Here is a 55,213-nt window from a genome sequence, read left to right as displayed (position 1 = left end):
ATATAGGCTTCGGTCATGCGTCCTCCTTCGATGCCCGCTCAGCAGGGTTTCCGGGCATCAGATCATAGGGGTGTTTCCAGCCGGGCAGCGCCGCGATGCGCGTGAGCCAGCCGTCGATATGGGGCCATTCGGCGCGGTCGAAGCCGAAGGGTTCGTCATAGAAAAGGTAGCCGCAGCACGAGAAGTCGGCGATGGTCGGGTTTTCCCCCGCCAGCCAATCGCGCCCCGCCAGATGAGCGTCGAGGGTTTTCAGCGCCGCGCGCACGCGCCCTTGCAGGAAGCCGATCACCTCGGCCGGGCGCTTTTCGGGGGGCAGGAAATTCATCAGGAAGCGCAAAGTTCCGAATTGCCCCGAGCCTTTGTGATTGTCCCAAAAGAGCCAGCGCAAAATTTCATTGCGGTCGCCATCGAGGAACTGCCCGGTTTTTTCCGCCAGATGCAGCAGGATGACGCCGGACTGGGTGAGGTGGGTGTCGCCCTCGATAAAGACCGGGGCTTCGGCCATGCCGTTCAGCGCGCGATAGTCCGGACTGCGGGTCGCACCTCCGAAGAAATCGACAAATACCGGCGACCAGTCATAGCCGGTCAACTGCATCATCAGTGCGACCTTGTAGGAATGTCCCGATTCACCGAAGCAATGTAACTCTGCCGCCATCTTCTCCTCCTGTGATTTTCGCTGGCCGCCTGGGCGATCAGTCATATTAGTTGTTTCTTAACCGCAGGCTGCTACCCCTGTGCTTGCGGTAGGGTCTGCCACCGACCGTACTCGTCGAGGTTGCGCCCCGGAGGTCCCGGCATCGTCTGTCCCCCAGGGATGCGGGTCGACCGGGGCGCATATTCACGCGCTTCAGAACATCTCTTCGGACAGGGCCATGACCGGTTCCGCGCCGCTGCGGATGCGGGCCAGATGCGCCGAGGTCATGGGCAGTTGCCGTGCCATATAGTAACGCCCGGTGGCGATCTTCGCCTCGTGGAACTCGCGGTCGGGTGCATTGGCGAGCAGCGATTTCCGCGATGCCGCCGCCATGCGGACCCACATGAGCCCCAGCGCGGTATGACCGAAAAGATGCATGAAGTCATAGGAGCCTGCCAGCGCCGCATTCGGGTTCTTCATGCCCTGTTCGAGGAACAGCATGACCGCCGCCTGCAGGTCCTTCGAGGCCGCCTTGAGCGGGTCGAGGAAGCTCGACTTCAGCTCTTCATCGCTTTCATGTTCCTTGATCGTCTGCTTGACGAGGTCGAAGAAGCCCATCATCGGCTTGCCGCCCTCGGCGGCGAGCTTGCGCCCGACGAGGTCCAGCGCCTGCACGCCGTTCGCGCCCTCATAGATCATGGTGATCCGGGCATCGCGCACGAATTGCGACATGCCCTGTTCCTCGATATAGCCGTGGCCGCCAAAGACCTGCTGCGCCAGCACCGTGGTCTCGAAGCCCTTGTCGGTCAGGAAGCCCTTGACCACCGGCGTCAGGAGCGAGACCAGCCCTTCGGCCTCGGCGTCGTCGAGCCGGTGGCTGCGATCGACGAGATAGGCGCACCAGGTCGCCAGGGCCCGCGCGCCTTCGACGAAGCTTTTCTGCTCCATCAGGCTGCGGCGGATATCGGGATGGACGATAAGCGGATCGGCGGGGCCGGTCGGGTTTGCCTGGCCCGTGATGGCGCGGCCCTGCAGGCGCGAGCGGGCATAGGCGACGGCATTCTGATAGGCGGCATCGGCCACGGCATAGCCCTGCAACCCGACGCCGATCCGGGCCTCGTTCATCATGGTGAACATGGCGCGCATGCCCTTGTGCAGGTCGCCGAGCAGCCAGCCTTTCGCGCCGTCATAATTCATCACGCAAGTCGAATTGCCGTGAATCCCCATCTTTTCTTCCAGATTGCCGACGCTGACCGCATTGCGCGCGCCAAGGCTGCCATCCTCGTTGACGAGGAATTTCGGCACGATGAAAAGCGAGATCCCCTTGGTCCCCTCGCCGCCGCCGGGGGCCTTGGCGAGGACCAGATGGATGACATTCTCGGCCATGTCGTGATCGCCCGCCGAGATGAAGATCTTCTGCCCGGTGATCTCGTAGCTGCCATCATCCTGCGGCACGGCCTTGGTGCGCAGCATGCCCAAATCGGTGCCGGAATGCGGCTCGGTCAGGTTCATGGTTCCGGTCCATTCGCAGGACACAAGCTTGGGCAGATAGGTGTCCTTCTGCGCATCCGAGCCATGGGCATGGATCGCCGAATAGGCGCCATGGGTCAGGCCCTGATACATGTTGAAGGCCATGTTCGCGGCGACGAAATACTCCCCCGCGGCCAGCCCCATGACATAGGGCATGTCCTGACCGCCATAGGCGCTGTCGCAATCGAGCGCGGTCCAGCCGCCCTCGCGCATCTGATCGAAGGCGTCCTTGAAGCCCTCCGGGGTGCGCACGATGCCATTTTCCAGATGGCAGCCCTGACGGTCGCCCACGGCATTCAGCGGCGCCAGTACCTCGGAAGCCAGCTTGCCTGCGGCATCCAGCACGGCTTCGGTGAATTCCGGCTCGAGATCGGCATAGCCCGGCACGTCCTGGCGCGAGATCTCGAGCACGTCATGCAGCACGAATTGGGTATCGCGCAGGGGGGCGGCATAAATGGGCATTTTTCCTCCGGGAATTCAGGCCGTCTGGCGGGAAGCTGATTTCAGGCTGTCGAGCCAGGTCTCGCCCTCGGCGATCTGCTGGCGCAATTCGGTGATGGCGGTGGCAAGATCCGCCTGCTGGCGCTCCATATCGGCGAGGCGCTCGCGGGCGGTCGCGATGGTGGCCTGGGTCTGGGTCAGGTTGCGTTCGGCCGGGTCGTAAAGTTCGAGCAATTGCCGGATCTGTTCCAGCGAGAAGCCAAAGCGCTTGCCGCGCAGGATCAGCGTCAGGCGGGCGCGGTCCACGCGGTCATACAGCCGGTGCTGGCCGCGTCTTTCGGGAAAGATCAATTCGCGCGATTCGTAGAAACGAAGGGTCCGAGGCGTAACCTGGAACGCGTTGCACATCTCGCGGATGGTCATCAACTGATCGCTCATGGCCTCCCTCCAAAGCATTCAATTCGATGCTTTCGACTATAGGGCAGGTTGACGTGCGCGTAAGCTGCGACGTGGCGTCAGCCGTGTGCGGTGCGAAAACGAGAACGCCCGGCGCGATGGCCGGGCGAAAGAACGCATTGGAAATCAGGCGCTTCAGGATTGCCGTTGCTTCAGGATTGCTGGGCAATGGGCTTTCCGCGACCCATTTCATCGAGAATGCTCGCCGTTTCGTCCCGCAGGTCGCGCAGATCGGTGATTGCGGCCTCGATCTCGTCGCGCTGCTGGGTCAGGACGTCAAGCTGCCGATTGGCGAGGTCGATCCAGACCTTGTACTGTTCCTCGGTACCCTTCTCTTCATAGATCATCAGCCATTGCCGAATGTCCTCGAGCGAAAAGCCGAACCGGCGGCCGCGCAGGATCAGCTTCATCCGGGCAAGCTCGCGCGGGCCGTAAAAGCGGGAGCGGCCTTCCTTTTTCGGGCTGAGCAGTTCGATATATTCGTAGTAACGCAGCGTGCGCGGGGTCACGTCGAAGCGCGCGCACATTTCCTTGAAGCTGATATAGTCGCTGTCTGTCATCATGGACCTGTGGGGATTGCCGCGAGCCTAGCCCAGCGTGGGTGCAAACTCAACTCTGCGCAACCCCGGACCCTTGTGACATAGTGACCCGGAAGCTAATCGTGGCAAGACCGCCAGCAGCAGGGGAAGACATGACCGAGGAAAGCGCCAGCGCGCAGCAGCAGCGCATTGCCCGCCAGTTCATCGAGGCCATTCCTCATGCCTGTGCGCTTGGCATGTCGCTGGAGGAATTGACGCCCGGTGGCGCGGTGATCTCGCTGCCGTGGAATCCCGATCTGGTGGGCGATCCGCGCAGCGGAGTCATCCATGGCGGGGTGATCTCGGCCCTGATGGATACCTGCTGCGGCGCGGCCGTCATGTCCCATCCCGAGGGGCCACGCATTACCGCCACCATCGACCTGCGGATCGATTACATGCGCAGTGCCACGCCCCGGCAGGGCATCAGGGCGCGGGCCGAATGCTATCACGTCACCCGCTCGGTCGCATTCGTGCGCGCCGTCGCGATGGACGAGGACGAAACCCGCCCGGTGGCCTCGGCCACGGGGGCCTTTACCTTCGAGCGCTGACATGGCCGACCGCAACGAACCTCTGGCCGCGATCAAGTCGCGTCGCAACAACACGCTGAGCGCGCTGGTCTCGGGCGTACCCTATATCCGCTGGCTGGGGATCGAGTTCGACCGGCGTGGCGACGAGTTGACCGCCACGTTGCCCTTTGACCAGAAGCTGATCGGCAATCCGATGCTGCCTGCGATCCATGGCGGGGTGACGGCGGCTTTCCTCGAGGTCACGGCCATCGTCGAACTGACCTGGACCGCGATCTGGGAAGACATGGAAGAGGGCCGCATCGCCCCCGATGCCGCCATGCCCGAGACCATGCCGCGCCTGCCCAAGACCATTGATTTCACCGTGGATTACCTGCGCTCGGGCCTGCCGCGCGACGCCTATGCGCGGGCCCGCGTGGTGCGCTCGGGGCGGCGCTATGCGAGCGTCCATGTCGAGGCCTGGCAGGACCAGCGCAACAAGCTTTTCGCGCAGGCGACCGGGCATTTCCTGATGCCGCAGCATGGTTGACGCGACCGCTGGGCAGGGGCTGACGCATCGCCGCGTCCTGGCCATCGCGCTGCCCATCGTATTGTCGAATGCGACGGTTCCGCTGTTGGGTCTGGTCGATACCGGCGTGGTCGGCCAGCTGGGCGCGGCGGCACCCATCGGCGCGGTCGGGATCGGGTCGATCATCTTGACCTCGATCTACTGGATCTTTGGCTTTCTGCGCATGGGAACCTCGGGCATGGTCGCCCAATCCCATGGCGCGGGCGACAAAGCCGAAACCGGCGCGCATCTCCTGCGCGCGCTGGCCATCGGGATCTTGGCGGGGCTGGGCTTCATCCTGCTGCAAGGCGCGGTCTTTGCTTTGGCTTTCCGGCTTGCCCCGGCCTCGGCTGAGGTCGAGGCGCTCGCCCGCGATTATCTGGCGATCCGGATCTGGGGGGCACCGGCGACGATCGCGCTCTACGCCATCACCGGCTGGCTGATCGCGCTGGAGCGGACGGGCCATGTCCTTGTCTTGCAGGTGCTGATGAACGGGCTGAACGCGGGGCTGGACGTGCTGTTCGTCATCCATCTTGGTTGGGGCATCGAGGGCGTCGCGCAGGCGACCCTGATCGCCGAATGGTCGGGGCTGGCGCTGGGTCTGTTCTTTGCCCGCCGGGCGATCTTTGAGGGCTGGCGCGTGGCCGGATTGTTCGCCGCCGACCGAATGCGCCGGCTCTTGCGGGTCAATGGCGACATCATGCTGCGCTCGGTGCTGCTGCAGGCCAGTTTCACCAGTTTCATGTTCCTTGGCGCGGGCCTTGGCGATGTGACGCTGGCGGCCAATCAGGTGCTGCTGCAATTCCTCTCGATCACGGCCTATGCGCTGGACGGTTTCGCCTTTGCGGCCGAATCTCTGGTCGGGCAGGCGGTTGGCGCGCGTCGCCCGGACCGGCTGCGGCGCGCGGCCCGGCTGACTTCGCAATGGGGGGCGGCCGGTGCCCTCGCCCTGGGATTGTTCTTCGCCATGGGCGGTCCTGCGATCATCGACCTTCTGACCACGGCCCCCGAGGTGCGGGCCGCGGCGCGCGATTACCTGCCATGGCTGGTCGTCGCGCCGGTTCTGGGGATCGGCGCGTGGATGCTGGACGGCATCTTCATCGGGGCGACACGGACAAGCGAGATGCGCCGCGCGATGATTCTGTCGGTCGGGCTCTACCTGCCGCTCCTGATCCTGCTGCCCCGCCTTTTGGGCAATCACGGGCTATGGGCCGCGCTGATGGTGCTGAGCCTGCTGCGCGGCGTGACCCTGTGGCGACATTATCCGCAGGTCGAGGCCGCGGCGCGCTGAGTCGGGTCTGCGCGCTGGGTCGAGCTCGGGTTTTTAAGGGGTCAGATTTCGTTCAGGATCTGCTCGCGGGCGGTCACGCGCAGCGCGGCCATCTGGGTGCGGATGGTCGCCTCATCGACCAGGCCGCCCAGATCGGCCAAGAGCTTGCGGAACACGTCCTCGTCGCCCGGCTCGTCGAAATCCGACGTGACCACGGTCAGGGCATAGCTGCGAGCCTCGTCCCCGGACTTGCCCATGAGCTTGGCGGCCCATTCTCCGAGCAGCCGATTGCGCCGCGCCTCGGCCTTGAAATTCAACTCGGCATCTCGGGCAAAGCGGGCCTCATAGGCGCGTTCGCGGTCGTCGAAAGTGGTCACGGGCATTCCTCCGGTTTCGTGTTTCGCCAAAACACCCTTTCACGGTATGCCCTTGGCCCGGAGGATCGCAAGCCTCGTATTGCCCCTGACCCCGTTTCTGGCCTATAGCGCCAGAAGAATATCACTTACCTTGCGGACGGGAGACGCGCAGCATGGCACCAAGGCGCAAGAAAATCTACGAAGGCAAGGCGAAGATCCTTTACGAAGGCACCGAGCCCGGCACGCTGATCCAATACTTCAAGGATGATGCCACCGCCTTCAACGCCCAGAAGAAAGCCACGATCGAGGGCAAGGGCGTGCTGAACAACCGCCTGTCCGAGTTCTTCATGACCGGGCTGACCAATATCGGCGTGCCGAACCACTTCATCCGCCGCATCAACATGCGCGAGCAGCTGATCCGTCAGGTCGAGATCATTCCGCTGGAAGTGATCGTGCGCAACTTCGCCGCCGGTTCGATCGCCAAGCGTCTGGGCATGGAAGAGGGCACTGCCCTGCCGCGCCCGATCGTCGAATACAGCTTCAAGAATGACGAGCTGGGCGATCCCTTCGTTTCGGAAGAATATGTCATCGCCTTTGGCTGGGCCTCGCAGCAGGATCTGGACGATATCGTCAGCCTCGCCTTGCGGGTGAACGACTTCCTGTCGGGCGTGTTCTTCGGCGCGGGCATCAAGCTGATCGACTTCAAGATCGAGATCGGCCGCATCTGGGATGGCGATTTCATGCGCCTTGTCGTGGCCGATGAGATCAGTCCCGACAGCTGCCGCCTGTGGGACGTCAAGACCGGCCAGAAGCTGGACAAGGACGTGTTCCGCCGCGATCTGGGCAGCCTGACCGATGCCTATACCGAGGTCGCGCGCCGGCTGGGTCTTTTGCCCGCCAACACGACCAGTCTCTCGAAGCCTACCCTGATCAACTGAAAGGCCCTGCCATGAAAGCCCGTGTCACCATCATGCTGAAAGATGGCGTTCTGGACCCGCAGGGTGAGGCGATCCGCCACGCGCTTGGCGGTCTTGGCTTTTCGGGCGTCGATGGCGTCCGTCAGGGCAAGGTGATCGAACTGGATCTGGCCTCGGTCGATGCCGAAGCCGCCAAGGCCGAAGTCGCCCGGATGTGCGAAGGCCTTCTGGCCAATACGGTGATCGAGAAATACGCCATCGAGATCGTCTGATCCGCCGGATTGCGAACAGGGACCGGGGGCTCTGCCCCCGGACCCCCGGGATATTTGAACAAGAAAGAAGGCGCTTGCGCTGCGGGGAGGCGGCCTCGTGATCGAGAAGCTCTCCATGTTCATGGTTTTGGCGCGCGAAGGCCATTTCGGTCGCGCCGCCGAGGCGCTGGGAATCACCCAGCCCACCCTGTCATCCGCCATCAAATCGCTGGAAGATCAGCTGGGTGTCCAATTGGTGCGGCGCGGTTCGCGCTACCAGGGGCTGACGCCCGAGGGTGAACGCGTGCTGATCTGGTCGCGGCGCATCGTCGGCGATGCCCGCAATATGCAGGCCGAGATGCAGGCCAGCCGCAAGGGCGTGACCGGGCTTTTGCGGCTTGGCGTGATCCCGACCGCCATGCCGCGTATTGCCGAATTGACGGGGCAGTTTCTGCGCCGCCATCCGAATGCCCGCGTGTCGATCCTGTCGCGCTCCTCGGACGAGATCCGCGAGCAGATCGAGGCGCTGGAACTGGATGCGGGCGTCACCTATCTGGACAGCGAACCACTGGGCCGAGTGCAAAGCGTGGCGCTTTATCGCGAGACCTATTGTCTGATCGCGCGCGGTGATGTGGAAGGGCCGGTCGGCTGGGCCGAGGCCGCGCAACTGCCCTTGTGCCTTCTGACCCCCGATATGCAGAACCGCCGGATCGTCACCCGCCACCTGATGGCCGCCGGGGCCGAGGCCCTGCCTCGGGTCGAGTCGACCTCGATGCTGGCGATCCTGGCCCATGTCGCGACCGGCGACTGGGCGGCGATCCTGCCGCGCGCGCTGGCCCGTGGCTTGCCCCTGCCAGAGGGGGTGCGGGCGCGCGATCTGAGTGGCGAGGGGCATATGGTCGGGCTGGTGACTGCCCCGCGCGAGCCGCATCCGCCGCTTGTCGATGCCCTGCTGCGCTCGGCTGGTTTGATAGAAAAATTCGATCAATAGACGGGATGTCGCCATTGTTGGGGCTATCGCCGGGGCCTAATCTGCTTGTAACAGAGCAGAGCCCGGATCGACCCAGTCATGACAACCGCAGCGATTTCCGCTGATTTTTCAGAACGCCTCGCCGCGATCATCGACATCCACAAGGATCGCGAAGGACCGCTGTTGCCGATCCTGCACGATCTTCAGGCGGAATGGGGATACATTCCTGAAGAGGCGCAGCCCCAGATTGCCGCAGCGCTTGGGCTGACCCGTGCCGAAGTGCATGGGGTGGTGAGCTTTTATCATGATTTCCGCGACCATCCCTCGGGGCGGCATGTGCTGCGGCTGTGCCGGGCCGAGGCCTGCCAGTCGATGGGGGCGGATGCGCTGGCCGATCAGGTTCGCGCGGCTTTTGGGATTGATTTTCATGAGACGACGCCGGATGGGCGGCTGACGCTTGAGGCGGTCTTTTGCCTTGGGCTTTGCGCATGTGGGCCTTCGGCGCAGATTGGTGAAAAAGTGATCGGTCGGGCAAGCCTGCCGAAACTGCAAAAGCTGGTGGCGGAGGCGGGCGCATGAGGGTCTGGGTTCCGCTTGATGCCGCAGCAAAGGCGCTTGGCGCAGATGATGTGGCCAAGGCTTTGGCGCAGGATTTCGAGGTCACGCGCAATGGCACGCGCGGGATGGTCTGGTTGGAACCTTTGGTCGAGGTCGAGCGCGATGGCATCCGCTATGGCTATGGTCCGATCGAAGTTGATGATGTGCTGGGACTGATCGAGGCGCTGCGCGACGGGACGGATCATCCGCTGGCCTTGGGGCCAGTCGATGAACTGCCTTGGATGAAGGCGCAGAAGCGTCTGACCTTCGCCCGCGTCGGTGTGATCGACCCGCTTTCGGTCGCGGAATATGAGGCAAATGGCGGCTTTGCCGGTTTGCGTCGGGCGATTGCCCTGGGGCCGGACGCCATTGTCGAAGAGGTCACGCGCTCGGGGCTGCGTGGGCGTGGTGGCGCGGGCTTCCCGACCGGCATCAAATGGAAGACGGTGGCGGGCGCTAAGGCCGATCAGAAATATATCGTCTGCAATGCCGATGAAGGCGATAGCGGCAGTTTCGCCGACCGGATGCTCATGGAGGGCGATCCCCTGACCCTGATCGAGGGCATGGCGATTGCCGGGATCGCGGTGGGGGCGACGCGCGGTTACTGTTATATCCGCAGCGAATACCCGGATTCGATCCGCCTGATGGAGGAGGGCATCAAGCTTGCCCGGCAGACGGGGATGCTGGGAGCCTCGGTTCTGGGCTCGGGCCACGCCTTCGACATGGAGGTCCGCGTCGGTGCGGGGGCCTATGTCTGCGGCGAGGAAACCAGCCTTCTGAACAGCCTCGAAGGCAAGCGCGGCACGGTGAGGGCGAAACCGCCGATCCCGGCACTGGAGGGGTTTCTTGGCAAGCCCACGGTCGTCAACAACCTGATCTCGCTGGGCACGATCCCTTGGATTCTGGCGCATGGCGGGGCGGAATATGCCAAGCTGGGCATTGGCCGCTCGACCGGGACGATCCCGATCCAGATCGCGGGCAATGTTAAACATGGCGGGCTGTTCGAGGCGGCATTTGGCCTGACCCTTGGCCAGATCATCAATGAGATCGGGGGCGGCACGGCCTCGGGTCGTCCGGTCAAGGCGGCGCAGGTCGGCGGGCCATTGGGGGCGTACATTCCTGCCCAGGATTTCGACGTGCCCTTTGGCTATGAAGAACTCGCGGGCCGCAACGGGCTGCTGGGCCATGCCGGGATTACCGTCTTTGACGACAGCGCCGATATGCTGAAACTCGCGCGGTTCGCGATGGAATTCTGCGCGGTGGAAAGCTGCGGGAAATGCACGCCCTGCCGGATCGGCTCGGTTCGGGGCGTGGAAACGATCGACCGCATCGCCTCGGGAGACGCGGACGCGATCCCGGTGCTGGAAGACCTGTGCAACACAATGAAATGGGGATCGCTTTGCGCGCTGGGGGGCTTTGCGCCTTTCCCGGTCCTATCCGCTTTGACCCATTTCCCTGATGAATTCAGCGGGCGGGGAGCCCCGCGCAAGGAGGCCGCAGAATGAAGGATTTCATTATCCCCGACCGCGATTATGGCACGCCTGCGGCGAAATCCGATGTGACGGTTAATCTTCTGGTCGATGGCATTGCGGTATCCGTTCCTTCAGGAACCAGCGTGATGCGGGCGGCGGCAATTGCCGGGATCACGGTCCCGAAACTTTGCGCGACCGATCATGTCAGCGCCTTTGGGTCCTGCCGTCTGTGTGTCGTGCAAATCGAGGGGATGCGCGGCACGCCTGCTTCCTGCACCACGCCGGTGTCCGAGGGCATGGTCGTTCATACCCAGACCGAGGACATCGCGCGTATCCGCAAGGGCGTGATGGAGCTTTACATCAGCGACCACCCGCTCGATTGCCTGACCTGCGCGGCGAATGGCGATTGCGAATTGCAGGATATGGCCGGGGCCGTGGGCCTGCGCGAAGTCCGCTATGAGCCGGGCGCGAACCATTTCGCCCGCCGCGATGCCGAAGGCCCGAACCCGGAATACCGGCCGAAGGATCAGTCGAACCCTTATTTCACCTTCGATCCGGCGAAATGCATCGTTTGCTCGCGCTGCGTCCGCGCCTGCGAGGAAGTGCAGGGGACCTTTGCCCTGACCATCGAAGGGCGGGGCTTTGACAGCCGCGTCTCGGCGGGGATGTTCTCGGACAGTTTCCTGTCCTCGGATTGCGTTTCGTGCGGGGCATGCGTGCAGGTTTGTCCGACCGCCACGCTGATCGAGAATAAGGTGATCGAGATCGGCACGCCCGAGCATATCGTCAAAACGACCTGCGCTTATTGTGGCGTCGGCTGTTCCTTCGACGCCCATATGCGCGGCGAAGAAGTCGTGCGCATGGTGCCCTCGAAGGACGGCAAGGCGAACCGTGGCCATAGCTGCATCAAGGGTCGCTTCGCTTGGGGCTATGCCACCCATCAGGACCGCCAGTTGAACCCGATGATCCGCGAGAAGATCTCGGACCCGTGGCAGGTGGTGACTTGGGATGAGGCGTTGGATTTCGCCGCGACCCGGATGCGCAAGGCGCAGGCCGATTACGGGGTCGATGCGGTCGGCGTCATTACCTCGTCGCGCTGCACCAATGAGGAAACCTATCTCGTCCAGAAGCTCGCCCGTGCGGTGCTGGGCACGAACAATACCGATACTTGCGCGCGGGTCTGTCACTCGCCCACCGGTTACGGCTTGCGCACGACCTTTGGCACTTCGGCGGGGACGCATGATTTTGACTCGGTCGAGGAAACCGATCTGGCGCTGGTCATCGGGGCGAACCCGACCGATGGGCATCCGGTCTTTGCCTCGCGTCTTCGCAAGCGCCTGCGGCAGGGGGCAGGGCTGATCGTTGTCGATCCGCGCGAGATCGATTTGCTGAAAACCCCGCATATGGGGCAGGGGCTGCATCTGCCCTTGCGGCCCGGCACCAATGTCGCGGTGCTGACCTCGATGGCGCAGGTGATCGTCGCCGAGAAGCTTTACGACGAGGACTTCATCCGCGCCCGTTGCGACTGGGATGAGTTCCTTGCCTATGCCGAGTTCCTGCTGGACCCTCGCCATTCCCCCGAGGAAGTGGAGAAGCTCAGCAAGGTTCCCGCCGACCTGATCCGGCAGGCCGCCCGCGCCTATGCGCGCGCCCCGCGTGCCAGCATCTATTACGGTCTTGGCGTGACCGAGCATTCGCAAGGTTCGACCACCGTCATGGCGATTGCAAACCTTGCGATGATGACTGGCAATATCGGCGTGCCGGGGACGGGGGTGAACCCGCTGCGCGGTCAGAACAACGTGCAGGGCTCTTGCGACATGGGCAGCTTCCCGCATGAATATCCGGGCTATCGCCATGTCTCGGATGCTGCGACGCGGGCGATCTATGAAAAGGCTTGGGGCGTGCCGCTGTCGCCGGAACCCGGCCTGCGCATTCCCAACATGTTCGATGAGGCTTTGGCCGGTCGCTTCCGCGGCCTTTACTGCCAAGGCGAGGATATCGTGCAATCCGACCCGGATACGCGTCATGTGACCTCGGCGCTGTCCGCGATGGATATCGTCATCGTGCAGGACCTGTTCCTGAACGAAACCTCGAATTACGCGCATGTCTTTCTGCCCGGCTCGTCCTTCCTTGAAAAGGATGGCACGTTTACGAATGCCGAGCGTCGCATCAATATGGTCCGCCGTGCCATGACACCCAAGAACGGCTATGAAGATTGGCAGGTCACCCAGATGCTGGCGAACCGCATGGGCGCGAACTGGGATTATTCGCACCCGTCTCAAATCATGGAAGAGATCGCCCTGACCACGCCAAGCTTCGCTGGTGTCAATTATGATCTGCTGGATCGCGAAGGCTCGGTGCAATGGCCCTGCAATGAGAAAGCGCCGCTTGGCACGCCCTTGATGCATGTCGATGGCTTCGTGCGCGGCAAGGGGCATTTCATCCATACCGAATATGTCGCGACCGAGGAACGCAGCGGACCGCGCTTCCCGCTTTTGCTGACCACTGGGCGGATCTTGTCGCAATACAATGTCGGCGCGCAGACGAGGCGCACCGACAACCTCGTCTGGCACCCCGAGGATATTCTAGAAATTCACCCCTCCGACGCCGAGAACCGGGGCGTCCGGGATGGCGACTGGGTGCGCGTGGCCTCGCGTTCGGGAGACACCACGCTGCGCGCGCTGCTCACGGAACGCGTCGCGCCGGGGGTCGTCTATACCACCTTCCATCATCCGACGACTCAGGCCAATGTGGTCACCACGGACAATTCCGACTGGGCCACCAACTGCCCCGAATTCAAGGTGACGGCCGTGCAGGTCAGCCCCTCGAACGGCCCGTCGGAATGGCAAGAGGAGTATCGCAGCCATTCGGACCAGTCCCGCCGCATCCTGCCCGCCGCCGCCGAGTGAGGCGGCGATGAAGGACCAACCCTCCGCCCCCCTGCGCTGGGACGGCGGCTGGCATCATGCCGGGCCGCCGTCCAGCCCTGAGGAAATGCCCGTGGCCATCGTCATCGACGGCATGTCTCAGGCCGTGCTGATGGCGACGCCGCGGGACCTGCGCGATTTCGCGCTGGGCTTTGCGCTGACCGAGGGGCTGATCGCCGCGCCCGCCGATGTTCAGGATTTCGAGGAAGCCGAGGTCGAGGCCGGAGGCTTTCCCGCCCGCGAGGCGCGGCTCTGGCTGCGGCCGGGCCTTGCCGCAGGCCTGGCCGAGCGGCGGCGCAGCATGGTCGGCCCGGTCGGCTGCGGGCTTTGCGGCGTGGACAGCATCTCCGCCGCGCTGCCGCAGGTCGTGCCGGTCGCCTCGGACTGGACCATGTCGCCCGACGAAGTTCTGGCTGCGATGCGTGCGCTGGGGCAAGGGCAGGTGCTGCGGCGCGAGACCCCGGCCATTCATGGTGCGGGTTTCTGGAATGGCGCGGCCCTCGTGCGTGAGGATGTCGGGCGGCATAATGCGCTCGACAAGCTCGCGGGCGCTTTGGCCAGGGCGGAGATCGACGCAAGGCAGGGGGCGATCGTCATGTCCTCGCGACTCTCTGTCGATCTTGTCCAGAAAGCCGCACGGCTTGGCGCACCCGTGCTGATTGGCGCGAGCGCTCCGACGAATCTCGCCCTCAATTGGGCCGAGCGGGCCGGTCTCACCCTGATCGCCCGTGCGCGGGGCGAGAGTTTCGATCTTTACACCCATCCCCGGCGCATAGCCGGAAGCGAAGGTCCCGATGTCGCATGACAGCAAGCTGATCCGCATGGCCACGCAGATGGCCGATTTCTTCCGCAGCCAGCCGGGCTCCCCCGCCGAGGCCGTCGCGGGGCATATCAATGCCTTCTGGTCGCCTCGGATGCGCCACGATTTCGTCGGCCAGATCGCGAGTGGCGCCGAGGCCGACCCCATCGTCAAGGCGGCAGTGCCCTTCATCCGCGTGGCCGAAAGCGCCTGATTTTGCCCCTGCCACCCGGTCCGGGGCCGTGATAGCTTGGCCGCATGGCACAGCTTCCCTCCCGACAACAGATTCTCGACTGGGTGCACGCGCATCCGGACGCCACCGCGAAACGCGACATTGCCAAGGCCTTCGGCATCAAGGGTGCCGAGCGTATTGAGTTGAAGCGTATGCTCAAGGAGCTTGAGGCCGAGGGGCTGCTCGAACGCCGCCGCCGCCATTACCACGATGCCGAGCGCCTGCCTCCGGTCACCGTGATCCAGCTTCTGGCGCCCGACAAGGATGGCGACATCTTCGCGAAGCCCATGGAATGGCAGGGCGACGGCCCGATGCCGCGCATCCTCTATAATCCGCTGAAAGCCGACCCGGCCACCGCGCCCGGCGAGCGCATCCTCGCCCGCCTGATCGAGGTGAATGGCGAGGATCACCAATATCAGGCCCGCCTAATCCGCCGCATCGGCACGGTGCAGCACAAAATCGTCGGCATCTTCCGCCGCGCCTCGGCTGGTCCCGAGGCCAGCGGACGCATCCTGCCCATCGACAAGGGTTCGGACAAGGAATGGCAGGTCCCGCCGCATGAGATCCACGGCGCGCAGAACGGCGAGCTGGTCGAGGCCGAGCAGATCGGCCCGCGCGGTCGTATCGGCCTGCCCGTCGCCCGCGTGCTGGAACGTCTGGGCGATCCGTCGGCCCCGCGCGCCGTCAGCCTGATCGCGATCCATCAGCATGGCATTCCCGACGATTTCCCCGACGAGGTCATGGCCGAGGCCGATGCCGCCCAGCCCGCCACGATGAAGGGCCGCGAGGACCTGCGCCACCTGCCCTTGGTGACCATCGACCCCTCGGATGCGCGCGACCATGACGATGCCGTTGCCGCCGAGATCCGCGAGGATGGCGGGGCCGACATCTGGGTCGCCATCGCCGATGTCGCGGCCTATGTCCGCCCGAACTCGGCGCTGGACCGCGAGGCCCGCAAGCGCGGCAATTCGAGCTATTTCCCCGACCGTGTCGTGCCGATGCTGCCCGATATCCTGTCGGGGGATCTCTGCTCGCTGCATGAGGGCGTCGACCGCCCGGTGATCGCGGTGCGGATGCGGCTCGACGCCGCGGGCAACAAGACCAGCCACAGCTTTCACCGCGGCATGATGCATTCGCAGGCGAGCCTCAGCTACGAGCAGGCCCAGGCCGGGGCCGATGGCAACCCGGATGAACAGACCGCGCCGCTGATGGATTCGGTCATCAAGCCGCTTTGGCACGCTTACGGGTTGCTCAAATCCGCGCGCGAGCGTCGCCAGCCGCTCGAACTGGACCTGCCCGAGCGCAAGATCATCCTGACCCCGGACGGGCGGGTGAAATCGGTCAATTTCCGCGAGCGCTTCGATGCGCATAAGCTGATCGAGGAATTCATGGTTCTGGCCAATGTCGCCGCCGCCGAAGAACTGGAACGCCTGCGCCGCCCGCTGCTCTACCGCGTCCACGAAGAGCCCACGGTCGAAAAGCTGGACGCCCTGCGCGAGGTCGCCGAGGCCTCGGGCTTCACGTTGGCCAAGGGTCAGGTGCTGCAGACCCGGCACCTGAACCGGCTGCTGGAACAGGCCGAGGGCTCGGATTTCGACGAGCTGATCAACATGACGGCCCTGCGCTCGATGCAGCAGGCCTATTACCACCCCGAGAATTACGGCCATTTCGGGCTGGCGCTGCGGTCCTATGCGCATTTCACCTCGCCGATCCGACGCTATTCCGACCTGATCGTGCATCGTGCGCTGATCCTCGGCCATAAATGGGGCAGTGACGGGCTTTCGGATTGGGACATCGAGAACCTCTCCGAGACCGCCAAGCGGATCTCGGACACCGAGCGCCGCTCGATGGCGGCAGAGCGCGACACGACTGACCGCTATCTCGCGGCCTATCTGGCGGATCGCGTGGGCGCCGAGTTCACCGGCCGGGTCAGCGGCGTTCAGAAATTCGGTGCCTTCATCCGGCTCGACGAGACCGGAGCCGACGGGCTGATCCCGATCCGCGAGATCGGGCGGGAATATTTCCATTTCGATCCGGATTCGCAGATACTGCTTGGCTCGGAAAGCGGCTTGGAAATCGGCATCGGCCAGCGCGTGACCGTGCGGCTGTCCGAGGCCGTGCCTTTGACCGGGGGTCTGATGCTGGAGCTTCTCGAAGTCGAGGGGCGTGCGATGCCGCAAGGCGGGCGCAGCCGCGGCAAGGGGCCGATCCGCAAGCGCGCAACTCAATCGCGTCTGGCCGAGGTCAAGCGCGCTCAGAAACGCAAACGTAGCCGGAAATGAAGGACGGGGGCTTTGCCCCCGCGCGTACCGCGCTCCCCCAGGATATTTACGCAAGAAAGAAAAGCGGGGCGCCAGGCTTCTTTCTTGCACAAATATCCTGCGGGGGTCCGGGGGTGCAAAACCCCCGGCAGCAAGGGTTGCAATCCGCGAGACGAAAAAAGGCGGCCCTATGGGCCGCCATTGTTACATTCAGCGCAACTGCAATTAGCCGATGGCAGCGGCGCGCACATCCTCGTCGATCTTATCGGCATATTGGGCGAAGTTGTCGCTGAACATGCCGACCAGTTTCTTGGCCTGGGCGTCATAGGCGTCCGCATCGGTCCAAGTCTGGCGCGGGTCGAGCAGCTTGTCCTCGACGCCCGGGACCGAGACCGGAACCTCGAAGCCAAAGTTCGGATCCTTGCGGAACTCGACTTCGTTCAGCGAGCCGTCCAGCGCGGCGGTCAGCAGGGCGCGGGTTGCCTTGATCGGCATGCGCTTGCCGGTGCCGAAGGCGCCGCCGGTCCAGCCGGTATTGACCAGCCAGCAGGTCGCGCCGGTGGTGTTGATCTTTTCCTGCAAGAGCTTGCCGTAAACTTCTGGGCGACGCGGCATGAAGGGCGCGCCGAAGCAGGTCGAGAAGGTCGGGGTCGGCTCGACAATGCCGACTTCCGTGCCCGGGGTCTTCGAGGTGAAGCCCGACAGGAAGTGGTACATGGCCTGGGCCGGGGTCAGGCGCGCGATCGGCGGCAGGACGCCGTAAGCGTCGCAGGTCAGCATGATCACGTTCTTCGGCATGCCGCCCAGCGAGGTCTCGGAAGCGTTCGAGATCTGCTCCAGCGGATAGGCGCAGCGCATGTTGTCGGTGATCGAGTTGTCGTTGAAGTCCAACTCGAGCGTGTCCTCGTCGAAGACCATGTTCTCGATCACGGTGCCGAATTTCGAGCAGGTCGCGTAGATCTCCGGCTCGGCCTCGGCCGACAGGTTGATCGTTTTCGCGTAGCAGCCGCCTTCGAAGTTGAAGATTCCGTGATCCGACCAGCCGTGCTCATCGTCGCCGATCAGCGTGCGCGAGGGATCGGCCGAGAGCGTGGTCTTGCCGGTGCCCGACAGGCCGAAGAAGATCGCAGAATCATCGGGATTGCCGATCGCGTGGTTGGCCGAGCAATGCATCGGCATCACGCCTTTTTCCGGCAGGATGTAGTTCAGCAGCGTGAAGACCGATTTCTTGTTCTCGCCGGCATAGGCGGTGTTGCCGATCAGGATCAGCTTCTTGTCGAAGTTGAGCGCGATCACGGTTTCCGAGCGGCAGCCGTGGCGGGCCGGGTCGGCCTTGAAGCTGGGGCAGTTGATGATGGTGAATTCCGGCACGAAGCTCGCCAGTTCCGAAGCCTCGGGACGGCGCAGCAGGTGACGGATGAAGAGGTTGTGCCAGGCCAGTTCGGTCACGACGCGGACGTCGAGGCGCAAAGCCGGGTCGGCACCGCCGAAAAGGTCCTGAACGAAATAGTCCTTGCCCTTCATGTGCGCGAGCATGTCGGCATGAAGCAAGTCGAATGCCTCGGGGGACATCGGCTTGTTGTTGTCCCACCAGATCGAATCTTCGACCGAAGCGCTGCGGACGACGAACTTGTCCTTGGGCGAGCGGCCGGTATGCGCGCCGGTCGAGACGAGGAACGTGCCACCATTGCCGAGCTTGCCTTCGCCGCGTGCGATGGCCGCGTTCATCAGGGCAGGCTCGATCAGGTTGTAATGCACATTGCCGAGGCCGGTGATCCCCTGATCTTCGAGACGGCAGTTCGGGTTTACGCGCGGTGCGGACATGGAAGCTCCTGATGATCGTCTGACCGTGTGACGGCCTTCAGGCTTGCTATAACATGGCAGCAGGATGACGAAACCTTAGATCCGGCCTAGTTTAGCGCAACCATCGGCTGTTCGCGCCAACATTTACGCCCTATGGAACCTTGGCCGAGGAAGTTGCGGTGAGAACTGGCATATTTTCATCCAGAAGAGAGGGATGTTTCAAGCGTGGGGAATGGTTCCGAGCAAGTGCTTCATGCGTCCTGCGTCGCTCTGGACGGGAAGGGGTTGCTGATTCTGGGGGCTTCGGGCGCGGGCAAGTCGAGCCTTGCGCTCGAGATGATGGCGCGGGGGGCCGGGCTTGTCGCCGATGACCGGACCATCGTGACGGCGCGATCGGGGCAGTTGATCGCGGATTGTCCGTCTTCGCTGCGCGGACGGATCGAGGCCCGGGGGATCGGCATCCTTCAGGCCCGCCCGGCCGGGCCGGTCGCGCTGGCTCTGGCAGTGGATCTGGATCGCGCCGAGCCCGAGCGCTTGCCGCCGCATCGCAAGCTCGTCTTGCTGGATCTGGGCCTGCCGCTTGTGCTGGGGCAGGGCCGTGGCCATCTTGCATCAGCCTTGCTGCAATATCTTGTTGCGGGGCGCGGGGATCCGGATGAAACTTGACCCCGCTTGGGCAACGCGGGCCTGATCCTGGCGAGTTGCATTCACACCGCGCACGAACAAGACGAGCATGACGCATCTGGCGAAACCCGACGAACCGGCCCAGCGGGTCGTTCTGATCACGGGTCCCTCGGGCGCAGGGCGCTCGACCGCGATCAACGTTCTCGAAGATCTGGGCTATGAGGCGATCGACAACCTGCCGCTGTCGCTGATCCCGCGATTGCTGGACGGGCCACCGCGAGGTGTGCCGCTGGCGCTGGGTCTGGACGTGCGCAACCGCGACTTCTCGGCCATCAACCTGATCGAACTGATCGACAGGCTGACGCGGCTGCCCGATTACGAACCCGAGGTGCTCTATCTGGATTGCTCGACCGAGCAGCTTTTGCGGCGATTCAATGAAACCCGCCGCCGCCATCCGCTGCAGGTCGAGGGCGCGCCCATGGATGCCATTCTGGCCGAGCATGACATGCTGGCTCCGGTGCGGGCGCGGGCCGATGTGCTGGTCGATACCTCGGAACTGTCGCCGCATGATCTGAAAACCGAACTGGCGCGCTGGTTCGACACGCAAGCGGGGCATCGGCTGACCGTCTCGGTCCAGTCATTTTCCTATAAGCGCGGCGTGCCGCGCGGGGTCGATATCATGTTCGACTGCCGCTTTCTGGCGAATCCCCATTGGGAGCCGGAACTGCGACCGCTAGATGGCCGCAATTCGCTTGTGCAGAATTACGTTGCGTCAGATCCACGCTTTGCCGAATTCTTCGAAAAGCTGCGAGATCTTGTGCTTTTTGCGCTTCCTGCCCATCTAGAAGAGGGTAAGGCCCATCTCGTGATCGGCTTCGGCTGTACCGGAGGGCAACATCGTTCCGTCACAATGGCGGAAAAAATGGCAGACGCGCTTGCGAAAGCCGGCTGGCAGGTGTCAATTAGGCACAGGGAACTTGAACGCCGTGAGAAGGCGCCGGCACCTGATGACGGTCTGACGACAGGACCTCTTGCGGTGACTGCTACGCTTTGACGGCATGACCTTGCGTGGTGAGGTACTTTGATCGGAATAGTCATCGTGGCACACGGTGGTCTCGCGCGGGAATATCTCTCGGCGGTCGAACACGTGGTAGGCCCGCAACTTGGGATTCGGGCGGTCGCCATCGAAGAGAATCACGATAGGGGCGAAAAGCAGGCGGAAATCTGCGCCGCGGCCGATTCGGTGGATACGGGTGACGGGGTGGTCGTGGTGACGGACCTTTTCGGAGGCTCGCCCTCGAACCTGTCGCTGATGGCCTGTCATGCCCGCAATCGCTCGATCCTTTATGGCGCGAACCTGCCGATGCTGGTCAAGCTTGCCAAATCGCGCAAGCTGTCGGTCGCCGATGCGGTCACTCTGGCCAAGGATGCCGGCCGCAAATATATCAACAGCTATGATGTTCTGCCCGCCGATATCATTCCCGTGCCGAGCCGCGCCGCCTCATGAATGAGATGAGCCAGGGGCCGGTCACCCGCGATCTGCAGATCATCAATGAAAAGGGCCTGCATGCCCGGGCCAGCGCCAAATTTGTCGAGACGGTCGAGAAATTCGAGGCAAAGGCCACCGTCGAAAAAGACGGGATGAGCGTTTCGGGCGATTCCATCATGGGGCTTTTGATGCTGACCGCGCCGCGTGGCAGCACGATCCGCGTGACAACGCGGGGCAGTCAGGCCCATGAGCTGGCCGATGCGCTATCGGCACTCGTCGGGGATTACTTCGGCGAAGGCATGTAGGGCCGAAACGTGGCCCGCGATTCCTATCATCACGGCAATCTGCGTCAGGCGCTGGTCAATTCGACTGTGCGGCTGATCGAGGAAAAGGGGCCGCAGGGCTTTACCCTGGCCGAGGCCGCGCGTGCCGTGGGGGTCAGCGCCGCCGCGCCTTACCGCCATTTTACCGGACGCGACGAGTTGCTCGAGGAAATCGCCCGACAGGGATTCGACGAATTCGCCGACCGTCTGGAGGCGGCGCTGAAGCTAGGAAGGACCCCGCTCAGCGCCTTTCTCGGCATGGGTCAGGCCTATCTGGGGTTTGCGGCAGAGCGACGGGGCTATTACACCGCGATGTTCGAGTCAGGAATTTCGATCGCGGGCAATGCGGCATTGGCTCAGGCGGCGGATCGCGCGCGGGGCACGTTGGTCCGCGCCGCCGAGACTCTGCTGCAACGAATCCCCGAGGGGCGGCGCCCTCCGGCGAGCATGGCGGCCGACCATATTTGGGCGCTGAGCCATGGTGTGGTCGAGCTGTTCAGCCGCGGCAAGCCCGGGGGCCGCTCGCCCATCTCTCCGTCCGACATGCTGGAAAGCGGCACGCTTATCTATCTGCGCGGTCTGGGCGTCATCACAGAGTGATTTTTTCCGCTCGGGCCATTGAATGGCGCGGCGCGTGCTCCATTTATGTAAATGTGATTAACATTCACATCGAAAGGGACGCCTATGAACAGCTATATCGCCCCACGATCGTCCGTGATGGACCGGATCGGCTCGGCCCTGGCCGGGATCCGGGACTGGCTGGATGAACGTGGCAAGGGGGCCTGGATCGCCGCCATGGTCCTGGGTTTCGTCGCGGCCTGGCCCGTCGGGCTGGCCATCCTTGGTTACATGATCTGGAGCAAACGCATGTTTTCCTGCCGTCACCGCCACGACCGCTCTGCCCGTTTCAGCGGCCACCGCTTTTCCGTGCCCACCGGCAACGCGGCTTTCGACGCCTATCGCGAGGAAACGCTGAAGCGGCTCGAGGATGAGCATCGCGAATTCCTTGATTTCCTGCAAAAGCTGCGCGAGGCCAAGGACAAGGCCGAGTTCGACCAGTTCATGGAAAGCCGCAAGGAACCGCGCGAATTGTCCAACTGAACTCGGGCGCGCATGCCTCGGGACTTCCGGACTTTCACACCCTTCCGCCTTCGCGGGAGGGTGTCGCTTTTAGAAGATGCGGGAACAACCGGGCCGCGCCTTGGTTGGCATGACAGGAGGACCTGACATGACCCGAGAACATCCCACCCAAAAGGACAATCCCGCCACCGACCCCTCCCGCGAGAATGGTCAGGGCAAGCATGACGGGACGCCGCATTCCCCCCAAGAATTCCTGCAAGCCGATCCCGACCGGCAAAAGCAATGGCCTGCCAAGCCGGGCGGGGCCAAGCCTGGCAGCGCGATGTGTGAAGACCGCACAAAGCCCGGAATGATCGACAAAAACGAGGATTGCTGAGGACAAGGCCCGGACCGATCGGACCGGGCCTTTCGTCAACGTCTCAATAAGAGAACTCGCCGTAAACGCGGCTCAGATCGTGATTCCATTCGCCGTGGTATTTCGCCAGCAATTCATCGGCCGGGACCTTGCCGCTATCGACGCTTTCCTTCAGCGCGTTCAGGAAATGGGTCTCGTCGGGCACCAGCCCACCCGCGCCGGGCCGCGCACGCAGCTTCAACCCATGCTCGGCGATGGTGAGCATTTCGCGGGCGATGTCATGCAGACGCAGCCCCTCGAACGCGCCCTGCAACCCGTCGCGGGCGGCAGCGACGCGCAGCCCGTCGCGCTGCTCGGCCGTCCAGCCGCGGCACAGATCCCAAGCGGCGTCCAGCGTCTCTTGCTCATAGATCAGCCCGACCCAAAGCGCGGGCAGGGCGCAAAGCCTGCGCCACGGGCCGCCATCGGCACCGCGCATCTCGATGAACTTCTTGACACGCGCCTCGGGGAAGACCGTGGTCAGGTGGTCGGCCCAGTCCGAAAGCGTCGGGATCTCGCCAGGTAGCGCGGGCAGTTGACCCTTCATGAAATCGCGGAAGCTTTGGCCCAAAGCATTGATATATTTGCCATCGCGATAGACGAAATACATCGGCACATCGAGGACGTAATCAACCCATGCCTCATAACCCATGCCGCTCTCAAAGGCGAAAGGCAGCAAGCCGGTGCGGGCGTCGTCGAGGTTTTGCCAGATATGCGCGCGCCAGCTTTTCATCCCGTTCGGCTGGCCGTCGAGAAAGGGAGAATTGGCGAAAAGCGCGGTCGCGACCGGCTGCAAGGCCAGCGCCACGCGCAGCTTCTGGACCATGTCGGCTTCCGAGCCGAAATCCAGATTCACCTGCACCGTGCAGGTGCGATACATCATCTGCGTGCCAAGCTCGCCCACACGTCCCATGTAATCGGTCATCAGCCGGTAGCGGCCCTTGGGCATCATCGGCATCTGGTCCTGAGGCCAGATCGGGGCCGCGCCCAGCCCGATGAAGCCCGCGCCCAGATCATCTGCGACGGCCTTCACCTCGGCCAGATGCCGGTTCACCTCGTCGCAGGTTTGGTGGATGGTCTCGACCGGCGCGCCGGACAGTTCCAACTGCCCGCCCGGCTCTAAGCTGACATTCGCGCCGTCCCGTTCGAGGCCGATGATGTTCCCAGCCTCAAGCACCGGTTTCCACCCGAAGCGGTCGCGGATGCCTTCCAGCATGTTCTTGACCGTCGGCGTGCCGGCTGGCCCGTCATAGGGCAGGGGCGCAAGGTCAGCGTGGCGATAGCCGAATTTCTCGTGTTCCGTGCCGATGCGCCAGCTTTCCTTGGGCTTCTCACCCGAGGCGATATATTCCGCCAGCTGTTCGGGACGTTCGATCGGGCCGCCGCCCTGTTGAGGAATGGACATCGGTGGCCTTTCATTTGCCTGAGTGCCACAGGTGGCGAAACTGCTCGGTCAAGTCAAGCGGGCGCGGTCGGGCCTCGTCCAAAGGGTCTGGATCGTCGGCCCGTCCCCCGAGAGCGCCGCCCAGACCCGCCCCATATTCAGCCCCGGAAGTGCTGCGAAGGCGCTGGCGAGAAGCTCGGCCCCGGTGGCATCGACCGGGATCAGCATGGCCTCGCCGCCAAGGCTTTTCAGCCGCCAATGCAGGCGCTTGTTGAGCCGCAGCAGCCTGATTTCGGCAAGGTCGCGCAAGGCGATCTCGCCGCCCAGCACACGGTCGGGGGCGAGGTAGCGGATCGCGCCTTCGTCCAGTTCGACCACGCCCGGCGCGGTCGCCTTGCTGCGAAAGCGCATCCGTCGCCGCGCATCCAGCGCCCAGATCCCGGCGATCACCGCGATGGCGCTGCCGAGCGGCTGGTAGATCCAGCCGCCCAGCCAAATGACCCAAAGCCCGAATAGCGTCAGTGCAACCGCCGAGAGCGTCTCGGCCCAAGGGCGCAGGCGTTCGGCAAGCTCGGGCCGGATCAATTACAGCTCGCGGATCATGTCGCGATGCGGAATGCCCGCATCGTCATATTCCGGGCCATAGGCCGTGAAACCCAGCTTCTCGTAAAAGCCGATGGCATGGGTCTGCGCGCCAAGCTTGGCCTTGGTGATGCCGGGCAGGGCGGCAAGCTCGTCCAGCGCCGCACGGATCAGGGCCGCGCCCGCACCGGTGCCACGCGCCGATTTCAGCACCGCGACGCGGCCAATCTTGCCGGTCGCGCCGTCAAACAGGATGCGCGCCGTGCCAATGGCCGTGCCTTGATCGTCGCGAGCGATCAGATGGATCGCTTCGCCATCCTTGCCATCCCACTCTTCGGTTTCGGGGACGGCTTGCTCGATCACGAAAACCTCGTGGCGGATCGCGCGGCAGGCTTCGATATCGTCGGTTCTTTCGATCATGCGAAGTAACGCTCCAGAATGCGGCGATAAATGCGCGAGAGTTGGCGGACCTGATCCGCCGGAACGCGCTCATCGACCTGATGCATGAAATGACCGACAAGGCCGAATTCAAGGACCGGACAGTGATCCTTGACGAAACGCGCGTCCGAAGTGCCGCCCGAAGTCGACAGAACCGGATCGAGGCCCGTCTCGTCCTTGACGATGTCGCGCACCATTTCGACAAAGGGGCCGGGGCGGGTCAGGAAGCTTTCGCCCGAAACATCGGTTTCGATCGCGAAAGTCACGCCGGTTTCCGCCTCGATCCCCGCCGCCTTGTCGCGGATCATCCGGTCGAGCGTGTGCGAGGTATGGGCGTCGTTGAAGCGGATATTGACCGTGGCGCGGGCCTTTTCCGGGATCACGTTCGAGGCCGGGTTGCCGCAATCGACGGTGGTGACTTGCAGGCCCGAGGGGTCGAAATGCTCGGTCCCGTGGTCCAGCGGCTCGGCCGTCAACTCGCCCAACAGCCGGATCAGCGCGTGGAGCGGGTTCTTGGCGCGATGCGGATAGGCGGCATGGCCCTGCACGCCCTTGGCCGCGATCTGCAAGGTCATCGAGCCGCGGCGGCCGATCTTGATCATCTCGCCCATGCGGTCCGGGTTCGAGGGCTCGCCGACGATGCAGACATCCATCTGCTCGGCTTGTGCGCCCATCCAATCGAGCAGCGCCTTGGTGCCGTCCTTGCCGGGGCCTTCCTCATCGCCGGTAATGGTCAGGATGATCGCGCCATCGGGCGGCGTCTCGCGGGTGAAGGCGATGGCTGCGGCGGCAAAAGCCGCGACGCCGGATTTCATGTCGGTGGCGCCCCGGCCCCAGATCCAGCCGTCCTCCTCATGGCCCGAGAAGGGCGGATGGGTCCAGCTTGCCATGTCTCCGGGCGGGACCACATCGGTATGGCCGTTGAAACCGAAAGTGCGGGTCGCGTTCTTGGCGCCCCAGCGGGCGAACAGGTTCGGCACGCCATTGCGGTCGATCCTGTGGCATTCGAAACCGGCCGCGGTCAGGGCATCGGCCAGCAGGACCAATGCGCCGCCCTCCTCGGGAGTGACCGAGGGGCAGCGGATCAGTCGGGCCGTCAGATCGGCGGGGTCCGGGAAAGAAGTCATTGTCGTCTCCTGTCTTCGGGCGCGCGCTTACACCGAAGTGCCCAGCAATTCCAGCGCCCTGCGCACGAGGTTGCCACCGGTGAGGACCAGAAGCACCAGCGTCCAGCGCCGGAACTGCGCCACATCCAGCCGGTCATGCGCCAGATAGCCCAACCCCATGCCGATCAGCGCCGGGATGACCATGATGGCGGACAACGGGAAGCTCTGCGCATTCAGCACCCCCGAGGTCAGGTGCGAGAGGGTCAGGATCGCCGCGCCGATGAAAAAGACGACGCCCTGCACCCGCATCTGCTCATCCTTGGGTGCGCGGATCGACAAAAGATAAACGATCAGCGGCGGCCCCCAGATGCCCGAGATGCCGCCATAAAGCCCGCCAATGATGCCGGTGACGATCTCGACGCGGCGGCGGTGATGGACCCCGATCACAAGGCTTTTGCCCGCCAGCTGCCAGAGCGCGAACAGCGTGATCGGCAGGCCCAGCAGCGCATACATCACCCATTGCGGTACCCTTGTGGCAAAAGCGGCGCTGATCGGGATGAACAGCACCACCATCCCGATATGCCAGCGATAGGCCCATGTCGCCTGCATGGCCGGGCCGATGCCCTGCCGCAGCATCTGGCGGATATTGGTGACGAGGACCGGCAGGATGACCGCCGCCAGCGCCTGCTGCGCGGTCAGGAACGATCCCAGTGCCGACATCATGATCATGGGCATCGCGAATCCGATCGCCCCTTTCACAAAGCCCGAGAACAAGGTGACGGCAATCGCCGTCCAGAAATAAAAGGGATCAATGCCGAACATGCCGCACCGTCGGCTTTTGACGATGGACATGCAAGTCCTTGCGGATGGGTCATTATAGTTCGAAATTGCAGCGATGAACGCATGATAGTTGCGCTGCGAATGCGAAGGCGCTAGACATGCTGCATCGCCGCAAGATGCCTCTTTGCCCTTAGTCTGAAGGACACGCGATGAAGGACACGCCTGCCATGCCCGCCGACACCCCCGCCGAGATCATCGCGAAATCCGTCCCGATGCGCGAGGATCTCGCCACTCTGTTGGCCGAGGCGGTGGCGGCCCTGCGTGCCCGCGTCGCGCCCGATGGCAAGATCGACCCGGCGGCACTTGACCGCCATCAGCACGCCGCTCACGCGCTGTCGTGGATCGCGACCTATATCGAGGCTTTGCGGCAACTCTGCGCTTGGGCCGAGCGGCTGGCAAGCGCCGGTAATCTGGGCCGGATCGAGGCGCTGATCTTACAGATTGGCCTCGGCGAATACCTGACCCAGCTGCGCGGCGGCATTCCGATGAGCCAAAGCGAATTTGCCCGACTTTCGGATCTGGGCATGGATTGGCAGCCTCAGCCCGAAACTCTTGCCCTGATGCGCGGAAACAGCTTGGAGGCGCGGGCCGAATTTGCGCGGCTCATGGCCGAGAACCAAGGCCGCGCGACCTTCGGGGCCTCGGGGCTGGACGAGGAGCTGGAAATGATTCGCGACCAGTTCCGCCGCTATGCGGACGAACGCGTGATCCCCTTTGCCCATGACTGGCATCTTAAGGATCAGTTGATCCCCCGAGAAGTGATCGACGAATTGGCCGAACTCGGTGTTTTTGGCCTGACCATCCCCGAGGAGTTTGGCGGGCTGGGTCTGTCGAAAGCCGCGATGGTCGTGGTCACCGAAGAGCTTTCGCGCGGCTATATCGGCGTCGGCAGCCTTGGCACACGATCGGAAATCGCGGCGGAACTTATCCTCTGCGGCGGGACCGAGGATCAAAAGGCGGCGTGGCTACCGGGCCTCGCCTCCGGTGAAATCCTGTCTACGGCGGTGTTTACCGAACCCAATACCGGCTCGGATTTGGGCAGCTTGCGCACTCGCGCGGTGCTGGAAGGCGAGGATTGGGTCATCACCGGCAATAAGACGTGGATCACCCATGCGCAGCGCAGCCATGTGATGACGCTGCTGGCGCGGACCGATCCCAATTCTACTGATTGGCGTGGCCTATCTATGTTTCTCGCCGAAAAGACTCCCGGCACGGATGAGAACCCTTTCCCGACGCCGGGAATGACCGGCACCGAGATCGGCGTTCTGGGCTATCGCGGCATGAAGGAATATGAGCTTGGCTTTGACGGCTTTCGCGTCAAATCCGCGAACCTTCTGGGCGGAGAACCTGGAAAAGGCTTCAAGCAGCTTATGGAAACCTTTGAATCGGCGCGGATTCAGACCGCCGCTCGTGCCGTGGGCGTGGCCCAGTCGGCCTGCGAATATGGGCTGCGCTATGGGCTCGAGCGCAAGCAATTCGGACAACCGCTGATCGCCTTCCCTCGTGTGGGCGACAAGCTCGCGATGATGGCGGTCGAGATCATGCTGGCCCGGCAACTGACCTATTACAGTGCGTGGGAAAAGGATCACGGCCAGCGCTGCGACCTCGAGGCGGGGATGGCCAAGCTGCTGGGCGCGCGGGTTGCTTGGGCGGCGGCCGACAATGCGCTGCAAATTCACGGTGGCAATGGCTTTGCGCTGGAATATCCGATCAGCCGGGTGCTCTGCGATGCGCGCATCCTGAATATCTTCGAGGGCGCGGCCGAGATTCAGGCTCAGGTCATTGCGCGCAGGCTACTGTCCTGATGTGAAATTTCTTCCGCATCTGGAACGGCGGTCGGCTTTCAGGCATTATGTCTGAGCCATCAGATCGGAGCCGCAAATGACCCGTTTTCTTCCGCTTTCGGCAGCAGCACTTGCGCTGACCGCTCTCGCGGCCTGTGAACCGACCGGAACCGGAACCGGGGCGAATGTCCCGACCGGGCAATATGTGCTGGTGGGCATTGGTTCCGATACCGTGCCCCTGCGCAATGTGGGCCTGACGATTGCGGCGGACGGCTCGATCTCAGGCAAGGCGCCCTGCAATACCTATGCCGCATCGCAGACCGCCGAGCCGCCGGGCTTCAAGATCGGCGAGTTGACCACCAGCGGGGCAGGGTGCAGCGGCAATCGGGCACGTCTGGAAAACCGCTATTTCGACGCGCTGCGTCAGGCAGATGGTATCACCTATCTCGGCGGCGTCCTGAAGATCACCGGCCCGACCTACCTGACCTATGAGCCGGGTTATCACAAGGAATAAGCCATGCGCCGCCTGATACTTGCCGCGATCGTCTCGGGCATGGGGCTTGTCGCCCATGCCGAAACCCGCCCCGTGACGGGGGATTACGAATTGGTCGAGATCGAGGGCGTCACTCTGGAGCGCGGCGCCACCGCGCGTCTGGAAGAAGATGGCTCGATTGGCGGGCAGGGGCCCTGCAATGCGTTTCGCGGCCCCAATCTCGCGCATCTGCCCGAGTTGCTTTACAAAAATGTCGCGGTGACGCGGCGGGCCTGCATCACCGAGGGCGGCGAGGCGGCCTTCCTCAAGGCGCTTGGCGCGGTGCGTCATGCGAAATTCGTCGGCACCGAATTGGTGATGACCGGGCCGGATGTCACGATGCGCTGGCGTCCCGTGGTGAAGTAAGCCGCGCTACCAGCCGCGCCCGCGCGGCTGGCAAGGGCCTTCCGGCATGGCTTTCGGCAAGCCGGGTCTCAAGGAAATAGCCGGACAGGGCAAGGGCATCCTCGATCCCGCCATTGCCCTGTCCCCCCAGAAGCGCGGGCAAGGGCAAAAGCTTCGGTGCCCATTCCCCCGCCGCCGCCGCCGAGACCGCCCGCCCCGAACGCGGGCTGACATAGGCGAGCCCCTCGCTTCTGCCGGTCACGGCGCAGCTTCCCAGATCGAGCCCAAAGCCCAATTCGTCCAAAAGCCGCATTTCCCAGAGCAGATAGGCCGTGGCCCAGTCCGAGCCCTCATCCATCAGGTCCAGAAGCGCCTCGGTTGCGTCAGAAAGGCGCGGATGTGGGTCGCGCTCGGGCAGGGCATAGGCGAGCAGGGAAGTGACCGCATTGACCCCGGCCAAGGCCACGCCGCTGGCCAGAAGTCCGGAGCGCGCCCGCGCGGGTTCGACCGAGAAGCCGCCCAGCTGATCCTCAAGCCGTGCCCGCCAACGCAGGCTGACGCGATTTCCGGGTTGCAGCATAGCGGCGCGCTTGGCGCTGGCCCCGCCCGGGACCATGCCCGACAGGATGCCCAACTCGCGCGTCAGCACGGTCAGGATCACGGCATTCTCGCCATGCTTGCGTTGCGTCATCACGCTGCCTTCGCCCTGCCATTCCATCGTCACGCCTTCCCTTCGGCCTCACCCTGCCGCAAATTGGCGCATTGGAACAAGGAGAGTGTCATGTTGAAACCCTGGATCGAGGCGCAGCCGAGGCTGGTCGAAGTCGCAGCCGGACGCGCTTTTGCGGATCTGGTCATCCGGGGCGGGGTTTGGGTCAATGTCCATACCCGTGAACTGATCGAGGACATGGATATTGCCGTGGCTGATGGCCGTGTCGCCTATGTTGGCCCGGACGCCAGCGTCTCCGTCGGCCCCGAGACGCAGGTGATCGAGGCCAAGGGTAGCTACATGATGCCGGGCCTGATCGACGCGCATATGCATGTCGAATCGGGGATGCTGACGCCTGCCGGTTTTGCCGCTGCGGTGATCCCGCATGGCACGACCACGATGTTCCACGATCCGCATGAGATCGCGAATGTTCTGGGCCTTGAAGGTGTGCGGCTGATGCGGGACGAATCGCTGATCCAGCCGGTCAGCATGTTGACTCAGATGCCGAGCTGCGCCCCCTCGGCCCCCGGTCTGGAAACCACCGGTGCACCCATCACCGAGGGCGAGGTTGCGCAGGCGATGGGCTGGGAGGGCATAATCGGTCTGGGCGAGATGATGAACTTCCCCGGGGTCGCGGCGGGCGATCCGCAGATGCTGGGCGAGATCGCGGCGACACGCGCGGCGGGAAAGACCGTCGGCGGCCATTACGCCAGCCCCGATCTGGGCCGGCCCTTCCATGCCTATGTCGCGGGCGGCGCGGCGGATGACCACGAAACCACCAGCGAGGCGCAGGGTATCGCCCGCGTCCGTCAGGGCATGGGCTGCATGATGCGACTGGGCTCGGCATGGTATGACGTGGAAACGCAGATCACCGCGATCACCGAAAAGGGCCTTGATCCGCGTTTCTTCATCCTGTGCACCGATGATTGCCATTCCGGTACGCTGGTGAATGACGGCCATATGAACCGAGTCGTGCGCCACGCCATCGATTGCGGCTGCGACCCCCTGATCGCGATCCAGATGGCGACGATCAATACCGCCAGCCATTTCGGGCAGGAGCGCGAGCTTGGCTCGATTACCCCGGGGCGGCGGGCGGATGTGATTCTGACCTCGGACCTGCGGACGCTGCCGATCGAGGCGGTGATCGCGCAGGGTCAGCTGGTCGCGGAAGCGGGCAAGCTGCTGGTTGCTTGTCCGCGCATCGACTGGCCCGAGCGGGCGCGCAAATCGGTGCGGCTTGGCAAGGAACTGGCGGGTGCGGATTTCGAGGTCCGGGCGAGCGGAGATCAGGCCCGCGTCCGGGTCATCGGCGTGGTTGAAAATCAGGCCCCGACCCAGGCGCTCGAGGCCGATCTGCCGATCCGTGAAGGTGTCGTCGAAGGGCAGGGCGATACCTGCCAGATCGCGCTGGTCGAACGGCATCAGGGCACGGGCGGGGTGGTGAACGGCTTCGTCTCGGGCTTCGGCTATCGGGGCAAAGTCGCCGTGGCCTCGACGGTGGCGCATGACAGCCACCATATGATCGTGGTCGGGACCTGTCGCGAAACGATGGCGGCGGCAGCGAACCATCTGGGGCGTCTGGGGGGCGGCGTCACCGTCTTCCGCGATGGCGCGGAACTGGCCAGCGTCGCCTTGCCCATCGGTGGGTTGATGTCCGACCGTCCCGCCGAGGAGGTGGCCGAGGCTGCGCAGGCCATCGTGCAGGCCATGCAGGATTGCGGCTGCAACCTGAACAACGCCTATATGCAGCATTCGCTGCTGGCTCTGGTGGTGATCCCGGAACTTCGGATCTCGGATCTGGGCATTGTCGATGTGCGCAGCTTTGAGCTGGTCGATCTGATCGTCAGCTAAGCCTTGATGCGTCGCCGTCGCGGGTGACGTTCAGAAATTGCGCCCGGCCCCGAAGCGTGTCGAACAATTCGGGGCCGGTGCCGGTCAGGAAACATTGCGCGGTAAGCGCGCAGATTTCGTCATGCAAAGCGGCGCGCCGGTCGGCATCCAAATGCGCCGCCACCTCATCCAGCAGTAGCACTGGCGCTTCCTCGGCCAGCGCACGGGCATTCGCGAGGATCAGAGACAGAAGCAGCGCCTTTTGCTCACCCGTGGAACTCAGCGCGGCGGGCATGTCCTGCGGTCCCCAATGCGCGCCCAGATCGGCGCGATGCGGGCCGCTCAGCGTGCGCCCGGCGGCCATGTCACGGACGCGGCCTTCGGCTAGGCGCGTGGCAATGCTGTCGGGGTCGGGGTCATCGGCGGCACCTTCACCGGGCAGCAGCGTCAGCGTGGCGGCGGGGAACGCCGTCTCGGCACCGTCCTGCGCCGCCATGATCAGGGCAATGGCATCCAGCCGATTTCGGGTGACCGCAGCCCCCATATCGGCCATCTGCAATTCCAGCGCGCGATACCAGCCCGCGTCGCGGACCTCGTCCTTTAGGAGCCGGTTGCGCTCGCGCATGGCCTTTTCATAACCCAAGGCATCCTCGGCATGGCCGGGGGTGAAGCTTAGGGTAATGCGGTCAAGGAAGCGGCGGCGGGCCTCGGGCGCGTCGGTCCATATCCGGTCCATTGCGGGGGTCAGCCAGATCACCCGCATCAGATTGCCAAGAGCCACCTGCGTCGCTTGCTTGTCGTCGATCGTGACTTCGCGGGACTGGCCCGGCAGCGCGCGAGTGGCTATCTGCCTGTCGCCAAGCGTGGCGCGGATCTGCCAGCCGACATCCGGGCCGCGCCGCGCCTGATCGGCAGGCTGCGCACCCCGCATCCCGCGACCGGGCGAAAGCATGGACATCGCCTCAAGGATATTGGTCTTGCCAGCGCCATTCGGCCCGTGAATTGCCACGGGCCGCTGGTCGGTATCGATCTCAAGACGAGCCCAGCTGCGAAACTGGGTCAGATGCAGATGCGTTAGCGTCACACGCGCATCGGCATGACGACATAGACGGCGCTGGTGTCGCCGCCCTCGCGGATCAGCGCCGCATCGCCCGAGCCGTTGAACAGGAAAACGGCGTTCTCGCGGTCGATCTGGCCCGCGATTTCGTGCAGGTATTTGGCGTTGAAGCCGATTTCCAGCGGCTCGTCGGCATAGGCCACGGGCAGTTCTTCCTCGGCCGCACCGGCATCGGGGGCGTTCACGGACAGGACCAGCCGGTCTTCGTCCAAGGACAGCTTGACTGCGCGCGAACGCTCGCTGCTGACGGTGGCGACGCGGTCAACGGCTTTGGCGAAATCGCCGGCGTCGACTTCCAGCTTGCGGGCATTGCCCGAGGGGATGACGCGGCTGTAATCCGGGAAAGTGCCGTCGATGACCTTCGAGGTCAGGGTGATCGTGGGCGTGGCGTAGCGCACCTTTGTTTCGCTGACCGAAACGGCGATCTCGGTCGCGTCGTCGTCCAAGAGCTTGCGCAGCTCGGTGACGGTCTTGCGCGGCACGATCACGCCGGGCATTTCAGCCGCCCCTGCTGGCAGCGTGGCATCGATCCGGGCCAGACGATGGCCGTCGGTCGCGACGCAGCGCAGGGATGGACCGTCCTCGGATTGCGCCACATGCATATAGACGCCGTTCAGATAATAGCGGGTTTCCTCGTTCGAGATGGCGAATTTCGACTTGTCGAACAACCGACGCAGCACCGAAGCGGGGGCCGAGAAATTCGCCGAATATTCCGACGAGGACATGACCGGAAAATCCTCGCGCGGCAGGGTCGCCAGGCTGAAATTCGAGCGCCCGGCCTGCACCGAGAGGCGGCCCGAATTCAGGTCAAGGTCCAACTGCACCAGCGCGCCATCGGGCAGCTTGCGGGCAATGTCATTGAGCATGCTGGCCGAGACGGTCGTGGCGCCGGGGCGCTCGATCTGGGCATTGGCCAGATAGACGATCTCGGTGTCCAGATCCGTCGCGCGGAAACTGACGCCATCGGACGTCGTTTCGATCAGGACATTGGCGAGGATCGGAATCGTGTTGCGCCGCTCGACAACGGACTGTGCCTGAGAAACTGCCTTAACCAGATCGGCACGTTCGATCGCAAATTTCATGGTCGGTCCTTATATGTCGTTCGCAGCGGGAAGGCCGACTATAAGGCCCAACCCAGTGCCGGGCAATTTCGCAGATTTGCCCGGCGGGTCAAGCGGATCAGAGGCCTCAGGCCTCGAGAAGCCGCCGCAGCAGGTCGATATCCTCGGACAGGCTGCGATCGGCCGAGCGCAGTTCCTCGATCTTGCGCACGCCATGCATGATCGTGGTGTGATCGCGGCCACCGAAACGACGCCCGATTTCGGGCAGCGAGCGCGAGGTCATCTGCTTGGACAAGTACATCGCGATCTGGCGCGGGCGGGCGACGGTGCGCACGCGCTTCGGCCCGATCATGTCGGCGAGGCGGATATTGTAATGCTCGGCGACCTTGCGCTGGATCTCTTCGATCGAGACCTTGCGGTCATTGGCGCGCAGGATATCGGCCAGACATTCCTGCGTCATGTCCAGCGTGATCTCGCGGCCCATCAGGCTGGCAAAGGCAAAGAGCCGCTGCAGCGCGCCTTCGAGGACACGGACGTTCGAGGTGATGCGATGGGCGAGGAATTCCAGCACGCCCGGCGCCAGTTGCAGGCCCGGATATTGCAGGCGGAAACTGTCGGTCTTGGATTGCAGGATGCCCAAGCGCAGCTCGTAATCGGTCGGGTGCAGGTCCACGACCAGACCGCATTGCAGGCGCGACTTGATGCGCTCTTCCATATCCTTGATCTCGCCCGGCGCGCGGTCCGCCGAGATGACGATCTGCTTGCCTTGATCGACCAAGGTATTGAACGTATGGAAGAATTCTTCCTGCGTCGAATCCTTGCCGGCGATGAACTGCACGTCATCAACCATCAGGACCGAAACATTGCGGAAGAGTTCCTTGAAATCCATCACGGTGCGGTCGCGCAAGGCCTGCACGAAGCGATACATGAATTGCTCGGCCGAGAGATAAAGCACCCTGGCCTCGGGCTGGCGGATCTGGAATTCGCGGGCGATGGCATGCATAAGATGGGTCTTGCCCAGCCCGACGCCGCCATAAAGGAAAAGCGGGTTGAAGGTCACCGGCCCGCCTTCGGCGACGCGGCGCGCGGCGGCATGGGCCAGCTCGTTGGGTTTTCCGACGATGAAATTGTCGAAGGTGAAACGCTGGTCCAGCGGCGCGGTCAGCTCGTCCTCGGCAGCGGCAGTGGCCACCGCGGCACGGGGCGCAGCCCGCTTGGGCTCGGTATTGGCGGCGGCGACCTGACGGCTGGTCTGGCTGCGGGTCTCGAAGGCGATGCGTTGCACCGGCCCGTCGAGACGATCCAGAACCTTCAGGATGTCGTCGCTGTAATGGCGCGAGACCCAATCCGACAAAAAGCGCGTCGGGCATTGGATGGTGGCCGTGCCTTCCTCGACGCCGCTCAGGCGAAGGGGCTCGATCCAGGTCGCGAAACTGTCGGCACCGACGATCTTCTGAAGTTCTTCACGCGCCTGCCCCCAAATCTTATCCATCTCGCCCAAGTCCGTTTCTTTGCCCATGATCCGCCGGTTTCTCCGGCGGTGTTGATTCGGCATCGGTCCCGGATGGACAAGAGGTAAAACGACAGGACCCTGCGTCGCAAATCGCGCGACGTTGAAGCCGTCCTGCGGCGTTAACTCAAACATGACTCATGATCCGGCAAGAAGCCGGCTCACTCATACAGTTGGTCGCTGATCGTCCCCCGATCAAACGTCCCAGCCCATGTCCGACGGCAGTGCCGGTCCATGGGGCATGTCCCCCAGGTGCGATGTGAATCGCAGGACCGAAGCTAGCAAGAGAGGTGCTCTGCCGACAACCGTTCTTCGCGCTTGACAGCCACTTTGCCTATTCGAATCTCGCGGCGCGGTGACAAAATCGTGACAGCACGAAAGCCTATGTTTTTCAGTTATTTAGACCATGTGGTCTAATGGAAATGGGCGCGCCCTAGACGAACGCGCCCATACTAATTCTACCTATAGTTGCGTAAAAGCCGCAGCCCGATCAGGCGGCGAGGGCTTTCACGCGTGCCGCGAGGCGCGAGACCTTGCGGGCGGCGGTGTTCTTGTGAACCACGCCTTTGGTAACGCCGCGCATCAGTTCCGGCTGAGCAGCTTGCAGAGCGGCTTTCGCAGCAGCAGCATCGCCCGAGGCGATGGCTTCTTCAACCTTGCGCAGGAAGGTGCGGATGCGCGAGCGGCGTGCTTTGTTGACTTCGGTCACGCGCTCGATCTGGCGGGCGCGCTTTTTCGACTGGGGCGTATTGGCCATGGGTGCGGTCCTGTCTGTTTCACTGTTTCGTTGACGCAAAAGCCCCATGGCACCGCCCGAATCGGACAGTCATGTTTCTTGCCTTAAGCGGGCCCACGCGCATGTAAGCCCGGCCCTATAAAGGGCGCAGGCGGGATTGCCAAGGGGAAATCAGCGGTCGCGGAACTGCGGCTCGCGCTTTTCGAGAAAGGCGCTCATGCCTTCCTTTTGATCCTCGGTCGAGAACAGCGCCTGGAAGCTGCGACGCTCGAACAGGATGCCCTCGCGCAGCGTGGTCTCATAGGCGCGGTTCACCGCCTCCTTGGCGGCGCGGACGGCGATCTGGGATTTCTCGGTGATCTTCTTGGCCGTCGCGATCGCTTCGGCGAGCAGCTTGGTCGTGGGCACGACGCGGCTGACCAGGCCCGCGCGCTCGGCCTCGGCCGCGTCCATGAAGCGGCCCGTCAGATGCATCTCCATCGCCTTGGACTTGCCGACAAAGCGGGTCAGGCGCTGCGTGCCGCCGATGCCCGCCATGACGCCCAGATTGATCTCGGGCTGGCCGAATTTCGCGTTCTCGGCGCAGATGATAAAGTCGCAGGCCATGGCCAACTCGCAGCCGCCGCCCAAAGCATAGCCCGAAACCGCCGCGATGATCGGCTTGCGGGTGGCGGTGATGCGGTCGATCTCGGGGCCGAAGAAATCCTCGGAATAGGCCTCGACGAAGGTTTTCGTCGACATTTCCTTGATGTCGGCCCCTGCGGCAAAGGCCTTTTCGCTGCCGGTCAGCACGATGCAGCGCACCTTCTCGTTCCGGTCGGCATCGGCGAGGGCGTCACCCAGTTCGCCGAGAAGCTGGGAATTCAGGGCATTCAGCGCCTCGGGGCGATTCAGCCGGATCAGCGCAACATAGTCGTCGATCTCGACGGTGAGGGTTTGGTAAGCCATTCAAACCTAGCCTTTCGCATTGAAGCTGGTCGCGACTCGTAACAAAGCCGCGAGCGTCTGGCTAGTTCCGGACCACCTGCTATTTCTGGCAGGTCGGGCAATAGAAGCTCGAGCGCCCGGATTGCACGATGCGCCGGATGATCCCGGCACAGCCCGGCGTGGCGCAGGGCTGGCCCTCGCGGCCATAGGCGCGGAAGGAATGCTGGAAATAGCCAAGCTCTCCGGTGGCCTGGCGATGATCGCGCAGGCTTGAGCCCCCTGCGGCAATGGCCTCGTGCAGCACATCCTTGATATGGCCGGTCAGGGCGGCAATGCGCGTGGCAGAGATTCGGCCCGCAAGCCGCCTCGGATCAATGCCCGCGCGATAGAGCGCCTCAGAGACATAGATATTGCCCAGGCCCGCGACGAGGCGCTGATCCAGCAGGGCGGCCTTGACCGGGGTCTTCTTGCCCGCGAATGCCCGGATCAGGACATCGGGGGCAAAATCGTCGGAAAGCGGCTCGGGGCCGAGATGGGCCAGCATCGGATGCTCGGCCCCCGGCGCGATCAGATCCACCATGCCGAATCGCCGAGCATCGTTGAAGGTGATCTGCGTGCCCTCATCGTTCCAGAAGACGACATGGTCGTGACGCGACAGGATCGCGGGGTCGCGCTGGAACTCGCCCTGCACCGCGCCTTCGATCAGCATCCGGCCCGACATGCCCAGATGCAGAAGGATGCTGCCGCGGTCCTCAAGATCGACGAGAATGTATTTCGAACGCCGCCTGAGGCCCGTCACCCGCGCCCCGGTCACGACCTGCACGAGGTCCGGGGGCAGCGGCCAGCGCAGGTCGGGACGGCGGGCCTCGGCGCGGGCGATGACATGGCCCTCCAGATGGGGCGCGAGGCCCCGGCGGACGGTTTCGACCTCAGGCAGTTCTGGCATTTATTTTCCATTCGTCGCATGGTGCGCGGCGCGCATCTGGCCTATCTGGGCGCGAAACGACGAATGGACAAGCAAGATGACCGATGACCAGCGCAAAGAAACCCATTTCGGATTCCGCACCGTGGCGGAAGAGGAAAAGGCCGGGCTGGTGCATGGTGTGTTTTCCCGCGTGGCTTCGCGTTATGATGTGATGAACGACCTGATGAGCGTGGGCATCCACCGCGTCTGGAAGACCGCGATGATGGATTGGCTGGCCCCGCGCGACGGCCAGCACCTGCTGGATGTCGCCGGCGGCACGGGCGACGTGGCCTTCCGCTTCCTGCAGCGCGCGTCAGGCGCACGGGTCACGGTCTGCGACATGACCGAGTCGATGCTGGTCGAGGGCCGCAAGCGCGCCGAGGCCAGCCGCTTGGCCGACCGCCTTGCCTGGGTCACGGGTGACGCGATGAAGCTGCCCTTCGCCGATGAAAGCTTCGACCGCTACACGATCAGCTTCGGCATCCGCAACGTCACCCGCATCCCCGATGCGCTGGCCGAGGCGCGCCGCGTCCTCAAGCCCGGCGGCCGGCTGATGGTGCTGGAATTCAGCCAGATGCCGGTTCCGATGCTGCAATGGCTCTATGACCGCTACAGCTTCAACGTCATTCCGAAGATGGGCGAGATCGTCGCCAATGACCGCGACAGCTACCAATATCTGGTCGAATCGATCCGCAAGTTCCCTGATCAGGAGAGCTTTGCCACGATGATCCGCCATGCCGGCTTCGGTCGCGTGCAATATCGCAACATGTCCATGGGGATCGCCGCGCTGCATTCCGGCTGGAAGGTCTGAACCATGCGCGGTCCGCATAATATCTGGCGCCTGATCCGCACCGGCGCGACATTCGAGCGCACGGGTGCGATGCGTGCGGTGCTGGATGCGGTGAATGCCCCCTCGCGGGTGCGGCTCGCCGCCCATGTTCTGGGCTGGCCCTTCGCATGGCTCGGCTACAAGGGCGATCCGAACCTGCCGCCGGTAACCCGCGCGATCACCGCCTTGGGACCGGCCTATATCAAGTTCGGCCAGATCCTTTCCACCCGCCCCGACGTGGTCGGGCCGGAACTCGCCGAGCAGCTTTCGATGCTGCAGGACCGCCTGCCGCCCTTTCCGCAGGATCAGGCCAAGCGCATTGTCGAGAATGCTCTGGGCAAGCCTGTCGAGGCGATGTTCAGCGAATTCTCGGAACCCGTCGCTGCTGCTTCGATCGCGCAAGTGCATCGCGCGCGCCGCGCCGACAATGGCCGTGAAGTCGCGGTCAAGGTGCTGCGCCCCTCGGTCGAGGCGGGCTTCCGCCGCGATATCGACGCCTTCCATTTCGCCGCCGCGATGATCGAGCGGCTCTCGCCCGCGACGCGCCGCCTGCGTCCGCGCGACGTGGTCGGCCATTTCGAATCCGTCGTCATGGGCGAACTGGATCTGCGCCGCGAGGCCGCCGCGGCCTCGGAATTCGCCGAGAATACCAAGGGCGATGACGGCATGCGCGTGCCGCATCCGCATTGGCATCTGTCGGCGCGCCGCGTGCTGACCAGCGACTGGGCCGAGGGCCTGCCGATGGGCGATGTCGCGGGGCTGAAGGCGGCGGGGCACGACCTGCCCGCGATTGCCGCGCGGGTCCTGCAGATCTTCCTGCAGCATGCTTTGCGCGACGGCTTCTTCCATGCCGACATGCATCAGGGCAACCTGAAGGTCGCGGCGGATGGCGATGTCATCATCTATGATTTCGGGATCATGGGCGAGATCGACGAATATACCCGTCGGGTCTATGCCGAGATCCTGATGGGCTTTATTCGGCGCGACTATATGCGCGTGGCCCGCGTCCATTTCGAGGCGGGCTATGTGCCCCCCGACCGCGACATGACGGAATTCGCCCGCGCCCTTCGTGCCGTCGGCGAGCCGATCTTCGGCGCGGATGCGAGCCAGATCTCTATGGCCAACCTCCTCTCTTACCTGTTCGAAGTGACCGAGCGTTTCGGCATGCGGACCCGGACCGAGCTGATCCTCTTGCAGCGCACCATGGTCGTGGTCGAAGGCGTGGCGCGCTCGATCGACCCGCAGATCAATATCTGGGAGGTCGCCCGCCCCGTGGTGGAAAGCTATATCCGCGACAATCTCGGCCCCAAGGCAGCCGCCCGCGATCTGGGCCGCTCGGCGCAGGTTCTCGCCCGTTTCGCGCCGCTGCTGCCCGAATTCCTCGAACGCCGCATGCCCGAATTGCTGCGCGGCGGGGATGACCGCATCATTATCCGCGAACGGAAAAGCGGGCTCGGGCCCGGGATCGCCATCGGGGCTGTCGTGGCGCTGGCCGCGGCATGGTTCGGCGCATGGCTGGGTTGAGCGGCCACAGCGCCCCTTGAGGGACCGCCCGCTTTGGCCTAATCCGCATCCATGCGCATTCTTTATCTTGGGGACGTGATGGGCCGTGCCGGCCGTCGCGCCATTGTCGAAGGGCTCGCGCCGCTGAAACAGCGGCTCGGAGCCGATTTCACCATCGTGAACAGCGAGAACGCCTCGGGCGGCATGGGGCTGACCGGGGGCCATGCCAAGCTGATCCTCGACGCGGGTGCGGATTGCATCACGCTGGGCGATCATGCCTTCGACCAGAAGGAAATGATCTCCTTCATCGAGACCGAGCCGCGCGTCATCCGGCCGCTGAACTATTCCAAGGTCGCGCCGGGCAAGGGCGCGCGGGTCTTCGAGGCGACGCGCGGGCGCAAGATCCTCGTCGCGCAGATCCTTGGGCAGGTCTTCATGAAGCGGCCCTTCGACGATCCCTTCTCGGCGATCGACTCGGTGCTGCGGGCCCATACCCTGGGCGGGCTGGTGCAGGCCTCGGTCGTCGATATCCATGCCGAGGCCACCAGCGAGAAAATGGCCATCGGTCATTGGTGCGACGGGCGGACCAGCCTTGTCGTCGGCACCCATACCCATGTGCCGACGGCAGACACCATGATCCTTGCGCGGGGCACGGGCTATCAGTCCGATGCTGGCATGTGCGGCGACTATGACAGCGTGATCGGCATGGACAAGGCCGAGCCGCTGCGCCGCTTCCTGACCGGCATGGTGTCCGAGCGTTTCACCCCGGCCGAGGGCGAGGCAAGCCTTTGCGGCGTCATGGTCACAACCGATGACCGGACCGGCAAGGCCACGGCCATTCAGGCGGTGCGGCAGGGCGGCAGGCTTTCGCAGGCCTGAGCGCTTTCACTTGCGGCAGCGCGCGGAAAGATTCTAATACCTATCGAAACTGCCGTGATTAAAACGGCGCTTGCGACAGGGACGTGATGCTCGGCTTCGAACTGACCGGAACCAATGCGGCGATCGCGATGCTGGTCATCGTCGCTCTTACCTTCATTCAGTTCATCCGGGAAAAGCATCCGCCCGAGGTCGTGGCCATCGGATCGGCCGCGACAATGATGTTGCTGGGGCTTCTGCCGGTGAAGGACGCGGCCAGCGTGTTGTCGAATGGTGCGCCCTGGACCATCGCCTTCATGTTCCTGATCATGGGCGGGCTGCTCAGGACCGGTGCGCTGGAAATGATGTCGCGCGCCGTATCGGCCCATGCCGTGGACAAGCCCAAGCGCACCGTCGGCGCCTTGTTCGCATTCGTGATCGTTGCCTCGGCCATCATGAACAATACCCCGGTCGTGGCGGTGATGATCCCGATCTTTATCCAGCTTGCACTGCGCATCGGGGTCGCACCATCCAAGCTTCTGATGCCATTGAGCTATTTCACGATTATGGGGGGGATGCTCTCGCTGATCGGGACCTCGACCAACCTTCTGGTCGATGGCGTGGCGCGCGAAGCGGGATTGCCGCATTTCACGATTTTCGAGATCGCGCCGGTCGGGCTGGCGGTGACGGTGGCCGGGATCCTCTATTTCATGCTGCTCGGGCGGAAACTGCTGCCGGACCGGACCTCGCTCGCGGGGTTTCTCGGCAGCAAGCGGGCGATGAAATATTTCACCGAAGTCGCGATCCCCGAGGATTCGGCGCTGGTCGGCCAGAATGTCACCGAGGTCGCGATGTTCAAGCGCGAGGCCGTCCGGCTGGTCGATGTGCTGCGCGGAGACGCTTCGCTGCGGCGCAACCTGACCGAGGTCGTTCTGGAACCGGGGGACCGCGTCGTCCTGCGGACCGAGATGTCGAACCTTCTGGAGATGCAGGGCAACAAGAACCTGCAAATGGTCGACAAGCTGAGTTCGGTCGAAACCGAGACGGTCGAGGTCCTGATCTCGCCCGGCGCGCGTCTGATCGGGCGGCGGCTGGGCGACATGCGGCTGCGCCGCCGCTATGGCGTCTATGTGCTGGCCGCGCATCGCCGCAGCCAGAATATCGGCCGGCAGCTTGACGATCTGGTGGTGCGGGTCGGTGACACGCTGCTGCTCGAGGGCGCGCCCGAGGATATCGCGCGCCTTGCCGCCGATATGGAACTGGTCGATGTCTCGCGCCCGGCGGACCGGGCCTATCGCCGGGATCGCGCGCCGATCGCCATTCTGGCGCTGCTTTCGGTGGTGGTGCTCGCGACGCTGGACCTCGCACCGATCCAGGCGCTGGCCTTCGTGGCGGCGGCGGTGGTCCTGGTCACGCGCTGCGTCGATGCAGAAGAGGCCTTTTCCTTTGTCGATGGGCGGCTGCTCGCCATGATCTTTGCCATGCTGGCGGTGGGCGAGGCGCTGGAACATACCGGAACGGTTAATCTGATCGTGGATTTCGTGGCCCCCTTCCTGCGCGGGATGCCGCCATTCCTGACGCTGATCTGCGTCTATTTCCTTGGCCTGTTCATGACCGAGGTGCTTTCGAACAATGCCGTCGCCGTGTTGCTGACGCCGATCGCGATCGCGCTGGCGCAAAACCTGGGCCATGATCCGCGCCCCTATGTCGTCGCGGTCATGTTCTCGGCCACGGTCGCCTTCGCCACGCCCATCGGCTATCAGACGCATATGATGGTCTATGGCCCGGGCGGCTATAAATTCGGTGATTTCATCAGAGTGGGCGTGCCCTTGGACATCATCACGGGCATCGTCGCCTGCATCACCATCCCCTTCCTCTGGCCGCTCTGAGGCGGTCAGTCCGCTGGCTCAGTCGCGCAGGAAACCGCCGCGCACGGCGGTTTCGGCCTTGGCGCAAAGCGTCTTGCGGGTCTCGCCCGCGACCGGGATCGGGTCATGAAGCCGCACCGTGACCCGGCCCTGCCGGGGCTGGGCAAGGATCGACAGCAGATGCGGTCCCAGCCCCATATTCGCGAACCAGCCATAGAAACGCGGATCGCGGCCCGAGGGTGCCTGATAGATCGCGGTCATCGGCTGGATGGCCAGGTCATCGGGCATTTCCGGTGCCAGAAATCCCTGAAACAGCGTCGCCTTGAAGGGAAGGACACGCAGCCCGTCGGTGCTGGTCCCTTCCGGAAAGAACAGAAGCCGGTGCCCGGCACGGGTTCGGGCGGCGAATTCCTCGGCCTGGGCGCGGGCAAGTTTCGGATCGCGGGTGACGAAATGCGTATCGGTGACCCGGGTCAGGATATTGATCCCGGGCCAGCCCGCGACCTCGGCCTTGGACACGAAGAATACCGGCATCGCGGCATTCATCACCAGAATGTCGAGCCAGCCCGCATGGTTCGCCACCACCGCGCCGGGGCCACGCATCGCCCGGCCCTCGCGTTTCCATTTCAGGCCCATGATCCAGAGCGAGGCCCGGCAGACGCCCTGCACAAGCCGGCCGCTGAGCGGACGGCGCGGACCGGTCAGCAGCCTTTCCGCGCCCCGCAGCGGCAGGATCAGCACGACGCCGGTCAGCAGGACAGAGATGATGCCCAGCCCCCTTGTGCCGACCAGCACCCAGCCCAGGGGGCCGGGGCGCGCATGTTCCGGGGCGGGCATCTCGCCATGCCAGGCATGCGAGGATCTCGTGCCTGCTTCGGGGGTGGTTTCGCTCATTGGCCCTGCCAGCGGGTTTCGTAAAATTTGCGGTGCTTGGCCGACATGGCGGCAGTATCGACCAGAAGAAACACGTCCGTCGTGTTGAAATCATGGTCCAGATAGGCACCTTCGCCGATCGCGCCGCCGATGCGCAGATAGGCCTTGATCAGCGGCGGCATGCTGGTGACGGCGATCCGCCGGTCCAGATCCTGCGCGCCGACCAGATCCATGCGCTGATAACCGCAGGATCGCGCGACAGGGCGGATACCGGGATCGGCGAGGTGATGATGATGTAGCCAGGTCAAAGGCTGGGCCAGCGCCTCGGCATCTGTCCCGTGGAACGAGGCAACGCCGAACAGGATCTCGACCCCGCGATTGAGCACATATTCCGCCAAGGCGTTCCACAGCAGGAACATGCCGCTTCCGCCGCGATACTCGGGATCGACGCAGGAGCGGCCGAGTTCCAGCAGCGAACGACCCGAGCGTTTCAGCGGGTCGAGATCATATTCCGTGTCGCAATAGAAGCGCCCGAAATCCTCGGCCCTTTCGCCGGGAAGCAGGCGATAGACGCCGACGACGTGATTGAGGCTTTCGACCGGGCGGCGCGTATCGACCAGGACGAGGTGATCGACGACCGTGTCGAATTCATCGCATTCCAGCCGGCGGTCGTGATCGACCAGCGGACCATCCGCGCCGAGTTCCTCGACAAAGACCCGGTAGCGCAGGCGCTGCGCGGATAAGAGATCATGTTCCTCGGTGGCAAGCCGCGTCACCAGATACGAGCTTTCAAGCGTCATGGTCGGGATTTTGCCTGATCCTTGTTTTTCGATTCGTCTTAGGCGGGCAGGCCCCCCTTTGCAACAGCGTCGCGCCGGGTTTGGGCAAACGGAACTGCCGGATTGACACAACTAAAAGTTGTATTAACCTTCATTGCATGAGCTAGGAATGCAATGTCACCAATTCAAGCTCCACATGGCGTCCGTTCAGGACCTGCTTGCCGGCATTGGCGAAATTGACCGTGATGCGGTCGCCGATGCGGGACTGGACCTGACCTATACCCCATTCCGGGGCGGCAGGATTGCGGACGATCATTCCGGGCTCAAGGATCTCATTCATGTCGCACCTGTTCAGCGGCACCGCGAGGGCTAGATACCGATGGACGACCTGACAACCAAGCGCAACCCAACTTCCCATGATCTGAGCGATCCCGAGCGGCTGGCGGCTCTCGTCACGTCGCGGCTATGCCATGACCTTATCTCGCCCCTCGGCGCGATCGGCAATGGTCTTGAACTGCTGCAGATGGCCGGAGGGCTGCGCAGCGGGCCGGACAGCCCGGAAATGGCCTTGATCTCGGACAGCGTCGATGCGTCTCGGGCGCGGCTGCGCTGGTTCCGCATCGCCTTTGGCCCGGTCGCCCCCGAGCAGCGCAGCAGCCTGACCGAAATGGCCGCGCTCTTGGCCGATATGGAACGGGGTGGGCGGCTGAGGGTCCGCATCGACGCCGAAGGCGACATGCCGCGCATCGAGGCGCGGATGATCCTGCTGGGCCTGATGTGTCTGGAAACGGCGCTGCCTTGGGGCGGCAGCATCCTGGTCTGCCGCGGCGCGGTGGGATGGCGGCTGGTCGCCGAGGCCGCCCGGACGCGCCCGGATCCGGCGCTCTGGTCCTGGCTCGATGCGGCGGCGGGACGCGAATTGCCGGCCCCTTCTCCCTCCGAGGTGCATTTTCCGGTCTTCGCCACGCTCTCGGCGCGCGAGGCACGTCCGATCAGTTGGGAACTGGACGAGAAGGGCGGCGAGATTTCATTCTGAGGATTGGCCGGAACCGGCGTCCCACCCCGCCGGGATCGGCTGGTCGGGGGCGCGCGCCAGCGCCTCGCGAATCCTCCGGCCCCAATGTTCGGGAGGGTTTCGGGCCTCATCCACCAGCCGCGAAAGAAGATCCAGGGCCAGGTCCGGCTGATGCGCGAAAAGCGCCATGCCCGCTTCAAAGCGGATGCTGTCCGGCCCTTCCTGCGCCAGGCGCAGCAATTCCGGGGCGGCGCGGTCGGGATGGCGCGGCAGAGCCTCACGGGCGAGGTGCAGGCGATAGCGATGCGATGCCGCGCGCCCCTCGCGGTGGAACTGCCGGATCGCCCCCAGATGCATCCGCGCCTCGACAAGCATGGTGGACACCCGCCCGATCTTGCCCGCGTCGGCAATGACGCCGGTGCAGGGATGCCCGCCATAGGGCAGTCCCAGCAGGCGCAGGCGGGGGAAGGCGGCCTTGATGCGCTCCGCATGCGCGCGGTCGGCCCGGATGGTCGGATCATAAAGCAGGACGCCCCGCAGCCCGGTATCGCCCCAATCCTCGGGGCGGGGCATCGGATGGTTCATGCGCCGGAACTTGGTGTGACGGGCGGTATCATAGGGTGCAATCCGCGGATCGATCGAATATTGCGGCGAGACCAGAAGGCATCGCGAGACCCGCGCCGCCCGGGAATAAAGAAGCACCGCATAGCCGCCCATGGAAAAGCCCGTCGCCGTCACTTCGGCATAATCAGCCGTTGCGGCGGCCATGGCATCGGCAAGCGCCCTGCTGCCGGGCGACAGGAACCAGTCACGCCGCGCCGTCTGAACCGTCAGCGCGTCGATCCCCAGCCTTTCGGCAAAGCCCGGGCAATGGCTCGGGGCAAAGCCCTTCATCACGTCCCGCCCGGCCTCAAAGCACAGAACCGCACGCGCCGAGGGGGCGTGCCCGCGAAACAGCGTCAGCCTGTGGCGGCCATCGTCATGCAGGATGCGGGGCGCGCGCAAACCCGCCCCTCAGTCGCGGATCGTTCCGTCCCCGGTCACGAGATATTTGAAGCTGGTCAATTGCTCGGCGCCGACCGGGCCGCGGGCATGCATCTTGCCGGTGGCGATGCCGATTTCCGCGCCCATGCCGAATTCGCCGCCATCGGCGAATTGGGTCGAGGCATTGTGCATCAGAATGGCGCTGTCGAGCCCGTTGAAGAACCGCCGCGCTGTGGCGTCATCCTCGGTCAGGATCGATTCCGTATGGCCCGAGCCATGGCGGCGGATATGCGAGATCGCCCCCGTGACCCCGTCGACAAGCCGTGCCGCGATGATCTTGTCCAGGAATTCATGGCCGAAATCCGAATCCATCGCAGGCACCGTGCCGGGGATCTGCGACAACTCGCCCTCGGCACGGACCTCGATGCCGGCCTCCAGCAGATCGCGGATGAGCACCGCGCCATGTTGGGCGTAAAAGGCGCGGTCGATCAGCAGGCATTCCGCGGCGCCGCAAATGCCGGTGCGGCGGGTCTTGGCGTTCAGGACGACCCGGCGGGCCTTGTCCAGATCCGCGGCGCCATCGGCATAGACATGGCAGATGCCCTCGAGATGGGCAAAGACCGGAACGCGGGCTTCCTTCTGCACCAGCCCGACCAACCCCTTGCCGCCGCGGGGGACGATGACGTCGATCAGGCCCTGCGCGCGCAGCATGGCGGCGACGGCCTCGCGGTCTCGGGTCGGGACAAGCTGGATCGCGGCCTCGGGCAGGCCAGCCTGACGCAGGCCGGTGATTAGCGCGGCATGGATCGCCTCGGAACTGTTCAGGCTTTCCGAACCGCCCCGCAGGATCACCGCATTGCCGGATTTGAGCGCCAGCGCCGCGGCATCGGCGGTGACATTCGGGCGGCTTTCATAGATCACGCCAATCACCCCCAAGGGCGTCGCCACGCGCTGGATATGCAGCCCGTTCGGCCGGTCCCATTCAGCCAGCACCCGCCCGACCGGATCGGCTTGCGCCGCGACCGCGCGCAGCCCCTCGGCCATGGCCCGGACGCGCGCGCCATCAAGGCGCAGGCGGTCGAGCATGGCGGGGGACAGGCCCTTTTCGCGGGCGAAATCCATGTCCAGCGTATTGGCATCAAGGATCGCGCCTTCAGACGCGATGATCGCATCGGCGGCGCTGATCAGAGCCGCGTGCTTGCGCTCGGAACTGGCCTCGGCAAGGGTCAGCGCGGCGTCGCGCGCGGCGGTCCCAAGCTGGGCGATCAGCACATCGGCATCGGTCTGGGTCAGGTCTTTCATCGCGCAATCCCCCTTGCTTGGCCATGGAATAGGCCGGGGAGGCGCGGAAAACCAGAAGGAAAGGGGGTAGGTGCAGGATTCTGTTGCCAGGCTCCTGCGGGCCCCGCCTTACACTGCTAGGCGCAAGGGCTTAAGTTTCGGTTACCCGAGCTGCTTACGCAGCCAGAGCGACCGGAGCACGGTTGTCGTTGGCAACTGTACAATTTGCACCGATATCGGTGGTAGCTCACCGAGACAAAGCAAACAGCTTTAGACGTTCGTCGATCCTGTTTCGACCCCAGATGCCCCCAACGAGGGAGTTTGGTGGAGTCGCCGGGTACCGCCCCCGGGTCCGATCCGCTTATTACCTGCGCGTTTATGTCCATAGTCCGGGCGAACCCGAACAGGCGGAATATAGGCAGGGCCACGGCCATGCGCAAGGGCACTATATTCCCGTCCGCGATCTGCCGCGGAATGAAAAAGGGAGGCTGTCGCCCCCCTTTCTGCTCGACGGATCAGAAGCCTGCCTTGATCTTTTCGAATTCGGCCAGCTGCTTTTCACGCTGCGCGGGATCGTTCGGCGTCTGGCTCAGGATCGGCGCATCGACCTCGGACAGGCCGTTCTTGACCGCCGGCTCGTCCTTGACCGTTTCCATCGCGACGGTCGAGGTATGGCCATAGCCGATCGTGTCCAGAAGCCCTTTGGCCGAGGCGGGCGCGAGCCAGGCATTCATGAATTCATGCGCCTTGTCCTCGCTGCCGGGACCGTCCTTGAGATTGATGAAGCCGCAGAAGAAATTCGACGAGCCCTCTTTTGGCGCACGTTGGAAGCCGATGGGAAAGCCCTCGTTTTCCAGAAGCACCACGCCGTCATTCCACGACCAGGCCACGTCCACCGCACCCGAAGCCATCAGTTGGGCCTGTTCGGAAGGATCAGCCCAATAAGCCGCGACATTGACATGCGCCTTGCGCAGCCAATCGGCGGCGGCGGCGAATTGCTCGTCCGTGACCTTGGTCCAGTCCGTCACCCCGGTTGCGAGATAGGCGAGTGCCCAGACGTCATCGGCCGAATCGGGCAGCGAGGTGCGGCCCTGGTATTTCGCGTCGGTAAAGACATTCAGGCTCGCAACGTCCTCGGCCGGGACCGTTTCTGTATTATAGGCGATGGCGGTCGCGCCCCAGTCGGTCGGGATGAACCAGACGCCCTGATCGTCCTTGAAGATCGGGCTGGCCAGGAACTTGGGGTCGATGCTTTCGAAATTCGGGATCTTGGAAACATCCCAAGGCTCGATCAGCCCGGCATCGCGATATTTCGAGATCATCTGCGAGCAGGGATGCGCGATGTCCGCCTTGAAGCCCGAGGCGAGCTTTTGATAGGCCTCGTCGTCATCGCCGTAAAAGGCATAGGTCGGGCTGTCGCCATATTTCTCGACATAGCCCTGAAAGATCGAGGGTTCCTCGAAGCCCGCCCAGTCGAAGACGGTCAGTTCGGAATCGGCGGCAAAGACGGGAGCGGCCATGCCCGTCAGGACGAGAGCAAGGGCGGAGGAGCGCAGAAGTTTCATCTGTGACCTTTGAGTGGAGTGGTGATGTTTCGGACGCTAGCGGCCCGGCAAACCGCCCGCAAGCATCGCAAGCCCGCTTCGTTGCCCGTTCCGGGGGCATTGCTAAATAAATTAGCAGGTTAGCCCTACCAGCGCCCGGAAGCGCCGCCGCCACGCGACGAGCCGCCGCCAAAGCCCGATCCGCCGCTGCGCGAGGCTGCGCGATAGGCCGGGTTGCGCTCGCGTCGCAGTACTTCGCCGGACGGATCATACCAGATGCGCTGCGGCATCGGGCTGCTTCGGGTCTCGGACCAGCCGCAACTGGGGCAGGAGCGAGTGATCTGGGTTTCGTCGATCATGTAGCCGCCCTCGGGTCGGGGGGCGTGATGGGGCGCGCGTTCAACGACCAGCTTGCCCTTGCCGCATTGCGGGCAATGACGGCGACGCCAATGCCGCCGGGCGATCGCGGCGAAAATCGCGGTGAAAGCCCCGAAGAACATGAATTTCACCGCCTTATCGGCCCAGTTGTTTCTTGGCTTCGGGGGCGGCAAGCCTTGCGCTTGCGGGCGGGCGATCAGCGAGATGACGGCTTCGGTCCCGTCGCGCGTGCCTGTCGACAGGCGGTTCTCGCGGAAGGCGGGCAGCATGGTGCCGCGCATGATGTCTTGGGCGCGGATGTCGGCTTCGGGCGAATAGCCCGCGCCCAGTTCAATGCGGGCCTCGCGGTCGAGGGCGAGGACCAGCACCATGAAGCCGTCATTGCGGCTCGCATCGCCCACGCCCCATTGGTTGAAAAGCCGAGTCGCGAAGGGTTCGAGCCCGTCGCTGCCGCCATAGCGGGCTCGGTCCTCGAGCGTGACCACCGTGCCCTCGATGCCGGTGGTGTTCCGCAGCTCCTGCAAAGCGCGGTCGATAGCGGCCTCATCCTCGGGGGTGATCACTTCGGCAAAATCATTCACCGTCACCGAGCGTGGCTTCGGCAGATCCTGCGCAAGCGCCATTTGTGCCCAAAGCGTAAGGCCCAGCAGCAGGACGAAAAGCCCTCGCATGGTCAATCCGTCAAGATGTCGGGAGTGCCGCAGATCTTGGGATCGGGCTGGCCGATCAGCGCATCGTCGCGGCCATGGAAATCCACCGCATGCAGGATGGTCTGGATCGCTGCGATCCGCGCCCGGCGCTTGTCATCCGAGCGGATCACCGTCCAGGGCGCGACCTTGGTATGGCTGCGCTTCAGCGTGTCATGGATCGCGTCGGTATAGTCGTCCCATTTCGCCAGCCCGTCCACGTCGATGGAACTGAGTTTCCATTGCTTCAGCGGGTCTTTCTCGCGGTCGAGGAATCGCTTCAACTGCTCGGCGCGATCGACGCTGAGCCACAGCTTCACGAGGATGATCCCGTCATCGGCGAACATGGCCTCGAAGGCGGGAAGCTGGCGGAAGAAGGTCTCGCGCTGGTTCTTGTCGGAAAAGCCGAAGACCTTCTCGACCACGCCGCGATTGTACCAGCTGCGGTCGAAGAGCGCGATTTCGCCCCGCGCGGGCAGCCAATCGACATAGCGCTGGAAATACCATTGCCCGGATTCGCGCTCGCTGGGCTTGGGCAGAGCCACGATATAGGTCGAGCGCGGGTTCAGGTTCTCGCGCACCCGCTCAATCGTGCCGCCCTTGCCCGCAGCGTCGCGGCCCTCGAAGACAACCACGACGCGTTTTCCGGTCTGGATCACGTCGCGCATCATGCGGACGAGCTGCAATTGCAGCACGTCCATATGCGCCGCGTAATCCTTCTCGCTCATTTCCTCGCGATAGGGATAGCTCTTGCTGAGGATGTCATCCTTGCCGGCCTTTTTGATGGCCTTGCGAATTTCCGAGGGCGCGTCATTCTCAAAGAACCGGGTGATCGCCCCGACGTAAGGAAGATCGGGCTGATCCTTCGTCAATGCCTTCTTCTCGAACTTCTTCGCCACGAATTACCCTTTCCCGATACGTTCCATGTCGTAATAGGTCGTCTGGTAGATCTCGTTGATCCAGTTACCGTAAAGCAGATGGGCATGGCTGCGCCAGCGGTTCATGGGCACCTGCGCCGGGTCGTCATCGGGATAGTAATTCACCGGGACGTTGATCGGTTTCCCGGCCAGCACGTCGCGGTCATATTCGTCCTTCAGCGTCGTGCTGTCATATTCGAAATGGTTGAAGACATAGAGCGCGCGGCGGTCCGGGTCCTCGATCAGGCAGGGGCCGGCCTGTTCCGAGGCGATCAGCGTGCGCAAAGCCGGGATCGCGTCGACCTCGTCCTGACGTACCTCGGTCCAGCGGCTGACCGGGACTAAAACGTCATCCGAGAATCCGCGCAGATAGGGGCTGGCGGGCGCAAGGTTGCGGTGGCGGAAGCAGCCGAAGGCCTTGTGGTCAAGGCTATGCTTTTCCAGCCGGTTGAAATGCCACGCCATCGCCATGCCGCCCCAGCACACGCCGAAGGTGGAATGGACATGGCTCTGGGTCCATTCGAAGACGCGGGTCAATTCGTCCCAATAGGTCACATCCTCGAAGGGCAGATGCTCGATTGGCGCGCCAGTAATGATGAGTCCGTCGAACTTCTCGCCCGTCGCCTCGACCTCGCAGAAGCGGCGATAAAAGGACTGCATGTGATCGGCCGCCGTATTGCGGCTTTCATGGTCCGACATGCGGATCAGCTGGAAGTCGATCTGCAAGGGCGTTGCGCCGATCAGCCGGGCGAATTGGTTCTCGGTCTGGATCTTTTTCGGCATCAGGTTCAAGAGCCCGATGCGCAGCGGACGGATGTCTTGGGTCGCGGCCCGACCCGGCGATATGACCATGACGCCCTCATCCGACAGGATGTCGAAGGCGGGCAGGTCATTTGGCAGGGTAATGGGCATTATGCGTCCTTTCTGTCGATGGCGAGGCCGATCAACTGGATCAGGTCCTCGGGCGATTTCAACTCGGCGACTTCCTCGGCGAGCAGCGTCACGCCGCGGCGGGCCATCGCCTGATAGCGGGGCTGGCGATGGGCCAGAGCGCGGGAATAGGTCCAGCGGATGAAATCATCGGGATTGACCTGTTCCTCTGTCAGCCCTTTTTCAACCCGGTAATCGGTCCATGCGCGATCAAGAAATTGCGGCTGATAATACATCGGCTTCGGCGCGCGGTCGAAGCGGCGCACCAGTTCCGCCGTATGTGCGTCCGAGCCCTTGATCCAGACCAGCAGTAATTCTTTGTCCAGCGCATCCAGCACCGGGTCGGTTTCGGCGAAGGGATCGACCACTTCGCAGACCGATCCACCGGAATCGCAGACGAAATTCGGGATATTATAGATGTCCTTGGCGCGGCGGATGAAATGGCCGGTATCCAGCAGCGAGGAAATCTCGGCCGTGCGATGCTGGTCCTGCCGGCGCATATATTCCTCGAAATCGAGGCCGCCGCGCGATGCGCTGCCGGGCTTGCCCAGATAAGTCGAAAGCGGCGCAAGGTTCTCGAAGGTGATGTTCGACGCGATATAGACCGAATCCGACAGCAGCAATTCGCGCAGGAAAGGGACCTTCATCGCCTCGCGCTTGAAGTTATCGGCGATCAGCTCGCCCATGTAGCGCGTGCCGATGCGGTAATCGACCGAGTAATGGAACCAGTCGCCCGCATTGCGCAGCATGGTCGCGAGATAGGTCTTGCCCAGTCCCGACATGCCGAAAAACAGCACGCGCCTGCGCTGTGCGTTCAGCCATTCGGCTTTCGTCTTGTAGATCATGGGCCGTTCCTCATTGGTCGGGCGATAGTTAGTCCCATGTTTCGGGCGAGAAAAGGGGCGGGCGGCCCATCTGAGCGCAGGAATTTTCGCGCGCCCTCTTGCAGGTGGATTTCGAGCCCCCTATTTCCCGGCTGCGGACCGGGCCCCTCTGGCGACAAATGTCGTGATGTCGGACCGCATCGAGCCTTGCTCGGTGCCCGCCCGGATCTTTCTTCCATCGGCGACGCATCGGCATTCCTTCTGATGTGGAGCCTGATTGTGGACCCTTTTTACCTGACCCTGTTTCTGGGCACGCCGCTTTGGTTGTGGCTGCTTTTCCTTGGCCTTGTCGGCGCGCTGCTGGCCTTTGACCTTGGTGTCTTGAACCGCAAGGATCATGAGATCGGCGTCGCCGAAAGTCTGAAGCTTTCGGCCCTTTATATCTCGCTCGGCGTGCTTTTCGGCGGCTTCATCTGGTATCAGATGGGCGCGACCTCGGCGGCTGAATACATGACGGCCTTCGTCGTCGAAAAGACGCTGGCGATGGACAACGTCTTTGTCATCGCGCTGATTTTCACCACGCTGTCGATCCCGCGCGCCTATCAGCACCGCGTGCTGTTCTGGGGCATTCTGGGCGTGATCGTGCTGCGCGGCGTGATGATCGGCGTCGGCGCGACGCTGGTCGCCCAATATGGCTGGGTGCTTTATATCTTCGCCGGTTTCCTGATCCTGACGGGCATCAAGATGCTGTTCATGGGCGACAAGGAGCATGACATGGGCTCGAACCCGGTCCTGAACTTCCTGCGCCGCCATATGCGTCTGACCGACGAATTGCATGGCCATGCCTTCATCGTGAAGCAGAAGGACAGCCGCACCGGCCGCATCGTGCGCCATGCGACGCCTTTGCTGCTGGCGCTGGTGATGATCGAGATCGCTGACGTGATCTTCGCGGTCGACTCGGTCCCGGCGGTCTTTGCGATCACCACCGACCCCTATATCGTCTATACCTCGAACATCTTCGCGATCCTTGGCCTGCGGGCGCTGTTCTTCGCGCTTGCGGCGATCATCCACCGCTTTGAATATCTCAAGCAGGCGCTGGCCGTGTTGCTGGTCTTCATCGGCTCGAAGGTGTTCATCGCGGATCTGATGGGCCTGGCGAAATTCCCGCCCGCCGTCTCGCTGGGCATCACCTTCGCGATCCTGGGCGCGGGTGTCGCCTATTCGCTCTGGCGCACGCGCGGGCAGGACGCATCGCCCGCAGAATAAGCCGGATGCGGCAGAAACGCGCAAAGGGCCGGGACATTTCCCGGCCGATGCTGTTGAGAGACTCTGCGCTTGATTGTGCAAAGCCTTCTGATTCCCTTGGATTATGGGGATTGGGAGGGTTCACGATGGTCGGAAGACAGAAGGCTCATGCCCGACTGTTCTACGCGTTCGATCTTGAGACGCATATTCCGTCCGCTCACCTCGTCCGGGGCATCGACCGGTTTCTGGACCTGGCTGATCTGCACGATGAGATGCGGGCTTTTTACAGCCATACAGGCCGACCCTCGATTGATCCGGAACTCATGATCCGCATGCTTGTCGTTGGCTATGTCATGGGATTG

At 63.7% G+C, this 55,213-nt stretch carries 59 protein-coding genes and 1 other RNA gene (1 of these 60 cut by a window edge); 30 read left to right on the top strand and 30 right to left on the bottom strand.

The window, feature by feature from the left end; translation table 11 throughout:
- The 5 genes from ESZ60_RS15590 to ESZ60_RS15570 form a co-directional block, all read right to left on the bottom strand.
- Positions 1–17: the 5' portion of an acetyl-CoA C-acetyltransferase gene (locus tag ESZ60_RS15590; RefSeq protein ID WP_134681657.1), read on the bottom strand. It extends 1,195 nt beyond the left edge of the window; only the first 17 of its 1,212 coding nucleotides appear in the window; it begins with the start codon at positions 15–17; the stop codon falls past the left edge of the window.
- Entirely contained in the window at positions 14–655 is a 642-nt protein-coding gene (locus ESZ60_RS15585; protein WP_134681656.1) for a glutathione S-transferase family protein, read from the bottom strand. Before ESZ60_RS15585 ends, ESZ60_RS15590 begins: the two co-directional genes overlap by 4 nt.
- 192 nt (positions 656–847) lie before the next feature.
- Positions 848–2,626, bottom strand: a complete 1,779-nt coding sequence (locus ESZ60_RS15580) for an acyl-CoA dehydrogenase C-terminal domain-containing protein (RefSeq protein WP_134681655.1) — start codon at positions 2,624–2,626, stop codon at positions 848–850.
- 15 nt (positions 2,627–2,641) lie between these two features.
- A complete protein-coding gene (locus ESZ60_RS15575) occupies positions 2,642–3,043 on the bottom strand; it encodes a MerR family transcriptional regulator (protein ID WP_209021321.1) in 402 nt (133 codons plus the stop codon).
- Between the two features lie 170 nt (positions 3,044–3,213).
- On the bottom strand, positions 3,214–3,621 hold the full coding sequence (locus tag ESZ60_RS15570; RefSeq protein WP_134681675.1) for a MerR family transcriptional regulator: 408 nt from the start codon (positions 3,619–3,621) through the stop codon (positions 3,214–3,216).
- Positions 3,622–3,752: 131 nt separating this feature from the next.
- Here ESZ60_RS15570 and ESZ60_RS15565 point away from each other — a divergent pair, with 131 nt between their 5' ends.
- Genes ESZ60_RS15565 through ESZ60_RS15555 form a run of 3 tightly spaced genes read left to right on the top strand, consistent with a single transcriptional unit; the run spans position 3,753 to position 6,001 of the window.
- Positions 3,753–4,187, top strand: coding sequence for a PaaI family thioesterase (locus tag ESZ60_RS15565; RefSeq protein ID WP_134681654.1), 435 nt, complete (start codon positions 3,753–3,755; stop codon positions 4,185–4,187).
- A 1-nt stretch (position 4,188) separates the two neighbouring features.
- Positions 4,189–4,692 carry a PaaI family thioesterase gene (locus ESZ60_RS15560; protein ID WP_134681653.1) on the top strand — a complete coding sequence of 168 codons (504 nt, stop codon included), beginning with the start codon at positions 4,189–4,191 and terminating at the stop codon, positions 4,690–4,692.
- Positions 4,685–6,001 carry an MATE family efflux transporter gene (locus ESZ60_RS15555; RefSeq protein ID WP_134681652.1) on the top strand — a complete coding sequence of 439 codons (1,317 nt, stop codon included), beginning with the start codon at positions 4,685–4,687 and terminating at the stop codon, positions 5,999–6,001. Before ESZ60_RS15560 ends, ESZ60_RS15555 begins: the two co-directional genes overlap by 8 nt.
- Before the next feature lie 41 nt (positions 6,002–6,042).
- Here the strand turns inward: ESZ60_RS15555 and ESZ60_RS15550 are convergent, their stop codons facing one another.
- The gene (locus ESZ60_RS15550; protein WP_134681651.1) at positions 6,043–6,357 is read right to left on the bottom strand and encodes a DUF1476 domain-containing protein; all 315 of its coding nucleotides are present in this window, start codon (positions 6,355–6,357) and stop codon (positions 6,043–6,045) included.
- Positions 6,358–6,509: 152 nt separating this feature from the next.
- Between ESZ60_RS15550 and purC the strand changes: the two genes are divergently transcribed.
- The 9 genes from purC to rnr all read left to right on the top strand — a co-directional run bounded on the left by purC (position 6,510) and on the right by rnr (position 16,783).
- Complete coding sequence (gene purC, locus ESZ60_RS15545) at positions 6,510–7,274, top strand: phosphoribosylaminoimidazolesuccinocarboxamide synthase (protein ID WP_134681650.1); 765 nt, start codon at positions 6,510–6,512, stop codon at positions 7,272–7,274.
- A gap of 11 nt (positions 7,275–7,285) precedes the next feature.
- Positions 7,286–7,525 (top strand): phosphoribosylformylglycinamidine synthase subunit PurS, encoded by a 240-nt coding sequence (purS, locus tag ESZ60_RS15540; RefSeq protein WP_134681649.1) that lies wholly within the window; start codon positions 7,286–7,288, stop codon positions 7,523–7,525.
- A 97-nt stretch (positions 7,526–7,622) separates the two neighbouring features.
- The gene (locus ESZ60_RS15535) at positions 7,623–8,495 is read left to right on the top strand and encodes a LysR family transcriptional regulator (RefSeq protein ID WP_134681648.1); all 873 of its coding nucleotides are present in this window, start codon (positions 7,623–7,625) and stop codon (positions 8,493–8,495) included.
- A 78-nt stretch (positions 8,496–8,573) separates the two neighbouring features.
- Positions 8,574–9,053, top strand: a complete 480-nt coding sequence (locus ESZ60_RS15530) for a formate dehydrogenase subunit gamma (protein ID WP_134681647.1) — start codon at positions 8,574–8,576, stop codon at positions 9,051–9,053.
- Entirely contained in the window at positions 9,050–10,576 is a 1,527-nt protein-coding gene (locus ESZ60_RS15525) for a formate dehydrogenase beta subunit (protein ID WP_134681646.1), read from the top strand. Before ESZ60_RS15530 ends, ESZ60_RS15525 begins: the two co-directional genes overlap by 4 nt.
- Complete coding sequence (gene fdhF, locus ESZ60_RS15520; protein ID WP_134681645.1) at positions 10,573–13,452, top strand: formate dehydrogenase subunit alpha; 2,880 nt, start codon at positions 10,573–10,575, stop codon at positions 13,450–13,452. The genes ESZ60_RS15525 and fdhF overlap by 4 nt, the downstream gene beginning before the upstream one ends.
- 7 nt (positions 13,453–13,459) lie before the next feature.
- The gene (fdhD, locus tag ESZ60_RS15515) at positions 13,460–14,275 is read left to right on the top strand and encodes a formate dehydrogenase accessory sulfurtransferase FdhD (protein WP_134681644.1); all 816 of its coding nucleotides are present in this window, start codon (positions 13,460–13,462) and stop codon (positions 14,273–14,275) included.
- On the top strand, positions 14,265–14,483 hold the full coding sequence (locus ESZ60_RS15510) for a formate dehydrogenase subunit delta (protein WP_134681643.1): 219 nt from the start codon (positions 14,265–14,267) through the stop codon (positions 14,481–14,483). The genes fdhD and ESZ60_RS15510 overlap by 11 nt, the downstream gene beginning before the upstream one ends.
- A 44-nt stretch (positions 14,484–14,527) precedes the next feature.
- Entirely contained in the window at positions 14,528–16,783 is a 2,256-nt protein-coding gene (gene rnr, locus ESZ60_RS15505; protein WP_134681642.1) for a ribonuclease R, read from the top strand.
- A gap of 204 nt (positions 16,784–16,987) precedes the next feature.
- Here the strand turns inward: rnr and ESZ60_RS15500 are convergent, their stop codons facing one another.
- A complete protein-coding gene (locus ESZ60_RS15500) occupies positions 16,988–18,586 on the bottom strand; it encodes a phosphoenolpyruvate carboxykinase (protein WP_134681641.1) in 1,599 nt (532 codons plus the stop codon).
- A gap of 204 nt (positions 18,587–18,790) precedes the next feature.
- Here ESZ60_RS15500 and ESZ60_RS15495 point away from each other — a divergent pair, with 204 nt between their 5' ends.
- From ESZ60_RS15495 to ESZ60_RS15465, 7 genes are all read left to right on the top strand, one after another.
- Entirely contained in the window at positions 18,791–19,231 is a 441-nt protein-coding gene (locus ESZ60_RS15495; RefSeq protein WP_134681640.1) for an HPr kinase/phosphorylase, read from the top strand.
- Between the two features lie 67 nt (positions 19,232–19,298).
- Positions 19,299–20,243, top strand: coding sequence for an RNase adapter RapZ (gene rapZ / locus ESZ60_RS15490; RefSeq protein WP_134681639.1), 945 nt, complete (start codon positions 19,299–19,301; stop codon positions 20,241–20,243).
- Positions 20,244–20,270: 27 nt separating this feature from the next.
- Positions 20,271–20,696: a PTS sugar transporter subunit IIA gene (locus tag ESZ60_RS15485; RefSeq protein WP_134681638.1), complete on the top strand. Its 426-nt coding sequence runs from the start codon at positions 20,271–20,273 to the stop codon at positions 20,694–20,696.
- Complete coding sequence (locus ESZ60_RS15480) at positions 20,693–20,983, top strand: HPr family phosphocarrier protein (protein ID WP_134681637.1); 291 nt, start codon at positions 20,693–20,695, stop codon at positions 20,981–20,983. Before ESZ60_RS15485 ends, ESZ60_RS15480 begins: the two co-directional genes overlap by 4 nt.
- A gap of 9 nt (positions 20,984–20,992) precedes the next feature.
- Positions 20,993–21,601, top strand: a complete 609-nt coding sequence (locus tag ESZ60_RS15475) for a TetR/AcrR family transcriptional regulator (RefSeq protein ID WP_134681636.1) — start codon at positions 20,993–20,995, stop codon at positions 21,599–21,601.
- Positions 21,602–21,685: 84 nt separating this feature from the next.
- Positions 21,686–22,102, top strand: a complete 417-nt coding sequence (locus tag ESZ60_RS15470) for a DUF2852 domain-containing protein (protein WP_134681635.1) — start codon at positions 21,686–21,688, stop codon at positions 22,100–22,102.
- A gap of 127 nt (positions 22,103–22,229) precedes the next feature.
- Positions 22,230–22,457 (top strand): hypothetical protein, encoded by a 228-nt coding sequence (locus ESZ60_RS15465; RefSeq protein ID WP_134681634.1) that lies wholly within the window; start codon positions 22,230–22,232, stop codon positions 22,455–22,457.
- Positions 22,458–22,500: 43 nt separating this feature from the next.
- Here the strand turns inward: ESZ60_RS15465 and ESZ60_RS15460 are convergent, their stop codons facing one another.
- Genes ESZ60_RS15460 through ESZ60_RS15440 form a run of 5 tightly spaced genes read right to left on the bottom strand, consistent with a single transcriptional unit; the run spans position 22,501 to position 26,837 of the window.
- Positions 22,501–23,880 (bottom strand): glutamate--cysteine ligase, encoded by a 1,380-nt coding sequence (locus tag ESZ60_RS15460; protein ID WP_134681633.1) that lies wholly within the window; start codon positions 23,878–23,880, stop codon positions 22,501–22,503.
- A gap of 48 nt (positions 23,881–23,928) precedes the next feature.
- Positions 23,929–24,444 carry a hypothetical protein gene (locus ESZ60_RS15455; RefSeq protein WP_134681632.1) on the bottom strand — a complete coding sequence of 172 codons (516 nt, stop codon included), beginning with the start codon at positions 24,442–24,444 and terminating at the stop codon, positions 23,929–23,931.
- On the bottom strand, positions 24,445–24,861 hold the full coding sequence (locus ESZ60_RS15450; RefSeq protein ID WP_134681631.1) for a GNAT family N-acetyltransferase: 417 nt from the start codon (positions 24,859–24,861) through the stop codon (positions 24,445–24,447).
- Positions 24,858–26,006, bottom strand: coding sequence for a succinyl-diaminopimelate desuccinylase (dapE, locus tag ESZ60_RS15445; RefSeq protein ID WP_134681630.1), 1,149 nt, complete (start codon positions 26,004–26,006; stop codon positions 24,858–24,860). The genes ESZ60_RS15450 and dapE overlap by 4 nt, the downstream gene beginning before the upstream one ends.
- A gap of 27 nt (positions 26,007–26,033) precedes the next feature.
- Entirely contained in the window at positions 26,034–26,837 is an 804-nt protein-coding gene (locus ESZ60_RS15440; protein WP_245155720.1) for a sulfite exporter TauE/SafE family protein, read from the bottom strand.
- Positions 26,838–26,992: 155 nt separating this feature from the next.
- Here ESZ60_RS15440 and ESZ60_RS15435 point away from each other — a divergent pair, with 155 nt between their 5' ends.
- The 3 genes from ESZ60_RS15435 (at position 26,993) to ESZ60_RS15425 (ending at position 29,507) form a co-directional block, all read left to right on the top strand.
- Complete coding sequence (locus tag ESZ60_RS15435; RefSeq protein WP_425331326.1) at positions 26,993–28,630, top strand: acyl-CoA dehydrogenase family protein; 1,638 nt, start codon at positions 26,993–26,995, stop codon at positions 28,628–28,630.
- 76 nt (positions 28,631–28,706) lie between these two features.
- Positions 28,707–29,123, top strand: coding sequence for an META domain-containing protein (locus ESZ60_RS15430; protein WP_134681628.1), 417 nt, complete (start codon positions 28,707–28,709; stop codon positions 29,121–29,123).
- Positions 29,124–29,126: 3 nt separating this feature from the next.
- Positions 29,127–29,507: an META domain-containing protein gene (locus ESZ60_RS15425; RefSeq protein WP_134681627.1), complete on the top strand. Its 381-nt coding sequence runs from the start codon at positions 29,127–29,129 to the stop codon at positions 29,505–29,507.
- Here ESZ60_RS15425 and recO read toward each other — a convergent pair.
- The gene (recO, locus tag ESZ60_RS15420; protein WP_134681673.1) at positions 29,476–30,204 is read right to left on the bottom strand and encodes a DNA repair protein RecO; all 729 of its coding nucleotides are present in this window, start codon (positions 30,202–30,204) and stop codon (positions 29,476–29,478) included. The two genes, ESZ60_RS15425 and recO, sit on opposite strands and share 32 nt — an antisense overlap.
- A gap of 63 nt (positions 30,205–30,267) precedes the next feature.
- On the opposite strand from recO, the gene ESZ60_RS15415 reads away from it, so the two are divergent.
- Positions 30,268–32,046: an adenine deaminase gene (locus ESZ60_RS15415; RefSeq protein ID WP_134681626.1), complete on the top strand. Its 1,779-nt coding sequence runs from the start codon at positions 30,268–30,270 to the stop codon at positions 32,044–32,046.
- Here ESZ60_RS15415 and recF read toward each other — a convergent pair.
- The 6 genes from recF to mutM all read right to left on the bottom strand — a co-directional run bounded on the left by recF (position 32,039) and on the right by mutM (position 38,322).
- Positions 32,039–33,109, bottom strand: coding sequence for a DNA replication/repair protein RecF (gene recF, locus ESZ60_RS15410; RefSeq protein ID WP_134681625.1), 1,071 nt, complete (start codon positions 33,107–33,109; stop codon positions 32,039–32,041). The genes ESZ60_RS15415 and recF overlap by 8 nt on opposite strands.
- Entirely contained in the window at positions 33,106–34,224 is a 1,119-nt protein-coding gene (dnaN, locus tag ESZ60_RS15405; RefSeq protein WP_134681624.1) for a DNA polymerase III subunit beta, read from the bottom strand. The genes recF and dnaN overlap by 4 nt, the downstream gene beginning before the upstream one ends.
- Before the next feature lie 106 nt (positions 34,225–34,330).
- The gene (dnaA, locus tag ESZ60_RS15400) at positions 34,331–35,695 is read right to left on the bottom strand and encodes a chromosomal replication initiator protein DnaA (RefSeq protein WP_245155719.1); all 1,365 of its coding nucleotides are present in this window, start codon (positions 35,693–35,695) and stop codon (positions 34,331–34,333) included.
- 508 nt (positions 35,696–36,203) lie between these two features.
- Positions 36,204–36,470, bottom strand: a complete 267-nt coding sequence (gene rpsT / locus ESZ60_RS15395) for a 30S ribosomal protein S20 (RefSeq protein ID WP_134681672.1) — start codon at positions 36,468–36,470, stop codon at positions 36,204–36,206.
- 150 nt (positions 36,471–36,620) lie between these two features.
- Positions 36,621–37,397: an enoyl-CoA hydratase gene (locus tag ESZ60_RS15390; protein ID WP_134681622.1), complete on the bottom strand. Its 777-nt coding sequence runs from the start codon at positions 37,395–37,397 to the stop codon at positions 36,621–36,623.
- A 79-nt stretch (positions 37,398–37,476) separates the two neighbouring features.
- The gene (gene mutM / locus ESZ60_RS15385) at positions 37,477–38,322 is read right to left on the bottom strand and encodes a bifunctional DNA-formamidopyrimidine glycosylase/DNA-(apurinic or apyrimidinic site) lyase (RefSeq protein WP_134681621.1); all 846 of its coding nucleotides are present in this window, start codon (positions 38,320–38,322) and stop codon (positions 37,477–37,479) included.
- Positions 38,323–38,398: 76 nt separating this feature from the next.
- Between mutM and ubiE the strand changes: the two genes are divergently transcribed.
- From ubiE to ESZ60_RS15365, 4 genes are all read left to right on the top strand, one after another.
- Complete coding sequence (gene ubiE, locus ESZ60_RS15380; RefSeq protein ID WP_134681620.1) at positions 38,399–39,151, top strand: bifunctional demethylmenaquinone methyltransferase/2-methoxy-6-polyprenyl-1,4-benzoquinol methylase UbiE; 753 nt, start codon at positions 38,399–38,401, stop codon at positions 39,149–39,151.
- A 3-nt stretch (positions 39,152–39,154) separates the two neighbouring features.
- The gene (gene ubiB / locus ESZ60_RS15375) at positions 39,155–40,693 is read left to right on the top strand and encodes a 2-polyprenylphenol 6-hydroxylase (RefSeq protein WP_134681619.1); all 1,539 of its coding nucleotides are present in this window, start codon (positions 39,155–39,157) and stop codon (positions 40,691–40,693) included.
- A 51-nt stretch (positions 40,694–40,744) separates the two neighbouring features.
- Positions 40,745–41,551: a TIGR00282 family metallophosphoesterase gene (locus tag ESZ60_RS15370; RefSeq protein ID WP_134681618.1), complete on the top strand. Its 807-nt coding sequence runs from the start codon at positions 40,745–40,747 to the stop codon at positions 41,549–41,551.
- Between the two features lie 86 nt (positions 41,552–41,637).
- Complete coding sequence (locus ESZ60_RS15365; RefSeq protein WP_134681617.1) at positions 41,638–43,416, top strand: SLC13 family permease; 1,779 nt, start codon at positions 41,638–41,640, stop codon at positions 43,414–43,416.
- 18 nt (positions 43,417–43,434) lie between these two features.
- Here the strand turns inward: ESZ60_RS15365 and olsA are convergent, their stop codons facing one another.
- The 3 genes from olsA to ESZ60_RS15350 all read right to left on the bottom strand — a co-directional run bounded on the left by olsA (position 43,435) and on the right by ESZ60_RS15350 (position 45,387).
- Positions 43,435–44,289, bottom strand: coding sequence for a lyso-ornithine lipid O-acyltransferase (olsA, locus tag ESZ60_RS15360; protein ID WP_134681616.1), 855 nt, complete (start codon positions 44,287–44,289; stop codon positions 43,435–43,437).
- Complete coding sequence (olsB, locus tag ESZ60_RS15355; RefSeq protein WP_134681615.1) at positions 44,286–45,068, bottom strand: L-ornithine N(alpha)-acyltransferase; 783 nt, start codon at positions 45,066–45,068, stop codon at positions 44,286–44,288. The genes olsA and olsB overlap by 4 nt, the downstream gene beginning before the upstream one ends.
- Before the next feature lie 142 nt (positions 45,069–45,210).
- Complete coding sequence (locus ESZ60_RS15350) at positions 45,211–45,387, bottom strand: DUF3553 domain-containing protein (protein WP_134681614.1); 177 nt, start codon at positions 45,385–45,387, stop codon at positions 45,211–45,213.
- A gap of 39 nt (positions 45,388–45,426) precedes the next feature.
- On the opposite strand from ESZ60_RS15350, the gene ESZ60_RS15345 reads away from it, so the two are divergent.
- Positions 45,427–46,083, top strand: a complete 657-nt coding sequence (locus tag ESZ60_RS15345; protein ID WP_134681613.1) for a histidine phosphotransferase family protein — start codon at positions 45,427–45,429, stop codon at positions 46,081–46,083.
- Here ESZ60_RS15345 and ESZ60_RS15340 read toward each other — a convergent pair.
- The 8 genes from ESZ60_RS15340 to ESZ60_RS15305 all read right to left on the bottom strand — a co-directional run bounded on the left by ESZ60_RS15340 (position 46,075) and on the right by ESZ60_RS15305 (position 53,627).
- Complete coding sequence (locus tag ESZ60_RS15340) at positions 46,075–47,067, bottom strand: hypothetical protein (protein ID WP_134681612.1); 993 nt, start codon at positions 47,065–47,067, stop codon at positions 46,075–46,077. The genes ESZ60_RS15345 and ESZ60_RS15340 overlap by 9 nt on opposite strands.
- A 9-nt stretch (positions 47,068–47,076) precedes the next feature.
- Entirely contained in the window at positions 47,077–48,348 is a 1,272-nt protein-coding gene (locus ESZ60_RS15335; RefSeq protein ID WP_134681611.1) for a glutamate-5-semialdehyde dehydrogenase, read from the bottom strand.
- A gap of 69 nt (positions 48,349–48,417) precedes the next feature.
- Positions 48,418–48,771, bottom strand: a transfer-messenger RNA (tmRNA) gene (gene ssrA / locus ESZ60_RS15330).
- A 71-nt stretch (positions 48,772–48,842) separates the two neighbouring features.
- Positions 48,843–49,892 (bottom strand): ABC transporter substrate-binding protein, encoded by a 1,050-nt coding sequence (locus ESZ60_RS15325; protein ID WP_134681610.1) that lies wholly within the window; start codon positions 49,890–49,892, stop codon positions 48,843–48,845.
- Positions 49,893–50,017: 125 nt separating this feature from the next.
- Positions 50,018–50,920 carry a TPM domain-containing protein gene (locus tag ESZ60_RS15320; RefSeq protein ID WP_134681609.1) on the bottom strand — a complete coding sequence of 301 codons (903 nt, stop codon included), beginning with the start codon at positions 50,918–50,920 and terminating at the stop codon, positions 50,018–50,020.
- Between the two features lie 2 nt (positions 50,921–50,922).
- A complete protein-coding gene (ppk2, locus tag ESZ60_RS15315; RefSeq protein ID WP_134681608.1) occupies positions 50,923–51,834 on the bottom strand; it encodes a polyphosphate kinase 2 in 912 nt (303 codons plus the stop codon).
- A gap of 3 nt (positions 51,835–51,837) precedes the next feature.
- Positions 51,838–52,764 carry a homoserine O-succinyltransferase gene (locus tag ESZ60_RS15310; protein WP_134681607.1) on the bottom strand — a complete coding sequence of 309 codons (927 nt, stop codon included), beginning with the start codon at positions 52,762–52,764 and terminating at the stop codon, positions 51,838–51,840.
- On the bottom strand, positions 52,764–53,627 hold the full coding sequence (locus ESZ60_RS15305; RefSeq protein ID WP_134681606.1) for an ATPase: 864 nt from the start codon (positions 53,625–53,627) through the stop codon (positions 52,764–52,766). Before ESZ60_RS15305 ends, ESZ60_RS15310 begins: the two co-directional genes overlap by 1 nt.
- A gap of 258 nt (positions 53,628–53,885) precedes the next feature.
- Between ESZ60_RS15305 and ESZ60_RS15300 the strand changes: the two genes are divergently transcribed.
- Both ESZ60_RS15300 and ESZ60_RS21085 read left to right on the top strand, forming a co-directional pair.
- Positions 53,886–54,872: a TerC family protein gene (locus ESZ60_RS15300; protein ID WP_245155718.1), complete on the top strand. Its 987-nt coding sequence runs from the start codon at positions 53,886–53,888 to the stop codon at positions 54,870–54,872.
- 125 nt (positions 54,873–54,997) lie between these two features.
- Positions 54,998–55,213: transposase (locus ESZ60_RS21085; RefSeq protein ID WP_483414163.1), on the top strand; the 216-nt coding region annotated here is incomplete at its 3' end.

This window comes from Paracoccus ravus (genome assembly GCF_004522175.1).
GTDB lineage: Bacteria > Pseudomonadota > Alphaproteobacteria > Rhodobacterales > Rhodobacteraceae > Paracoccus > Paracoccus ravus.
Note: the sequence above shows the minus strand (reverse complement) of the source record. Positions and strands in the feature narration are given on the sequence as shown.

Bases quoted from the DNA above. Each gene is read 5' to 3' on its own strand.
- ESZ60_RS15585 (WP_134681656.1), bottom strand. From the start codon at position 655: ATGGCGGCAGAGTTACATTGCTTCGGTGAATCGGGACATTCCTACAAG.
- ESZ60_RS15580 (WP_134681655.1), bottom strand. From the start codon at position 2,626: ATGCCCATTTATGCCGCCCCCCTGCGCGATACCCAATTCGTGCTGCAT.
- ESZ60_RS15575 (WP_209021321.1), bottom strand. From the start codon at position 3,043: ATGAGCGATCAGTTGATGACCATCCGCGAGATGTGCAACGCGTTCCAG.
- ESZ60_RS15570 (WP_134681675.1), bottom strand. From the start codon at position 3,621: ATGACAGACAGCGACTATATCAGCTTCAAGGAAATGTGCGCGCGCTTC.
- ESZ60_RS15565 (WP_134681654.1), top strand. From the start codon at position 3,753: ATGACCGAGGAAAGCGCCAGCGCGCAGCAGCAGCGCATTGCCCGCCAG.
- ESZ60_RS15560 (WP_134681653.1), top strand. From the start codon at position 4,189: ATGGCCGACCGCAACGAACCTCTGGCCGCGATCAAGTCGCGTCGCAAC.
- ESZ60_RS15555 (WP_134681652.1), top strand. From the start codon at position 4,685: ATGGTTGACGCGACCGCTGGGCAGGGGCTGACGCATCGCCGCGTCCTG.
- purC (WP_134681650.1), top strand. From the start codon at position 6,510: ATGGCACCAAGGCGCAAGAAAATCTACGAAGGCAAGGCGAAGATCCTT.
- purS (WP_134681649.1), top strand. From the start codon at position 7,286: ATGAAAGCCCGTGTCACCATCATGCTGAAAGATGGCGTTCTGGACCCG.
- ESZ60_RS15530 (WP_134681647.1), top strand. From the start codon at position 8,574: ATGACAACCGCAGCGATTTCCGCTGATTTTTCAGAACGCCTCGCCGCG.
- ESZ60_RS15525 (WP_134681646.1), top strand. From the start codon at position 9,050: ATGAGGGTCTGGGTTCCGCTTGATGCCGCAGCAAAGGCGCTTGGCGCA.
- fdhF (WP_134681645.1), top strand. From the start codon at position 10,573: ATGAAGGATTTCATTATCCCCGACCGCGATTATGGCACGCCTGCGGCG.
- fdhD (WP_134681644.1), top strand. From the start codon at position 13,460: ATGAAGGACCAACCCTCCGCCCCCCTGCGCTGGGACGGCGGCTGGCAT.
- ESZ60_RS15510 (WP_134681643.1), top strand. From the start codon at position 14,265: ATGTCGCATGACAGCAAGCTGATCCGCATGGCCACGCAGATGGCCGAT.
- rnr (WP_134681642.1), top strand. From the start codon at position 14,528: ATGGCACAGCTTCCCTCCCGACAACAGATTCTCGACTGGGTGCACGCG.
- ESZ60_RS15500 (WP_134681641.1), bottom strand. From the start codon at position 18,586: ATGTCCGCACCGCGCGTAAACCCGAACTGCCGTCTCGAAGATCAGGGG.
- rapZ (WP_134681639.1), top strand. From the start codon at position 19,299: ATGACGCATCTGGCGAAACCCGACGAACCGGCCCAGCGGGTCGTTCTG.
- ESZ60_RS15480 (WP_134681637.1), top strand. From the start codon at position 20,693: ATGAATGAGATGAGCCAGGGGCCGGTCACCCGCGATCTGCAGATCATC.
- ESZ60_RS15470 (WP_134681635.1), top strand. From the start codon at position 21,686: ATGAACAGCTATATCGCCCCACGATCGTCCGTGATGGACCGGATCGGC.
- ESZ60_RS15465 (WP_134681634.1), top strand. From the start codon at position 22,230: ATGACCCGAGAACATCCCACCCAAAAGGACAATCCCGCCACCGACCCC.
- ESZ60_RS15460 (WP_134681633.1), bottom strand. From the start codon at position 23,880: ATGTCCATTCCTCAACAGGGCGGCGGCCCGATCGAACGTCCCGAACAG.
- ESZ60_RS15450 (WP_134681631.1), bottom strand. From the start codon at position 24,861: ATGATCGAAAGAACCGACGATATCGAAGCCTGCCGCGCGATCCGCCAC.
- dapE (WP_134681630.1), bottom strand. From the start codon at position 26,006: ATGACTTCTTTCCCGGACCCCGCCGATCTGACGGCCCGACTGATCCGC.
- ESZ60_RS15440 (WP_245155720.1), bottom strand. From the start codon at position 26,837: ATGTCCATCGTCAAAAGCCGACGGTGCGGCATGTTCGGCATTGATCCC.
- ESZ60_RS15435 (WP_425331326.1), top strand. From the start codon at position 26,993: ATGCCCGCCGACACCCCCGCCGAGATCATCGCGAAATCCGTCCCGATG.
- ESZ60_RS15430 (WP_134681628.1), top strand. From the start codon at position 28,707: ATGACCCGTTTTCTTCCGCTTTCGGCAGCAGCACTTGCGCTGACCGCT.
- ESZ60_RS15425 (WP_134681627.1), top strand. From the start codon at position 29,127: ATGCGCCGCCTGATACTTGCCGCGATCGTCTCGGGCATGGGGCTTGTC.
- recO (WP_134681673.1), bottom strand. From the start codon at position 30,204: ATGGAATGGCAGGGCGAAGGCAGCGTGATGACGCAACGCAAGCATGGC.
- ESZ60_RS15415 (WP_134681626.1), top strand. From the start codon at position 30,268: ATGTTGAAACCCTGGATCGAGGCGCAGCCGAGGCTGGTCGAAGTCGCA.
- dnaN (WP_134681624.1), bottom strand. From the start codon at position 34,224: ATGAAATTTGCGATCGAACGTGCCGATCTGGTTAAGGCAGTTTCTCAG.
- dnaA (WP_245155719.1), bottom strand. From the start codon at position 35,695: ATGGATAAGATTTGGGGGCAGGCGCGTGAAGAACTTCAGAAGATCGTC.
- rpsT (WP_134681672.1), bottom strand. From the start codon at position 36,470: ATGGCCAATACGCCCCAGTCGAAAAAGCGCGCCCGCCAGATCGAGCGC.
- ESZ60_RS15390 (WP_134681622.1), bottom strand. From the start codon at position 37,397: ATGGCTTACCAAACCCTCACCGTCGAGATCGACGACTATGTTGCGCTG.
- mutM (WP_134681621.1), bottom strand. From the start codon at position 38,322: ATGCCAGAACTGCCTGAGGTCGAAACCGTCCGCCGGGGCCTCGCGCCC.
- ubiE (WP_134681620.1), top strand. From the start codon at position 38,399: ATGACCGATGACCAGCGCAAAGAAACCCATTTCGGATTCCGCACCGTG.
- ubiB (WP_134681619.1), top strand. From the start codon at position 39,155: ATGCGCGGTCCGCATAATATCTGGCGCCTGATCCGCACCGGCGCGACA.
- ESZ60_RS15370 (WP_134681618.1), top strand. From the start codon at position 40,745: ATGCGCATTCTTTATCTTGGGGACGTGATGGGCCGTGCCGGCCGTCGC.
- ESZ60_RS15365 (WP_134681617.1), top strand. From the start codon at position 41,638: ATGCTCGGCTTCGAACTGACCGGAACCAATGCGGCGATCGCGATGCTG.
- olsA (WP_134681616.1), bottom strand. From the start codon at position 44,289: ATGAGCGAAACCACCCCCGAAGCAGGCACGAGATCCTCGCATGCCTGG.
- olsB (WP_134681615.1), bottom strand. From the start codon at position 45,068: ATGACGCTTGAAAGCTCGTATCTGGTGACGCGGCTTGCCACCGAGGAA.
- ESZ60_RS15350 (WP_134681614.1), bottom strand. From the start codon at position 45,387: ATGAATGAGATCCTTGAGCCCGGAATGATCGTCCGCAATCCTGCCGCC.
- ESZ60_RS15345 (WP_134681613.1), top strand. From the start codon at position 45,427: ATGGACGACCTGACAACCAAGCGCAACCCAACTTCCCATGATCTGAGC.
- ESZ60_RS15335 (WP_134681611.1), bottom strand. From the start codon at position 48,348: ATGAAAGACCTGACCCAGACCGATGCCGATGTGCTGATCGCCCAGCTT.
- ESZ60_RS15325 (WP_134681610.1), bottom strand. From the start codon at position 49,892: ATGAAACTTCTGCGCTCCTCCGCCCTTGCTCTCGTCCTGACGGGCATG.
- ESZ60_RS15320 (WP_134681609.1), bottom strand. From the start codon at position 50,920: ATGCGAGGGCTTTTCGTCCTGCTGCTGGGCCTTACGCTTTGGGCACAA.
- ESZ60_RS15310 (WP_134681607.1), bottom strand. From the start codon at position 52,764: ATGCCCATTACCCTGCCAAATGACCTGCCCGCCTTCGACATCCTGTCG.
- ESZ60_RS15305 (WP_134681606.1), bottom strand. From the start codon at position 53,627: ATGATCTACAAGACGAAAGCCGAATGGCTGAACGCACAGCGCAGGCGC.